Source organism: Mycobacterium neumannii (assembly GCF_002245615.1).
GTDB lineage: Bacteria > Actinomycetota > Actinomycetes > Mycobacteriales > Mycobacteriaceae > Mycobacterium > Mycobacterium neumannii_A.
The window spans coordinates 113,360-171,030 of record NZ_NKCO01000003.1; the positions used below are offsets into that span (position 1 = coordinate 113,360).

47 protein-coding genes (1 of these 47 cut by a window edge) are annotated in these 57,671 nt (G+C 64.7%); 31 read left to right on the forward strand and 16 right to left on the reverse strand.

Annotation, left to right across the window (positions count from 1 at the left end; genetic code table 11):
• Window positions 1-42: 42 nt before the first annotated feature.
• Window positions 43-1,107: a spirocyclase AveC family protein gene (locus tag CEX88_RS05185; protein ID WP_238381954.1), complete on the reverse strand. Its 1,065-nt coding sequence runs from the start codon at window positions 1,105-1,107 to the stop codon at window positions 43-45.
• Between the two features lies 1 nt (window position 1,108).
• Entirely contained in the window at window positions 1,109-2,305 is a 1,197-nt protein-coding gene (locus tag CEX88_RS05190; protein WP_094292653.1) for a cytochrome P450, read from the reverse strand.
• Window positions 2,306-2,492: 187 nt separating this feature from the next.
• On the opposite strand from CEX88_RS05190, the gene CEX88_RS05195 reads away from it, so the two are divergent.
• The 4 genes from CEX88_RS05195 to CEX88_RS05210 all read left to right on the forward strand — a co-directional run bounded on the left by CEX88_RS05195 (window position 2,493) and on the right by CEX88_RS05210 (window position 4,899).
• A complete protein-coding gene (locus CEX88_RS05195) occupies window positions 2,493-3,038 on the forward strand; it encodes a hypothetical protein (protein ID WP_094292654.1) in 546 nt (181 codons plus the stop codon).
• A gap of 94 nt (window positions 3,039-3,132) precedes the next feature.
• The gene (locus CEX88_RS05200; RefSeq protein WP_094292655.1) at window positions 3,133-3,327 is read left to right on the forward strand and encodes a (2Fe-2S)-binding protein; all 195 of its coding nucleotides are present in this window, start codon (window positions 3,133-3,135) and stop codon (window positions 3,325-3,327) included.
• On the forward strand, window positions 3,324-4,082 hold the full coding sequence (locus CEX88_RS05205; protein ID WP_094292656.1) for an SDR family oxidoreductase: 759 nt from the start codon (window positions 3,324-3,326) through the stop codon (window positions 4,080-4,082). The genes CEX88_RS05200 and CEX88_RS05205 overlap by 4 nt, the downstream gene beginning before the upstream one ends.
• A gap of 13 nt (window positions 4,083-4,095) precedes the next feature.
• Window positions 4,096-4,899 (forward strand): SDR family NAD(P)-dependent oxidoreductase, encoded by an 804-nt coding sequence (locus CEX88_RS05210; protein ID WP_094292657.1) that lies wholly within the window; start codon window positions 4,096-4,098, stop codon window positions 4,897-4,899.
• Window positions 4,900-4,907: 8 nt separating this feature from the next.
• Here CEX88_RS05210 and CEX88_RS05215 read toward each other — a convergent pair whose 3' ends face one another.
• Window positions 4,908-5,690, reverse strand: coding sequence for an SDR family oxidoreductase (locus CEX88_RS05215; RefSeq protein WP_238381955.1), 783 nt, complete (start codon window positions 5,688-5,690; stop codon window positions 4,908-4,910).
• A 220-nt stretch (window positions 5,691-5,910) separates the two neighbouring features.
• Here CEX88_RS05215 and CEX88_RS05220 point away from each other — a divergent pair, with 220 nt between their 5' ends.
• Window positions 5,911-6,933 (forward strand): NAD(P)H-dependent amine dehydrogenase family protein, encoded by a 1,023-nt coding sequence (locus tag CEX88_RS05220; RefSeq protein ID WP_202931387.1) that lies wholly within the window; start codon window positions 5,911-5,913, stop codon window positions 6,931-6,933.
• 14 nt (window positions 6,934-6,947) lie between these two features.
• Here CEX88_RS05220 and CEX88_RS05225 read toward each other — a convergent pair whose 3' ends face one another.
• A complete protein-coding gene (locus CEX88_RS05225) occupies window positions 6,948-8,000 on the reverse strand; it encodes an NAD(P)H-dependent amine dehydrogenase family protein (protein WP_202931378.1) in 1,053 nt (350 codons plus the stop codon).
• A 12-nt stretch (window positions 8,001-8,012) separates the two neighbouring features.
• Window positions 8,013-9,251, reverse strand: coding sequence for a cytochrome P450 (locus CEX88_RS05230; RefSeq protein WP_094292660.1), 1,239 nt, complete (start codon window positions 9,249-9,251; stop codon window positions 8,013-8,015).
• Window positions 9,252-9,376: 125 nt separating this feature from the next.
• On the opposite strand from CEX88_RS05230, the gene CEX88_RS05235 reads away from it, so the two are divergent.
• Window positions 9,377-10,465: an NAD(P)H-dependent amine dehydrogenase family protein gene (locus tag CEX88_RS05235; RefSeq protein WP_094292661.1), complete on the forward strand. Its 1,089-nt coding sequence runs from the start codon at window positions 9,377-9,379 to the stop codon at window positions 10,463-10,465.
• A gap of 39 nt (window positions 10,466-10,504) precedes the next feature.
• On the opposite strand, the gene CEX88_RS05240 is transcribed toward CEX88_RS05235, so the two are convergent.
• Window positions 10,505-11,656, reverse strand: a complete 1,152-nt coding sequence (locus CEX88_RS05240; protein WP_094292662.1) for an ABC transporter substrate-binding protein — start codon at window positions 11,654-11,656, stop codon at window positions 10,505-10,507.
• A 39-nt stretch (window positions 11,657-11,695) separates the two neighbouring features.
• Here CEX88_RS05240 and CEX88_RS05245 point away from each other — a divergent pair, with 39 nt between their 5' ends.
• From CEX88_RS05245 to CEX88_RS05330, 17 genes are all read left to right on the forward strand, one after another.
• Window positions 11,696-12,328 carry a TetR/AcrR family transcriptional regulator gene (locus tag CEX88_RS05245; protein ID WP_094292663.1) on the forward strand — a complete coding sequence of 211 codons (633 nt, stop codon included), beginning with the start codon at window positions 11,696-11,698 and terminating at the stop codon, window positions 12,326-12,328.
• 121 nt (window positions 12,329-12,449) lie between these two features.
• Window positions 12,450-13,238: an SDR family oxidoreductase gene (locus tag CEX88_RS05250; RefSeq protein WP_094292827.1), complete on the forward strand. Its 789-nt coding sequence runs from the start codon at window positions 12,450-12,452 to the stop codon at window positions 13,236-13,238.
• A gap of 28 nt (window positions 13,239-13,266) precedes the next feature.
• Window positions 13,267-14,721 carry an aldehyde dehydrogenase family protein gene (locus CEX88_RS05255; protein ID WP_094292828.1) on the forward strand — a complete coding sequence of 485 codons (1,455 nt, stop codon included), beginning with the start codon at window positions 13,267-13,269 and terminating at the stop codon, window positions 14,719-14,721.
• Complete coding sequence (locus CEX88_RS05260; protein ID WP_094292664.1) at window positions 14,722-15,882, forward strand: NDMA-dependent alcohol dehydrogenase; 1,161 nt, start codon at window positions 14,722-14,724, stop codon at window positions 15,880-15,882. It begins immediately after the preceding gene.
• A gap of 170 nt (window positions 15,883-16,052) precedes the next feature.
• A complete protein-coding gene (locus CEX88_RS05265) occupies window positions 16,053-17,711 on the forward strand; it encodes a PP2C family protein-serine/threonine phosphatase (RefSeq protein WP_094292665.1) in 1,659 nt (552 codons plus the stop codon).
• Window positions 17,708-18,793 (forward strand): cobalamin B12-binding domain-containing protein, encoded by a 1,086-nt coding sequence (locus tag CEX88_RS05270; RefSeq protein WP_238381956.1) that lies wholly within the window; start codon window positions 17,708-17,710, stop codon window positions 18,791-18,793. Before CEX88_RS05265 ends, CEX88_RS05270 begins: the two co-directional genes overlap by 4 nt.
• Entirely contained in the window at window positions 18,790-19,146 is a 357-nt protein-coding gene (locus CEX88_RS05275; protein ID WP_066847985.1) for an STAS domain-containing protein, read from the forward strand. The genes CEX88_RS05270 and CEX88_RS05275 overlap by 4 nt, the downstream gene beginning before the upstream one ends.
• Before the next feature lie 5 nt (window positions 19,147-19,151).
• The gene (locus CEX88_RS05280) at window positions 19,152-19,958 is read left to right on the forward strand and encodes an MOSC domain-containing protein (RefSeq protein WP_094292666.1); all 807 of its coding nucleotides are present in this window, start codon (window positions 19,152-19,154) and stop codon (window positions 19,956-19,958) included.
• A gap of 78 nt (window positions 19,959-20,036) precedes the next feature.
• Window positions 20,037-20,846 (forward strand): SDR family oxidoreductase, encoded by an 810-nt coding sequence (locus CEX88_RS05285; protein WP_094292830.1) that lies wholly within the window; start codon window positions 20,037-20,039, stop codon window positions 20,844-20,846.
• Window positions 20,847-21,014: 168 nt separating this feature from the next.
• Window positions 21,015-22,127, forward strand: a complete 1,113-nt coding sequence (locus CEX88_RS05295) for a YeiH family protein (protein ID WP_094292668.1) — start codon at window positions 21,015-21,017, stop codon at window positions 22,125-22,127.
• A 13-nt stretch (window positions 22,128-22,140) separates the two neighbouring features.
• Complete coding sequence (locus CEX88_RS05300; RefSeq protein WP_094292669.1) at window positions 22,141-23,058, forward strand: ABC transporter substrate-binding protein; 918 nt, start codon at window positions 22,141-22,143, stop codon at window positions 23,056-23,058.
• Between the two features lie 12 nt (window positions 23,059-23,070).
• The gene (locus CEX88_RS05305; protein ID WP_066847998.1) at window positions 23,071-23,754 is read left to right on the forward strand and encodes a queuosine precursor transporter; all 684 of its coding nucleotides are present in this window, start codon (window positions 23,071-23,073) and stop codon (window positions 23,752-23,754) included.
• Between the two features lie 75 nt (window positions 23,755-23,829).
• Window positions 23,830-24,510 carry a 5-oxoprolinase subunit B family protein gene (locus tag CEX88_RS05310; protein ID WP_094292670.1) on the forward strand — a complete coding sequence of 227 codons (681 nt, stop codon included), beginning with the start codon at window positions 23,830-23,832 and terminating at the stop codon, window positions 24,508-24,510.
• Complete coding sequence (locus tag CEX88_RS05315; protein WP_094292671.1) at window positions 24,507-25,394, forward strand: 5-oxoprolinase/urea amidolyase family protein; 888 nt, start codon at window positions 24,507-24,509, stop codon at window positions 25,392-25,394. The genes CEX88_RS05310 and CEX88_RS05315 overlap by 4 nt, the downstream gene beginning before the upstream one ends.
• Window positions 25,395-25,420: 26 nt before the next feature.
• Complete coding sequence (locus tag CEX88_RS05320) at window positions 25,421-25,990, forward strand: GNAT family N-acetyltransferase (RefSeq protein WP_066848005.1); 570 nt, start codon at window positions 25,421-25,423, stop codon at window positions 25,988-25,990.
• Between the two features lie 186 nt (window positions 25,991-26,176).
• Window positions 26,177-27,325, forward strand: a complete 1,149-nt coding sequence (locus tag CEX88_RS05325; protein ID WP_066848007.1) for a uroporphyrinogen-III synthase — start codon at window positions 26,177-26,179, stop codon at window positions 27,323-27,325.
• Window positions 27,322-28,002, forward strand: coding sequence for a sirohydrochlorin chelatase (locus CEX88_RS05330; protein ID WP_094292672.1), 681 nt, complete (start codon window positions 27,322-27,324; stop codon window positions 28,000-28,002). The genes CEX88_RS05325 and CEX88_RS05330 overlap by 4 nt, the downstream gene beginning before the upstream one ends.
• Before the next feature lie 84 nt (window positions 28,003-28,086).
• On the opposite strand, the gene nirD is transcribed toward CEX88_RS05330, so the two are convergent.
• Window positions 28,087-28,434 (reverse strand): nitrite reductase small subunit NirD, encoded by a 348-nt coding sequence (nirD, locus tag CEX88_RS05335; RefSeq protein ID WP_094292673.1) that lies wholly within the window; start codon window positions 28,432-28,434, stop codon window positions 28,087-28,089.
• The gene (gene nirB, locus CEX88_RS05340; RefSeq protein WP_094292674.1) at window positions 28,431-30,986 is read right to left on the reverse strand and encodes a nitrite reductase large subunit NirB; all 2,556 of its coding nucleotides are present in this window, start codon (window positions 30,984-30,986) and stop codon (window positions 28,431-28,433) included. Before nirB ends, nirD begins: the two co-directional genes overlap by 4 nt.
• Window positions 30,987-31,196: 210 nt before the next feature.
• Here nirB and CEX88_RS05345 point away from each other — a divergent pair, with 210 nt between their 5' ends.
• Complete coding sequence (locus CEX88_RS05345; RefSeq protein WP_066848014.1) at window positions 31,197-31,631, forward strand: Hsp20/alpha crystallin family protein; 435 nt, start codon at window positions 31,197-31,199, stop codon at window positions 31,629-31,631.
• Between the two features lie 51 nt (window positions 31,632-31,682).
• Here CEX88_RS05345 and CEX88_RS05350 read toward each other — a convergent pair whose 3' ends face one another.
• Entirely contained in the window at window positions 31,683-31,976 is a 294-nt protein-coding gene (locus CEX88_RS05350) for a hypothetical protein (protein WP_066848017.1), read from the reverse strand.
• Between the two features lie 10 nt (window positions 31,977-31,986).
• Window positions 31,987-32,745: an isocitrate lyase/PEP mutase family protein gene (locus CEX88_RS05355; protein WP_094292675.1), complete on the reverse strand. Its 759-nt coding sequence runs from the start codon at window positions 32,743-32,745 to the stop codon at window positions 31,987-31,989.
• Between the two features lie 112 nt (window positions 32,746-32,857).
• Between CEX88_RS05355 and CEX88_RS05360 the strand changes: the two genes are divergently transcribed.
• From CEX88_RS05360 to CEX88_RS26010, 5 genes are all read left to right on the forward strand, one after another.
• Window positions 32,858-33,151 carry a hypothetical protein gene (locus tag CEX88_RS05360; protein WP_066848023.1) on the forward strand — a complete coding sequence of 98 codons (294 nt, stop codon included), beginning with the start codon at window positions 32,858-32,860 and terminating at the stop codon, window positions 33,149-33,151.
• 45 nt (window positions 33,152-33,196) lie between these two features.
• Window positions 33,197-34,036: a hypothetical protein gene (locus CEX88_RS05365; protein ID WP_064399957.1), complete on the forward strand. Its 840-nt coding sequence runs from the start codon at window positions 33,197-33,199 to the stop codon at window positions 34,034-34,036.
• 33 nt (window positions 34,037-34,069) lie between these two features.
• The gene (locus CEX88_RS05370; protein WP_066848025.1) at window positions 34,070-35,986 is read left to right on the forward strand and encodes a fumarate reductase/succinate dehydrogenase flavoprotein subunit; all 1,917 of its coding nucleotides are present in this window, start codon (window positions 34,070-34,072) and stop codon (window positions 35,984-35,986) included.
• Window positions 35,983-36,735, forward strand: coding sequence for a succinate dehydrogenase/fumarate reductase iron-sulfur subunit (locus CEX88_RS05375; protein WP_066848028.1), 753 nt, complete (start codon window positions 35,983-35,985; stop codon window positions 36,733-36,735). Before CEX88_RS05370 ends, CEX88_RS05375 begins: the two co-directional genes overlap by 4 nt.
• Before the next feature lie 195 nt (window positions 36,736-36,930).
• Window positions 36,931-37,092 carry a hypothetical protein gene (locus CEX88_RS26010; RefSeq protein ID WP_094292676.1) on the forward strand — a complete coding sequence of 54 codons (162 nt, stop codon included), beginning with the start codon at window positions 36,931-36,933 and terminating at the stop codon, window positions 37,090-37,092.
• Between the two features lie 53 nt (window positions 37,093-37,145).
• Here the strand turns inward: CEX88_RS26010 and CEX88_RS05385 are convergent, their stop codons facing one another.
• Entirely contained in the window at window positions 37,146-37,634 is a 489-nt protein-coding gene (locus CEX88_RS05385; protein ID WP_094292677.1) for a flavin reductase family protein, read from the reverse strand.
• Window positions 37,635-37,816: 182 nt separating this feature from the next.
• Here CEX88_RS05385 and CEX88_RS05390 point away from each other — a divergent pair, with 182 nt between their 5' ends.
• Window positions 37,817-38,491, forward strand: a complete 675-nt coding sequence (locus CEX88_RS05390) for a GAP family protein (RefSeq protein ID WP_066848032.1) — start codon at window positions 37,817-37,819, stop codon at window positions 38,489-38,491.
• 12 nt (window positions 38,492-38,503) lie between these two features.
• Here the strand turns inward: CEX88_RS05390 and pe are convergent, their stop codons facing one another.
• From pe to CEX88_RS05410, 4 genes are all read right to left on the reverse strand, one after another.
• Window positions 38,504-39,640: an acyltransferase PE gene (gene pe / locus CEX88_RS05395; RefSeq protein ID WP_066848033.1), complete on the reverse strand. Its 1,137-nt coding sequence runs from the start codon at window positions 39,638-39,640 to the stop codon at window positions 38,504-38,506.
• 68 nt (window positions 39,641-39,708) lie between these two features.
• Window positions 39,709-41,448: an AMP-binding protein gene (locus CEX88_RS05400; RefSeq protein ID WP_094292678.1), complete on the reverse strand. Its 1,740-nt coding sequence runs from the start codon at window positions 41,446-41,448 to the stop codon at window positions 39,709-39,711.
• Window positions 41,449-41,508: 60 nt separating this feature from the next.
• Window positions 41,509-44,517 carry an MMPL/RND family transporter gene (locus CEX88_RS05405; RefSeq protein ID WP_094292679.1) on the reverse strand — a complete coding sequence of 1,003 codons (3,009 nt, stop codon included), beginning with the start codon at window positions 44,515-44,517 and terminating at the stop codon, window positions 41,509-41,511.
• A 27-nt stretch (window positions 44,518-44,544) separates the two neighbouring features.
• Window positions 44,545-45,966 (reverse strand): condensation domain-containing protein, encoded by a 1,422-nt coding sequence (locus CEX88_RS05410; protein WP_094292831.1) that lies wholly within the window; start codon window positions 45,964-45,966, stop codon window positions 44,545-44,547.
• 217 nt (window positions 45,967-46,183) lie between these two features.
• Here CEX88_RS05410 and CEX88_RS05415 point away from each other — a divergent pair, with 217 nt between their 5' ends.
• Window positions 46,184-57,295 carry a type I polyketide synthase gene (locus CEX88_RS05415; protein WP_094292680.1) on the forward strand — a complete coding sequence of 3,704 codons (11,112 nt, stop codon included), beginning with the start codon at window positions 46,184-46,186 and terminating at the stop codon, window positions 57,293-57,295.
• Window positions 57,296-57,368: 73 nt separating this feature from the next.
• On the opposite strand, the gene CEX88_RS05420 is transcribed toward CEX88_RS05415, so the two are convergent.
• Window positions 57,369-57,671: the end of an NAD(P)H-dependent amine dehydrogenase family protein gene (locus CEX88_RS05420; RefSeq protein ID WP_066848039.1), read on the reverse strand. 777 nt of this gene lie beyond the right edge of the window; only the last 303 of its 1,080 coding nucleotides appear in the window; its start codon lies off the right edge, out of view — the gene reads right to left on this strand; it ends in the stop codon at window positions 57,369-57,371.

A 57,671-nucleotide genomic window follows, 5' to 3' on the forward strand; every position in this document is an offset into this window, starting at 1 on the left:
AACAGTTCTCGTTATCGTGGGACTGACCTGGGATGGACCATGTCAGCGGTAGAACGGTCCCGGCTTGCCGGCTTCCTCGAGATGACCGTATGGGTCGTACAGGTTCACATCCGGATACGGGTTCTGATCGAAGGAGGGTCGCGACAGACCTGCCTCCCTCAGCCCGGACAACACGGCCAGCGGCACAGCGAACGACACCAGGCCCACAGTCACAGATATCAACAACTGCCGAGTCAGCGTCACCTTTGGGCGTCCCCGCCTCGCGGGCAACCAGCGCGCGAGTCGATTGATCAACACCAGTTCGCCACTCTCGTCCCGCACGCACATCACGGCGACCATGGCGAAGATCGGGGCGTCGTACACCGCCATGATCACGGGAAAGTGGATATGTCCGATGTGCAGCACCGGCCCGACGGCCTCTGTGTAGTAGAAGATTCCGGCTCTCATCCAGGTGAACTGGATGAGCCCATTGATCGGGACGGCGATGATCGTCGCACCGATGAACACCCGAAGCAGCCTGCGGGGCGCCAACCAGCCGGCGCGACGCATCAGCGAATCCAAGAGGCTGTCGTGCAGCTTCAAGAAGCCCAAACCGTTCAGCAGGTAGTAAGCGGCGTAGCCCCCCAGGAACGCCAGCGCCGGTTCAAGGTTCGGTGAGATGTTCACGTACGGCCAGGACAGCGGGAAGTGCAACATGCGCGGATCGAATATCGCGAACGTCGCCCAGTTCGCCAATGGATCCAACGCCCCGGTGATCAGGCCGGCGAACGCAATGATCACCGCCCAGTGCACCTTCCGTTGCCGCCACGACAACCACGTCAGGACGGCGATCAGGCCGATCGCCAACGGGATCGAGCTGATGGATACGGCCAGCGGCCAGTTGTCGAAGCCGAGAAACGGCGGATACGGATCGGGGCCGGGATTCGGCTTCGCTCTCTTCGGGTCCCCCTGCAGACCTGTCTGAATGTTCGCGACCGTCACGATGGCGAAGGTGAGGTAGGCGATGAAGAACAGCGACCACCCGATCCTGGCAGGCCACGGCGAGATATGGGCCTCGGCCGGTTCTCCGTGAGCGGAGTCCGGCGTGCGGTCAACGGTATTGGTCACCTCAGACCACCACCGGAAGCGTGGCCCACCCTCTGACGCTGGTGGTGTGAGCGCGTTTGGCCGCCGCGTAGTCGACTTCCCAGTCCGGCCATCGGTTCAGAACCTCCTCGAGCGCGACGCGCGCTTGCATCCGCGCGAGCGCGGCGCCAAGGCAGAAGTGGATTCCGCGGCCGAATGACAAATGAGTGGCCCGCCGGTGGATGTCGAAACCGTCTGCGTCCGGGTACTGCCGCTCGTCCCGATTCGCCGATCCGTTGATCAGCAGCATCACCGAGCCCTCGGCGACCGTCTGGCCATAGAATTCAACATCATGAGCTACGTGTCGCGCCTGTACAGGCGACGGTGCCTCGTAGCGCAGCACCTCCTCGATCGCCGCGGGGATGAGACTGAAATCCGCCGCCAGTTCGCGGCGTTGGTCCGGATGATCCGAGAGCAGTTGTCCGGCAAAGCCGATCAGCCGCGTTGTCGTTTCGTTTCCCGCGCCGACGAGGGTGCCGGTATAGGTCAACACCTCTCCGCGGGTCAATCGCCTGCGGCTACCGTCGCGTTCCTCGATCTCGGCGTTGACCAGTTCGGTCATCAGATCATCTGATGGGTGGTCGTAACGCCAATCGATGAACTCCTCGAGCATCGAACCTTGTCGCGTCAGCATGTCGTCGGCCACATCGACCAGTTCGCCGTCTTTGAGTTCGAGAAGCCGGTCGGTGTTCTGGCGGATGGCGATCTGCCTGTCCTCCGGTATGCCCAACAGGTATCCGATGGTTCGCATCGGCATCCATGCTCCGAGGTCGGCGATGAAGTCGAAGGTCTCGGCGTTCTCCAGTGGGTCCAATGCGTGCCGGCAGAACTCTCGCGCCAGCGGTTCGATGGCAGCCATGCGCCGTGGCGTGAACACACCCGACAACAGACGACGGTGGAAGTCGTGGATCGGGGGGTCCTCGAACAGAATGATGCCCGGCGGTACCTCGACGCCGTTGAGAATGACGTCGATGGTGGTGCCCTTACCCGAGCGGTAAACCTCCCAGTTGGCCAGCTCGCGGGCGACGTCGGTGTGCCTGCTCAGCGCGTAGAAACCGTACTTGTCGTTGCGGTAGAGCGGCGCTTCGTTGCGCAGCCTCTTCCACACGGGGTAAGGATCGTCGTCGATGTCGAAGTCGAACGGGTCGTAGTACGGCTCAACCTTCACCCTGTAGGTCACACCGCGAGAATAGGCGTTATCGAAGGCCGCCACGGCGGATTTCTCACCGGCCGCCCTCCAGATACGTGCCCAGGTTCACCAGTGTCACCGCCGTCTACCGCGACCAACTCACGTATGAGAATATGAATTCTCGCATCGCAGAAAGGTCGGGTGCACCTAGGTAGAATCGGAATCGAAGGAGGCGGGAATGGCTCCAGCCGCCGTTCGCAGCTTCATCTTCGCCGTCGAGTTCCGCATCGCCGAATCCGAGCGCGTGGGACCGGTACTCGCGCAGCACGAGGAAAGTCTTCGCGATCTCGGTGCCCGATATGCGTTCGTGTACGAGTCGGTGGTCGATCCTGGGAAGGTCCTGGTCGTCATCGGCATCCGAACCGAACGGCCGCTGCTCGACCTCCTCCGTTCGCCGTATTTCTTTGACTGGTTCGACGCGGTCGGCATCGAAGATCTTCCCGCCGTCTTCGCAGGCGAAGTCGTCGAGCGCTTCGACCTCGGCGAACCACCCGCGCCGGGTACCGAGGTGGTGGTCGCCGCCGTCACCCGGATCCAGAACGTCGAGGTCTTCATGGCTCGTGTGCGCGAATCACTCGCCGACTTCGCCCGCTCAGGAATTCGCCGGACACTCGTGTACCGCGCCTTCGACACCCCTCGCGAAGTGCTCTTTCTCCATCAGCTTGCGACGGCTCGTACCGCGCTGCAGTGGGTCGCGAATTCCGACATCGCCTCGGAGTGCTGACATCCGCCGGCGTCGGCGCGTATCCGCCCGTCTTCGTCGGGCGGTTCGTCCACGCGATGCGACTGGCCGAGACGGCCGGGACGGATCTGCACTGATGTACGTCTGCCTGTGTCTCGGCATAACGATCGAGGCGGTCTCAGATGCCGTCGCCTCAGGCGCCAAGACGTCGCGGCAGGTGTCCGACGCGTGCGGCGCCGGATCGGATTGTGGTCGGTGCCGACGAACGATCCGCTCGATCATCAAATCCGCGGAAGCGGGCACGGAATCAGGTAGGAGAAGCACGGCATGAGCGATCGACACTCCAATATCGAGGGCGCGCGGATGCTCGTAATCGGCGCATCGTCGGGTATCGGCCACGCACTCGCGCGCGCGGCTCACACCAGGGGCGCCCGAGTCGCGCTCGCGGCCAGACGGGTCGAGCTCCTGTCCGGACTCGCGGAGCAACTCGACGGTTCCGCACACGAGCTCGACGTCTCCGATCCACGCGCCATCGAGCGGGTCGTCGACGAGGTCGCCATGATGTTCGGCCAGCTCGATGCGCTGGTATTCACCAGCGCTGTAGTGCCATTCGCGTTAATCGAGGAGACCGACGTCACGACGTGGTTACACGCCTACGCCGTCAACGCGGTAGGCGCATCGCATGCGCTGCGAGCGGCCCTCCCCCACCTCGCCGACGACGCGGTTGCGCTCGTCGCGTCGAGCCATGATGTCGGTAGGCCACGCGCGGGCGTCGCGGCCTACCACGCGAGCAAGGCCGCTCTGGACGAAATCCTGCGATCATGGCGGGCCGAGCATCCGGAACTGGCCGTCATCCGTGTCAGCGTCGGCCCGACGGAGGGCACTGAGATCCTCCGCGGGGCGGACCGCGACTTACTGGCCGATCTGTACCGGGCCTGGGCACAGGAGGGTCAGATTCCGGCGAAAATGTCCGCCGTCAACGACGTGGCCAACGCCATGCTGTCGCTGATCGCCATGTCTCGCGCCAACCCCACGGTCGTGAGCGACATCGTGCATCTGGCCCCCCGCCTGAGCACAGGCCGATAGAAGGGATCCGACAATGGATTTGGGCTTCGAAGGGGCGACCGCAGTGGTCACCGGCGGCAGTAAGGGGATGGGACTGGCGATCGCCGAAACGCTGGGTGCCGAAGGAGCGTCGGTGGCGATCATGGCGCGCGGACGACGGGGCCTCGACGCGGCGACCGAGCGGATCCGCAACGCCGGGGCGCCTGAGGTGCTCGCACTGAGCGTCGACATGGCCGACCCCGAGTCAATCGCGGCCGGGTACGCCGCAGTCAGCGAAGCCTGGGGCCGCCTCAATGCGTTGGTTCACACGGTCGGGCCGGGTGCCGGCACCTTCGACGAACTCGATGACGACGACTGGTATGCCGCCTTCGGCCTGGGCACCATGGCGGCAGTCCGGTCGGTACGCGTGGCACTGCCACTGCTGCGCGCCGCCGAGTGGGCACGCATCGTCACCTTGTCCGCACACTCGATCCAGCGTCAGAGCCCGCGGCTCGTCGCCTATACCGCGACGAAGGCGGCACTGTCGAGCTTCACCAAGAATTTATCGAAAAGCCTTGGGCCCGAAGGCATCCTCGTCAACTGCGTATGCCCGGGCACCATCGTGACCGCGAGCTTCACCGAGATCCTCAAGGACGTGCTGGCCGCCGAAGGACTGGACTCCGCGGACCCGCATGATGTGATGACATGGGTGGAGCGGACCTACGGGCACCCGTGTGACATCGGCCGGGCCGGGCTTCCCGAGGAGATCGCCTCAGCCATTGCGTATCTTGCATCACGACGGAACGGCTACGTCACGGGAGCCACGCTGAACGTCGACGGCGGCTCGGACTTCGTCTGACGGACCGATCAGCTGTTCTTCGACATCTCTGCGGCGGCCGTGTCGGCCCACTGCGCCTGGTGCCGGCCCATCGTCATGGCGCCATTCCAACCGCCGTCGGTCCACAGCACCTCACCGCCGACATAACTGAACCGCGGGCTGCCGAGACAGACCAGCGGCCAGGCTTGTTCCTCGGCAGTCGAATACCGTCCGATCGGCCCGATGGCCTGATCGACGGTGTCCTTGCCCATCAAGTCCTGGAAGGCCGGCATCATCGCCGTTTCGGTCGGGCCTGGGTTGATGCAGTTGATCCGGATACCGCGGCGACCGAGCTCGGGATACCACCAGCCCACCCAGGCGTCGATGATGTACTTCGAGTAGGCGTAACCGCTCCAGGACCACTTCTTCTCGTTCGCCCTCAGCCAATCGACGGCACCATCGAACCCTTTGGTCTCGAGCAGCCCGGTGATGACCTTGATGTGGTCCTGCCAGCCGATCGCGGCCGACGACGAAATGACGCTGATGGCCGACCCTTTGGACATCTTCGGAACGAGCTGCTCGGCCAAGTGACGCGCCCCGACGAAGTTGACCAGAATCGTGTCCCATTCGCTGAACGGGGGGCCGGGCAGCCCCGCACAGCTGAAGAGCCCGTCGACGGGACCATCGATGGACGCCGCGACCTCTTCGATGCTCTTCGGGTCGCGCAGATCGATCTGTAGCGCGCGGGCGACGGGAACGGTGGTCGGCTTGATGTCCAGGGCGGTGACCGTCGCACCGAGATCGACGAGGATTTGCGCGGTCGCCTGGCCCATGCCCGACGCCGCACCCGTTACGACCACCGACTTGCCCTGGTACCTCAGCACATCGTCCACGGCACGCTCCTGTCGAGAATTTCATTTACCGATTGTGAGAACCTACGTTATCACCGGTGTAATGTCGCACCGTGACGGTTTCGAACGGGGCCGCCCAATGACCGCCGGTGCTCGCCCATTGCGCATCATTCAGTGGGCGACCGGCTCCGACGGCTCCGAGATGATCACCACCATCCTCGATCACCGCCCCGACCTCGAGTTGGTCGGAGCCCGCGTGTATTCCGACACCAAGAACGGGGTCGACATCGGGACGCTCGTCAACAGCGCTCCCATCGGCGTCACCGCCACCACCGATGTCGCCGCCATCCTCGCGCTGGACGCCGACCTCGTGTTGTACGCGCCGTCTTTCACCGATCTCGACGATGTCTGTGCGCTGCTCGAGAGCGGCAAGAATGTGGCAACGCCGTCATTTCTGTTCCATCCTCGGCGCATTCCCGAGGCCGACAGGGACAAGCTTCTGGCGGCGTGCGAGAAGGGCAACAGCACCATCCACGGCAGTGGCCTCAACCCGGGCAATCTGTCGGGTGTGCTGCCGCTGGCGCTGTCGGGCATGAGCCGCACAATCGAGCGCCTGACCCTGCAGGAGAGAGCTGATTGGACGCTGTGGGAGAGCACCGAAATCACTTTCGATGGAATGTGGTTCGGCCGACCGGTTGATGAGGTGACCCCCACCGCCAACAGTTACCTGAGTTTTCTGACGAAGCTGTTCGTCGAGCAGACCTGGTTCATCTCCGACAGCTTGAATGCCGACATCGACGGCGTCTCGGTGTCCCTGGAAACGGTGCAGGCGACCAAGGACCTCCAGGTCTTCGATCACGTGGTGCGGCAGGGCAGCACGGCCGGACAGCGCTGGAATTTCATCGGCCATCGCCGCGGTGAGCCGCTGATCGAATTCGAAACGCTCTGGACCGTCGGCGGTGAATATCCCGACCACTGGCCGCAACCGCTCGATGGCTGGACACTGACCATCGAGGGTGACCCGTCCATGCGTACGCACTTCTTTCCGCTGGCCAGCTTCTCGCGCGAGGCATCGATCTCCGAGCACGTCCGCGCCGGTCTCATAACGGTGGCGATGCAGGTCGTCAACGCCATCCCGGCGGTCTGCGCGGCCCCCGCAGGATTCGCGACGATGGCGGACCTGCCCCTCATCCGTAGCTACACAGGATTCGGAAACAAGCCCTGACGTCGCTGGCCCAGCTAGCCCCTGCGGTTCGTCCAATGCGCGACGAACGGCGCGATGTCCGACAGGTCATAAAGCCCCGGCTCAGCCGCGACGACCGTGGGTATGGCGTTGATCGCATGCATCGCGGTGGCCAAGCACCCCTGTTCGGCGTGGTCTTCACCGGGAGAACCGATTTCGAGGTGTATTCGCATGTTCGGCTCGCCTTCGAACGCGAGATCGTATCCGGTCTCGTTCGGCCAGTGCGGGGCCAGATCATCAGCCATGCGGGTGAGATGCTCGACCGATAGGGTGGTCTCGCCGCAGTCGACGACCACGCCGAACCGCATCGCACCGACGGTGCCCGAGGGGATCTCGCCCGCGGCGACGGTCAACGCGCGCGGCGTCGTCACGACCTCACGGAAGCCATCGACCGCGCGGATTCGCAGTCCGAGCGCCTGAGCAAGAACCGTCGCACTACCGATCCAAGCGCTCGCCGCATACTCGGTGTTGGCGAGCAGTGGGGTGGTGTCGTCGGGTGCGTGCCCGAAACCCATGGCATTGAAGATCAAGTCGTGACTGGCGTAGGTGGAGTAATTGAGCACCTCGCGGACGCTGATCCGGTTCGTCTGCTGTGTGAGCCGCGACAGTAGAGGCGCGATCGACTCGCCGAAGAAGCCCGGGTACAGGCCCACCCCGAGGAATGATGATCGGCCTGTTTCACAGGCATTTTCGATGTCGTCGGCCAGCGATTCGTGCAGTGACCGCGGATGGACGAACCTGCTACCCGTGGCGACAACATTCTTACCCGAAGCGAGCAGGTCACCGACATCGGCGAAGCAGCCCGGGGTGTTGGTCTCGACCTTGCCCATGTAGAGCACGACGTCAGCATCGGTGGCGATGATGGCGTCGCGGTCGTCGCAAGTGACCACTCCGGCCTCACCGGCACCGCACAACGTGCCCGCGTCGACACCGGCTTTCGCCGGATCGTAGACCCGAACACCGACGACAGAGAGATCCGGCCGGCCGAGGATGTGGCGAAGCGCCATCATTCCGGTGACGCCGGTCGCCCACTGAATCACTCGCGTCATACGGGTGCTCCCTCAATTCCACACGGCGTCGAGGCGAGGGGGCGACCGGAACATCGTTCCGGTGATGTAGGGCGCCGGCGCGTCGGGATCGAGCCGGAGTCCGGGCAATTCGTCGAACAAGGCGTTGAAGATCTTCGTGGTCTCGAGCCGAGCCAGATGCATGCCCAGACAGACATGGGCCCCGTGCGCGAACCCGATGTGCGGCTTGCGTTCCCGGAAAATGTCGAACTTCTCCGGTTCATTCCACCGCGTTTCGTCGTGGTTCGCGCTGCCGAGACTGAGCATCATCGTCGCACCCTCGGGTACGTGAACCCCGCCGATCTCGGTGTCGCGGGTGACCTCGCGCATGAAATTGAGCAGCGGGGTTTCCCAGCGAATGCCTTCCTCGATCGCCTGCGGCAGCAGGCTGCGGTCGGCACGCACCGCGTCGAGCTGATCAGGATGGGTGAGCAATGCGTAGGCCAGGCTGGCAGTCGAGCGGGACGTGGTCTCGGCGCCCGCAGGCAGTAGGTTGCGCATGAAACCGTAGATCTGTTCGTCGGACATCTTGACGCCGTTGATCTCCGCACCCGCAAGGATCGACACCATGTCATCCCTGGGCGCTTTCCGCTTCTCGGCCAGAATCCCGACGAAGTACTCCTTCATCGTCGCCGACGCCCGCATCGCGCGGTCCATGTCGGCGCGGAAGCCCAGCAGGTCGATCGCGAGTCGGTGGAAATGCAGCACATCGGAATCGGGCAAACCCAACAGGGCAGCGATCACACGTACCGGAATCGGCATGAACACCGCGTCGACCAGGTCGGCCCGCTTGGCGGCCTTGATCTTCGCGATGGTCTGGTCCACGAGCGGACCGACCAGTTCGGTGTCCCACCGCTTCATCGACGAGCGAGCGAACGCGAACTCGTGCAACTTGCGATAGACCGCGTGTTCTGGCTCCTGCATCTCAAGGATGGTGGGACCCTGCAGTGGCCGCACGACGTCTTCGTAGCAGCGCGTGCTGAAGGTGATGTTGTCGGTGAAGATCGCCTTGACGGTGTCGAACGTGTACGCCGTGAAGGTCGGCGGGCCGTCTCCCGAATTGCCGATCATGCCCATCTCGGGCCACCCCGCATGCACCGGCGCCTGTGCCCGCAGCTCCCTGAGGAGGGGGTACGGGGTGGCGTCACCGTCCGCGCCCATCCCGGCATTGAATTTGTCCTGAGCGTCTCGAATGCTCTGCTCGAGATCCTCGACGCTCGCCGGCTCGAACATGCGACGACTCCTCACTGCGGATCGGCCGCTCTCAACATACACCCTGGTGGTTGCCGACCTCCATCATGTACGTTTGGCCGAAGTCAAGCCATAGCCTCAGCGAAAAGCACACCGGGAGCGATCGATTGGTAACTCGAGTCGTCCAATGGGCCACGGGCGCCGTCGGTCGCGCTGCACTGGCCGAACTGATCGAGAACCCTGATTTTCAGTTGGTCGGCGTCCTGGTGTACGACCCGGCCAAGGAGGGGTTGGATGTCGGCGCACTGTGCGGCCTCCCGCCGACCACGGGCGTGCTCGCCACCACCGACAAGGACGAGATCTTCGGACTCGGTGCTGACGTCGTCATCCACACCGCCAGCAAGGCCCATGCCGTCGACACCAACGCCGACGACATCTGCCGACTGCTCGCGGCGGGCACCGACGTCATCACGACGACGTCCTACAACCACCTGCCCACCTACGGCGCCGAGACCGAGGAGGCATTCGTCAAAGCATGTCGCGCTGGACAGTCCCGCTTCCACGCCGCGGGAGAGAATCCGGGGTTCATGTTCGAACGCCTGGTGGCGACCGTGACGGGACTGAGCAAGTCGATCGATCGAATCGACCTTTACGAAGCGACCGACGTCTCGGCGGTCGACAGCCGACCGATGCTCGTCGATCTCATGGGTATGGGTAGACCGCCCGAAGACGTCAGCGTCGACTCGCCGATCATCCAGAAGCTCGACATGGCCTACCGTCAGGCGCTCAACGCCACCGCCGACGTTCTCGGCGTCACACTGTCGCACGTCGAGGTTTCCGTCGATGCCACGACGCTTCCGCACGACCTGGAGGTGCCGGCAGGCACTATCGAGGCGGGAACGGTTGTCGGTCAACGGTTCTCATGGGTCGGGCACTGGGCAGGCCGCCCGCTGTTGGCGATCCACGAGGAATGGGTGCTCACCCGTGATCTGCCGCAGTGGGGACTCGAACCGCTCGCGCCAGGCGAGAAGGCGCCGCTGATCCGCGCGGTCATCAAGGGTGAACCGAGTTTCGAGCTCGCGCTCGACGTCGGCTGGGACGGCCGGGAGCCCAGCGGGCAGCACGCGCAACCGGGGCATCTGATGATCGCGATGGGCGCCGTCCGGGCGATCCCCTACGTGAGATCCCAGCCACCAGGGATCGTCACGGCGCCGGTGTTCGGCGCGATCCAGCTGGGGAGCGGGCGCCGAAACTGAAGAAATACACGAAGTTCCGCTCGATTTTGCTACAAAAGCTCAGTTTCGGCGGGTGTCCGAACCGACCGCACGTGAGATGTTGTCGCTCGGCGCCGCGTGGAACACGTGTCGGCTTCCATCCGGTAGCACTCGCCGCGCGATCAGGTAGTCGGAGCCCAGCCAACCCTGCCTGATGTAACGGCCGAACCGGAGGAACGTCCCTGGGGCTCCACTCGCCGACGGCACGAGCTTCACCTGCTCGATTCCGTGTTTGACCCCTTCACCGGTCAGCGGCCTCGCCGCCGCCAGACCCCGGGCGATCACGGTCGCGACGTCGTGGCACAGTCCCGGCATCGAGTGTGCCGGTCGGCGGCCGTAGCGTGCCTCGAACCGGTCCAGGAACGCCTGACCGACACGGTTGCGCTCGTCGTAGCTATCGAGACCGATCCAGCCGCGCAGGTGATGCATCCACTCGGCGTTGATGTGCGCCATCTCGAACGCCGTCGTGGTGTAGCGCGGCGGATCCCAGCCGGCACTCTCCAGGGCGTCCGAGAAGCCCCACAACCCGTGGCCGAATCCGACGTGAACAAGCGCATCGGGACGGGTGGCTCGGAGTTCGGCGACCACCGCCGTCTTGTCCGCTTCGACCTGAGGGATGGCCACCGTGGCGACAACCTTCAATCCCGTTGCGGAATACGCCTTCCCGGCGAACGCCAGATACTCCTTGCCGATTAGAGAGGCCTCATACGCGATGGCGATACGCGACCTTCCATCGCCGAGCATCACCGCGGCGAGCATGACCGGCTCCTCGGGCATCGATCCGTTGTTGAGCGCGAACGTCCACTCCCCCAGCGCCTCCTCCGATCCCGACAGGATGAGATTCGGAACCTTGGCAACGCGGGCGGCGTGCGCGGACAGCGGCACCGCGTTATCGGAGACGTACGGACCGAAGATCACCAGGCAGCCTTCGGCGACCAGCTCGTCGTAACCGCGTTCGACGGCGTGGTATGTGCCATTGGGCAGGCCGATGACGTCGCGCCGCACCACCTCGATCGGCCGGTCGACAAGCCCGGCGGAGCCCGCTTCCTCGAACACCAGCCGCAACGTGTCCAGCGTGTCGTCCTCGGTGCTGGACCTGGTCGGATAGTCGTTGAGCAGGCCGACTTTCAGCGGGGCCACCGAACCGTATGCGCGGGCCCGTTCCTCTGCCATCCCCGCAACATACACAATGAATGTCGCTAGGATGCCCCTATGGCCAAGCGTGGTGGCACGGAATCCGAACGACGCGCTCGCGGAGATCAAACCCGCCGCCACCTCGTCGACGCCGGTCGCGTCCTGTTCGTGGAGAAGGGCTACTTCAACACCAGCATCGGCGACTTGGTCACGACTTCTGGCGTCGGCACCCGCGGCGCTTTCTATCACCACTTCAAGGACAAGGCCGAACTGTTCCGCGCGGTGTTCGAGGAGGTCGAGCGAGACCTCACATTGCGTTCGCTGTCCTCCCCGCCGCGCGGCGCGGACTCGTGGGAGCGACTCTGCGCAGGCCTTCACGGCTTTCTCGAGTCGGCACTCGAACCCGAAGTGCAGCGCATCATGTTGGTCGACGGGCCTGTCGTCTTGGGCTGGCGGACACTTCGCGCGATCCAGGAGGACAACAGCATCGCGTTGATCAACGAGATGGTGCGCAACGCCATCGCCGAAGGCAGCATCGACGATCTGCCCGTCGCCGAGCTCACGCACATGCTCGTCGCATCGCTCGAGGAGGGCGCGCTTCTGGTGGCGCACGCCAAGAGCCCCGGCCGAGCACGCAGTCGTGCGGCACGGATTCTCGACCGGCTTCTGCTCAGCTTCGCTACGGAGCCGCGCAAAGTGGTCAGGCGGTAGTAGTGGTTGATTTGCGACTCAGGATGATGGCCTACCGTATGGAAATGAGCGTTTCCATTTTTGATTATTGTTCTTCTACCTAACTGATAATGTTGCTTCGCCCATGTCTGAAGGAGACTTGATGCCAGACGCGCCACCACTGCGAGTCGCCGTAGTCGGAGCATCTGCGGGTCTCGGCCGCTGCATCGGTGTCGGGCTCGCGAAGCAGGGTGCCCGGGTCGCGTTCCTCGCGCGGCGTCGTGACCGCCTCGAGAACGCCGCCAAGGAGGCGGGCAGCGGTGCGGTGGCCGTCGCGTGTGACGTCACGGACGCGAATGCCTGTCAACGCGCCATGACAGCCGTCGTCGAAGAATTCGGCGGTCTCGACGCGCTGGTCTACACGACCGGCGTCGGTATTCTCGCCCCGCTGACCGACGTGACAGCCGAGCAATGGGCGAATCTCTTCGCCACCAACGTCACCGGTGCATCGCTCATCACCGCGGCGGCTGCACCTCATCTCGCCGCCGACGCGGGTTCGGCGGTCTACCTCTCGTCGCTCAGCGCTTCTTACTCCGCCCCGTGGCCCCTGCTGGGTGCCTACGCGGTATCGAAGGCAGCGTTGGACAAATTGGTCGAGGCCTGGCGGATCGAACACCCCAACATCGGCTTCACCCGCCTGGCCGTCGGCGACTGCTTCGGCGGCGAAGGCGACTCGCAGACCGAGTTCAACAAGACCTGGGATCCCGAAGCAATGGAAAAGGCGATCCGGTTGTGGATGGATCGCGGCGAGATGCAGGGCGGTCTGGTGGAGGCCGATCACCTCGTTGACGTCGTGCACAACGTACTTCGTTGCGGAAACAGCAGTTTCATCCCCTACCTGACACTGGCTCCCAGACCGTCGGGCGCGGTGGCCGAACTTCGACAGTGGTGAAGGACACTCGGTGACACACGAATCGCGCATGCTCATCGACGGCAAGCTCGTCGAATCAGAAACAGGCCGGCAGTTCGACAACGTCAACCCCGCGACCGAGGAGGTCCTCGGCGGCACCGCCGACGGCACCCGCGCCGACATGGAACGGGCGGTGGCGGCCGCCCGCCACGCGTTCGACCACACCGACTGGTCGCGAGACGGACAGGCCCGTGCTGCCGGACTGCGTCAACTGCAGACGGCGCTCGAGGCCGAACGCGAGGAGATCCGCAGCGAGCTCATCGCGGAGGCCGGCTGCCCGCTGCTGAGCACGTTCGGACCACAGCTCGACGTGCCGCTCAAGGAAGCCCTGGGTTGGCCGGCCGATATGATCAGCCAGTTCCCCTGGAGGCGAACACTTCCCGACAAGGATGCGTTCGGCATGGGCACCCTCGCTGCCCGTGAAGTGTGGAAGGAACCTGTCGGAGTCGTCGGCGTCGTCACGCCGTGGAACTTTCCGTTCGAGATCATCCTCAACAAGATCGGGCCGATTCTCGCGATGGGTAACACGATGGTGCTCAAGCCCGCACCCGACACCCCGTGGAACGCCACCCGCATCGGCCGGATCATCGGCGAGCAGACCGACATCCCGCCCGGGGTGATCAACATCGTCACCTCGTCGGATCATCTGGTCGGCGAGGTGCTCTCGACCTCTCCCCTCGTCGACATGGTGGCCTTCACCGGGTCGACGGCGACCGGCCGGCGCATCATGAAGGCCGCCGCCGACACCGTCAAACCGACATTCCTCGAACTCGGCGGCAAGTCGGTGTATCTGGTGCTCGACGACGATGGCGACATCAGTGCATCGGTGGGCGGCAGCGCGTTCATATCTATGCATGCCGGGCAAGGCTGCGCCATGCCGACCCGGTTGCTGGTGCCCCACAGTCGCTACGCCGAGGCGGTCGAGATCGTCAAGGTCGCCATGGAGAAGAACAAGTACGGTGACCCCACCGACCCCTCCGTGCTGCAAGGCCCTCAGGTTTCGAAGCGCCAGCAGGACCGGGTGATGGGTTATATCGCCAAGGGTAAGCAGGAAGGGGCACGGGTCGTCACCGGCGGCAACGTTCCTTCGCACCTCGAGAAGGGTTTCTTCGTCGAGCCAACGGTTTTCGCCGATGTCGACAACCGGATGACGATCGCCCAGGAGGAGATCTTCGGCCCGGTGCTGTCGGTCATCGGATTCGACGACGACGACGATGCGGTGCGAATCGCCAACGACTCCATCTACGGCTTGTCGGGCGTGGTATTCGCCAACGACCTGGACCGGGCCAAGTCGGTCGCGAGCCGGATCCGCACAGGAACCCTCGGAATCAACGGCGGTCTCTGGTATGGCGCAGACGCCCCCTTCGGCGGCTACAAGCAATCCGGCATCGGACGGCAGTGCGGCATCGAAGGCCTCGAAATCTTCACCGAAACCAAGACTGTCGGCTGGCCGAAGGAGGCGTAGATGAAATCACGTGCGGCCGTGTTGCGCGGTGTGGGCATCGACTGGGAAGTCACCGACATCGAACTCGACCCGCCCCGCGCCGGTGAGGTTCTGGTCAAGATGGCCTACGCCGGGATCTGCCATTCCGACGAACACTTCTACACCGGCGACAGCGTGCCCAGTCCAGAGATGGAAGAGCTGATGCGAGCCTCCGGCGTGACGGTGCCGGAGTGGTTCCCGATGCTCGGCGGACACGAGGGCGCCGGCATCGTCGAAGAAGTCGGCCCCGAGGTGAGGGCGCTCAAACCCGGTGACCACGTAGCGGTTTCGTTCTTTCCCGCCTGTGGAACCTGCCGCTGGTGCGTGACCGGACACACCTATCTGTGCGACGTCGGCGCCGACATCTACAGCAAGGCCATGACCACCGACGGCACGTGCAGGCGCCACGTCGGCGACGAAGACCTGATGGCGATGATGCAGGTCGGCACGTTCTCCGAATTCGTGGTCGCGTCCGAGCGCTCACTGGTCAAGATCAACGACTGGGTGCCGTTGGAAGCGGCCTCCCTCGTATCCTGCGGTGTCACAACAGGTTTCGGTTCCGGCTCGGTGGCGGCAGGAACTGAACCCGGCGACACCGTCGTGGTGGTGGGTGTGGGCGGCATCGGCATGAACGCCGTGCAGGGTGCCAAGGTCGCCGGCGCCAAGCACATCGTCGCCGTCGACCCGAACGAGTTCAAACGCGAGATCGCTCCCACCTTTGGCGCCACGCACACCGCCGTCGACGCCCACGCCGCCCTGGAACTGGTCAAGGAGATCACCTGGGGCGTCATGGCCGACCGCGTCGTACTGACGCCGGGAGTTGTGCCGGCCGACCTCGTGATGGTGGCGCTGATGCTGCTGCGCAAGGGCGGCACCTGCGTCCTCACCGGCATGGCTAAGGTCAGCGACTTGATGGTCCCGCTGAGCCTGCCCGACATGGTGAGTTCTTGTAAGACCCTCAAGGGGGTGCTCTACGGCGAGATGAACCCGCGCGAAGCCATGCCGAGGCTGCTGTCGATGTACGAGGCGGGCACTCTCAAGCTCGACGAACTGATCACTCAGAAGTACAAGCTGGACGACATCAACGAGGCGATGAAGGATCTGAGATCCGGGAGCAACATCCGTGGGGTCATCGCTTTTTAGTAAGTAGCGCCTTTTAGATACGCAGCCGCGACGATGTTTCGGAACGACTCGCAGCGGTGCAGGGTAGAGTCGGTTTCAATTCAGGGGCTGAGCCCACGCCTCGCAGTAAGTTCGCCTGTCTGCAGGGGTGTGATGCTTTCCAGTTCCGACGTGGATTTCCACGGTGACCGATGACCAGCGACAGAAGCGTGGGAACCGAGGCGCCGGGTGAAGCTGCCGGCTGGCAGGCCGTTCCTCACCCCGTGGTCATGGTCGACCGCTCAGGTGTCATTCGCGGGCTGAGCGACTCCGCGCGGTCCCTCTTGCCGGACGCCGAGGTCGGGGCCAGGTTCGCCGACACTGCGCCGCCGTGGTTGACGTACGCGCATGTCCGATTTCTGCGAGACCAGTCCGCCGACGCCGCGCAGGCGTCGACCATGGGGGAGCTCACAGGACGCAATTTCGAGGCACGCCCCTCGGCGCTGCCCGGCGGTGAGGTCGCGTGGTGGCTGGTCGAAGACACCCACCGGACGCTGCGGGATGCGCACGAGGAACTGGCAAGGGAACGCGAGCGCGCTGCGCTTCTCGACGATGTCTCGGCGGTGCTGATGGCCTCGCTGAACTTCGAGCGCTGCATGGAGACGACGGCGCAGATGGCGGAGCGTCACCTGGCGGACGCCGCGGTGGTCGTCGCACCCGTCAGAGGTGAGCGGATGCCGATCGTCTGCAGCGGAGCCGACGGCGCCGCAGAACACCGCAGCGTGGAAGCCGACCCCGCCGAGGTTTCGGGCCTCAGCGAGGCGCTTCGCGGGTTCCCGCCGGTCCCGTCGCGCTGGATCGACCCCGCGTCGGTGCCCGACTGGTTGATTCCCTCGCACTTCGTCGGGCAGGTCGGATCGGTCCTGATCACACCGCTGCCCGGCCACGGCGTTCCGGCAGGCGCACTCGTGTTGTTGCGCCGCGACTCGCACACGGCATTCAGCGAGAACGAGGAACGGTTCGCGCGGCTGTTCGCGTCACGCGCGGGCGCGGCGCTCTCCGCGGCGCGGTTGTATGCCGAACAGTCGGCGATCACCCGCACCCTGATGCGCGAACTGCTGCCCCCTGCGTTGACGCCGAATGGGGATTTCGAGCTCGCAGGCGGCTACCGCGCGTCGGCAGACCACGAGCTGGTCGGTGGCGACTTCTACGACGTCCATCCCGCCGTGGACGCCGACGGCGAAACCCTTGTCGTCCTCGGTGACGTCTGCGGCAAGGGCCTGGAGGCCGCGGTACTCAGCGGCAAAATCCGCAACACGCTGCAGGCGCTCGCGCCACTGGCCGATCAGCACGAGGCGGTGCTCAAGCTGCTCAACAGCGCGCTGTTGACCCCCGACAACAGCCGTTTCGCCACCGTGGTGCTCGCCTCCGTCGCGCACCGCGACGGTCAGTTGAAGTTGCGGCTGACCTGCGCCGGGCACCCACCCCCGCTGATCGTGCGAAACGACGGAACGGTGGAGCAGACGGACACCCGTGGAATGTTGGTCGGTGCGCTGCCCCAGTTCAAAGCGCGCTCGACGGAGGTCTCGCTCGCCCCCGGCGAGACATGCCTGCTCTACACCGACGGCCTGTCCGAAGCCCGCGGCGGCCCACTCGGCCAGGAGGCCTTCGGCGAAGAACGCCTGATCGGTGCGTTGGCGCAATGCGCGGCGCTGCCCGCCGAAGCGGTTGTCGAGCGGATGATGATGCTTGCCTCGCAGTGGGTAACCGATCGGGAACACGACGACATGGCCGTCGTGGCCATCACGGCGCCGCGCCGGACACATCTCAGTGCGGTCGACGGCCACACTGCAGGCAGGTATATAGCGTGAGCAGACCGGACATCGGCGCGGGAACAGCCGCGACCGATCCCGCAGCGGTGCGCGAGCGACTGTGGAAAGCGGCGCTCGACGGTGACGAACAGGCCGCGGTTGCAGTCCTCTTCGCGGCGGTGGACGCAGGACTGACGCCCGAGGATGCGCTACTCGAGGTGATCGCGCCCGTCCAACGCAGGGTCGGCGCGGAATGGGCGGCCAACCGGATCACCGTCGCCCAGGAGCACGCGGCCACCGCGATCAACGACCGCGTCATCGCGGCTCTGTCGCAGCACCGCTCCGGCGAATCCACCGACGAGGCCGGGCGGGTCACCGTGGCCTGCGTGGACGGGGAATGGCACGCGCTTCCCGCCCGGCTGCTCGCGGAAGTTCTGCGCCTGCGCGGCTGGCGGGTGGACTTTCTCGGCGCCCAGGTGCCGACTCCGCACCTGATCGCGCATCTGCATCAGCACGCACCCGACGCGGTCGCGCTGTCGTGCTCGATCCCCACTCGCCTGCCCACCGCGCACGCCGCGATCACGGCGTGCCAGGCCGCGGGCGTCTCGGTGCTCGTCGGCGGCGCCGCGTTCGGCCCCGACGGCCGCTACGCACGGCTTCTCGGTGCCGACGCGTGGGCACCGGATGCCCGGGCCGCCGCGCAGTGCCTGCGCGCCGACATCGGTCGACTACGCCTCACCCCGAACCGGCAGGCGGCGGACCAGCTACCGCACCTGGCCGACCAGGAGTACTCGATGATCAGCACCGCCAAACCGCAACTGGTCAAGTCCACCGTCGCCGAGTTGGAGAACCGCTTCCCCGCGATGCGGGACTACAGCGAGGCGCAACGCGAACACACCACCGAGGACATCGCGCACATCGTCGACTTCCTCGCGACCGCGCTCTATATCGACGACCACGAGTTGTTCACCGGGTTCATCGTGTGGACGGCCGAGGTGCTCAGTTCCCGTGACGTACCGGCGGCCTCGCTGATCCCCGCACTGGAGCTGCTGTCCGCTCAGCTGCAAGACTTTCCCCGAGCTCAGCGCCACCTGGCCGCTGCGCGCACCACCCTGGCCTCCGACACCACATCGATCGCATGAAGCTCACCTTGAAGTCTGACGTCACGATTCCCTCGGCACGCATCCACGTCGCGGGCGACCTCGACTACGGACACACCGCGTCCCTGGTGGATGCCGTCTCCGAAATGCTCGCCACCAATACCGGCGTGAAAGACCTGCACCTCGACTTCACCGAGCTGGCGTTCCTCGATTCCACCGGGCTGTCGGCGCTGCTGGTGATCCACCGGGAGGTGACACGCTCCGGTGTCGTGCTGCACCTCGACAATCGGCCACGACAGCTCGACCGCGTCCTCGAGATCACCGGCCTGCTCGAACATCTGACCTCTGGTGAGGCCACCGCTTCCCCACGTCCCGACGAAATCGAGATCGGTTGAGCGACATGGCCGGACGGGTGTCCGCACTGCAGCGCTACCCCGTGAAATCGATGCTCGGAGAAGTACGCGACCGGGTCCGGATCGGGCCGCTGGGCATCGACGGCGACCGCCGGTACGCCCTCATCGACGAGGAGACCGGACGAGTCGCCACCGCCAAGCACCCGCGGCGATGGAGCACCCTGTTGCAGTGCGCGTCGACGACCGGCGAGGACGGAAGCGTCACGGTTACCCTGCCCGACGGGCGAAGTATGCCGGTCACCGAGGCGGCCGAGCCGCTGTCCGAACTGCTCGGGCGCACAGTGCATGTCGCCGACGAGCGGGCTGCCGGCGTGGTTCTCGAGCGCTCCGATCCGATGGAGGTGCTCGCACACGGCATCGACGCCGAGTTCGAACCGGTGCTGCTCGAACTCGGGCAGGGTGCACCCGGCGGCGCGTTCGTCGACCACTCGCCGGTGCATCTGATCACCACTGCCACGCTCGACGCGATCGGCGTGGGCGCGGCTGAGGGGCTGCGGTACCGACCCAACGTTGTCATCGACGTCGGGTCCGAGCCCTTCGTCGAGAACGAATGGGTGGGAGCCCAAATCCAGCTCGGTGAGGCCACGCTACGCGTCACCCTGCCCACCCCACGCTGCGCCGTCCCGACACTGCGACATGGTGCGACCGAACGACTTCCGGATGCCGTGCGGTACCTGCTGGACCACAATCGCGTCGAGGTGCCGGGCTTCGGTAAGGCGCCGTGTGCGGGGGTCTACGCCGAGGTGGTCGCCGTCGGCGCCGTCAGTATCGGCGACAAGGTGCGAGTCGGATAGCCCATGCGGCGAGCGCTCACCTTGGCTTTGTCACCACCGTCCTGATGTCAGGGTCGCGGAAGCGGGTATGAAGAGGTGATGACGAAACCCTCCCCCTCAGGTAAGACCGTTTTCATCACCGGGGCCGCCGCCGGTATCGGGCGAGCCACGGCGCTGACGTTCGCCCGCAACGGATTCGTCGTCGGCGGCTACGACATCGACGAAGTCGGGCTCAAGTCGCTGGCCGACGACATCGAGCAGCTGGGCGGTGTCGTGCACACCGGCCACCTCGACGTCACCGACCCCGACGAGATGGCCGCGAGGGTGCGGGACTTCGCCGAGGCCGCCGGTGACCGGCTCGACGTGATGATCAACAACGCGGGGATCCTGCGCGCCGGTCGCTTCGAGGAAATGGACATCGCCGGCCACCACAAGGAGATCGACATCAACGCCAAGGGTGTGGTCAACGGTCTATATGCGGCGTACCCCTACCTGCGTAAGACCCCGAACTCGGTCGTGGTGAACCTGTCCTCCGCGTCGGCGATCTACGGTCAGGCCGAGCTGGCCAACTACAGCGCCACGAAGTTCTTCGTCCGCGGGATCACCGAGGCGCTCGACATCGAGTGGAACCGCTACGGCATCCGGGTCATCGCGATGTGGCCCCTATATGTGCAGACGGCGATGACCCAGGACGTCAAGACCGGAACGACGGACTCGCTCGGCATCCGGCTGACCGCACAGGACATCGCCGACGCGATCCTCGAGGCCATCGAACCGTCGCGGCTGCGGCGCGCCATCCACCAGGTGCACTTCCCCGTCGGGAAGCAGACCAAGGTGATGACCATCGCCTCCCGGTTCTCGCCGGGTTGGCTGACCCGTTACGCGAACAAGAAGCTGTCACGATCCTGACGCCCACCGGCATCTGTTGAGGTTCAAATCGGGCTGATCACAACGGATGTCCCCTACGCGGCGGCCGACGTACGGTCCGCGCATGAACGAGGACTGGCTCGCCGCCATTGTCGGCCTTTCGCTGCTCGCGCTCGTCCTGGTGGGCGCGATTCCGGGAAGCGTGATCCCGTGACCGAACAGACGACCACGACGAAGCCGCAGACCTCACCCTCGGGGGTCGGCTACGTCGTCGCCGGGGTACTCGTGGTGCTCGCGCTGGGGGCCGTCACGCGCTACCTGGAAGCGCACGTGCCGCAGTGGGCCGACGGCACCGCGTTCGAGCGCGTCGCGAAATCGATCGAATTCCCGGTCTACGCCATCGCTTTGGGCCTACTGGGCAACGTCGTGCTGTCACGCCTGGCCCTACGCGACGCACTGTCGCGCGGTTTCCGCACCGAGTTCTTCATCAAGACCGGTCTGGTGCTGCTCGGCGCATCGATCAACCTCAAGGTGCTCGTCACCGCGGCGGGCCCGGCCATCGTCCAGGCGCTGCTGTTGATCTCGATCGTCTTCGGCTTCACCTGGTGGCTGGGCGGAGTGCTGCGACTCGAGGACAAACTGCGCGCGCTGCTCGCGTCGGCGGTGTCGATCTGCGGGGTGAGCGCGGCCATCGCAGCGGCAGGTGCCGTGCAGGCCAAACGCGAGCAACTCGCCTACGCGGCATCTCTGGTCATCGCGTTCGCGCTGCCGTCGATCTTCCTGTTGCCTTGGCTGGCAGACGTTTTCAACCTCTCCGACGCGGTGGCCGGCGCCTGGATCGGCGGAAACATCGACACCACCGCCGCCGTCGCGGCATCCGGCGCCATCGCCGGTGAGGACGCGCTGCAGATCGCGACGATCGTCAAGACGACCCAGAACGCGCTGATCGGGGTCGTCGCAATCGCGCTGACCGCCTACTTCGCGCTGAAGGTGGAGCGCAAATCGGGCGCCGAGGCGCGGCCGTCGATCGGGCAGTTCTGGGAGCGCTTCCCCAAATTCGTGCTCGGCTTCGTCGCCGCGTCGATCGTGGGCACGCTGTATCTGGCGTGGGGCGGGGACAAGTCGGCGATCAGCACGGTCAACGACCTGCGGACGTGGTTCCTGATCTTCGCGTTCGTCGCGATCGGTCTCGAGTTCTCGCTGAGGGGACTCAGGGAAGCCGGTTGGCGACCGGTGGCGTTGTTCGCCTCGGCGACCGTGGTGAACATCGTCGTGGCACTGGGTCTGGCCGTCGTGTTGTTCGGGAACTTCCAGGTCGGTTAGCTACGCTCGCCGGGTGGCCACGGGGCTGAATCGACGAGGCTTCCTGACGATGACCGCCGGCGCGGCGCTCGTCACGGCGGGATTCACGGCCGGCTGCGGTTCGGACAAACCCGGCGCCGTGGCCAAGGACGGCTCGGTCACCGTCAAGCACGCCTTCGGCGAGACCAAAATCCCCGCGCCGCCCAAGCGGGTGGTCAGCGCCGGATTGACCGAGCAGGACGACCTGCTCGCGCTCGGCGTCGTACCGGTCGCGGTGACCGACTGGTTCGGAGGCGAACCGTTCGCGGTATGGCCCTGGGCGCGAGCCAAACTCGGCTCTGCACAACCCGCCGTGCTCAGCCTCGCCGAGGGCATTCAGGTCGACCAGATCGCAGGGCTGAACCCCGACCTCATCGTCGCCACCAACGCCGGACTCGATTCGGACACCTACTCGAGGCTGTCGGAGATCGCGCCGACCGTCGCGCAGGCCGGTGCCGAGGCGTTCTTCGAGCCGTGGAAACAACAGGCCACCACCATCGGGCAGGCGGTGTTCAAACACGACGAGATGCAGGCGCTGCTCGTCGCCGTCGGCGACAAGTTCATCGCGGTCGCCGAAAGCAATCCCGGTTTCGCGGGCAAGTCGGCGGCGCTGTTGCACGGCCAACTGGACAACGGAGAACCGCAAGCCCTGACGCCCGCATGGCGCACCGAGTTCCTCACCGCCATGGGCCTGAGCGTCACCGACGGACTCGGCGCCGACGTGCTGATCTGGGCCACCGAGTCCGACGAGGAACAGTCTGCGCTGCTGGCCGAGCCGAGGGTCGCCGAGCGCGGCACGGCGAACGTCTTCACGGGCAAGGAACTCGCGGGCGCGATCGCCTTCGCCTCACCGCTGTCCTATCCCCTGGTGGCCGACCAACTGCCGGCGCGCATCGCCCAAGCCCTCGCCTGAGAAGATTGCGCGGTGACCGCCGACATTGAGGCCGAACACCGCGGGTTCGCGACCACGGGATCGGCCTACTACCCGACGCTGGTCGCGGTCTTCACCGGCCTGGTGCTGATCTCCAATATCGCCGCCACTAAAGGCGTCGCGTTCGGCCCGCTGCTCACCGACGGTGGATTCCTCGTCTTCCCGCTCACCTACGTCATCGGTGATGTGTTGAGCGAGGTATACGGGTTCAAAGCCGCCCGGCGCGCCGTGATCATCGGCTTTTGCATGCAGGCGTTGGCGGTACTCGTGTTGTGGGCGACCGTGCACCTCCCTGCTGCGCCCGACTACACCAACCAGGAGGCGCTTGCCAGCACCGTCGCGTCCATCACTGGGTTGGCGGCCGCCGGGCTGGCCGGCTTCCTGGTGGGACAGTTGGTCAACGCCTGGGTGGTGGTGCGTATCAAGGCACGCACCAAAGAGAAGCACCTGTGGGCCAGATTGCTTGGCTCGACAGTCGTCGGCCAGTTCGCGGACACGTTGGTGTTCTGTGCCATCGCCGCACCGATCATCGGATTCGGCGACATGCGCTCGTTCGTGGTGTACGCCGCGTTGGGATGGGTCTACAAGACCGCGGTGGAAGTGGTCGTGCTGCCCGTGACGTACCGGGTGATCGCCTTCATCAAGCGCCGCGAGCCGACGTATCGGCCCGCCGCTTGAGGCATCGCTAAAACTCCTCTGGCAAGGCTCATAGAGCAGGCGTATTGCAAGCTACTCGCGGGTAATTTCGCAGGTATGACCGTGACAGCCGAGATGGAACGTGACGTGCCGGGCGCCGGCGCGATGCCGATCCGCGACTACGGGGATCGGGCGCTGTTGCTCGAGTTCGGCACCACCGCCGAGGTGCTGGCGTGGAACGAGGCGATCCGACGGGCCGACCTGCCCGGCGTCCTCGACATCGTGCCCGCCGCGCGAACCGTGTTGGTCAAGCTCGCCGAGCCCAGATATCAGGCGCCGACGCGACAGCGTCTCGGCGGGTTGCGCATCGACGCCGATCCGGAGGCCGAGCTGACACCGCCCGCCGGCGGCCGCGCCGACCTCACCATCGACGTCGTCTACGACGGTCCCGATCTCGACGAGGTGGCCCGACTGACGGGGCTGACCCGTGACGACGTCGTCGCCGCACACACCGGCAGCCTGTGGCGGGTCGCGTTCGGCGGGTTCGCACCGGGCTTCGCCTATCTCGTCGGCGGTGACCGCAGGCTCGAGGTGCCGCGGCGATCCGAGCCGAGGACCAAGGTGCCTGCCGGCGCCGTGGGTCTGGCGGGTGAGTTCAGCGGTGTCTATCCGCGCGAGTCGCCCGGCGGCTGGCAGCTGATCGGCCGGACCTCCGCGGTGCTGTGGGACATCAACCGAGACAGCCCGGCGCTGCTGACATCGGGCATGTGGGTCCAGTTCCGGGCGGTCGAGTCATGACGACGACGCTGGAGATCCTGCGCTCGGGCCCGTTGGCTCTGGTCGAGGACCTGGGCCGGCCCGGGTTGGCGCATATGGGCGTAGGCCGCTCCGGTGCCGCCGACCGCAGCTCGCACACACTGGCCAACCGGCTGGTGGCCAACCCCGGCGATCGGGCCACCATCGAGGTGACGTTCGGCGGGCTGGCGGCGCGGGTGCACGGTGACGATATCGCGATCGCGGTCACCGGCGCCGACACCGATCCCTCCGTCGACGGAGTGTTGTTCGGCACCAACAGCATTCACTACGCCCGCGACGGTGAGGTGATCTCGCTCGGCGCGCCGCGCGCCGGCCTTCGGACATATCTGGCGGTGCGCGGCGGCATCGACGTCGAACCGGTACTGGGCTCGCGGTCGTATGACGTGATGTCGGCGATCGGTCCGCAGCCGCTGCGGGCGGGCGATGTGCTGCCCGTCGGCGAGCACACCGACGACTTCCCCGAGCTCGACCAGGCTCCCGTCGCGGCCATCGAGGACGACGTGCTCGAGTTGACGGTGGTGCCCGGCCCGCGCGACGACTGGTTCGTCGATCCGGATGTATTGATTCGCACGAACTGGCAGGCGACCAACAAGAGCGACCGCGTGGGCATGCGGTTGGTCGGCGGGCCACTCGAGTACCGCTGGCCGGACCGGCAACTGTCGAGCGAGGGTGCCACGAGGGGCGCAATTCAGGTGCCGCCGAACGGTTTTCCCGTCATTCTCGGGCCGGATCACCCGGTCACGGGCGGGTACCCGGTGATCGGTGTGGTCGCCGACGAGGACATCGACAAGGTTGCTCAGGTGCGACCCGGGCAAACGGTGCGGATGCATTGGTCGCGGCCGCGCCGACCGTTCGGGGACCGTTAGTCTCACCGCGCTGGTAGAAAAGCAGTGTGCATGTTCAGGATCCGTACGCTCCCGTCGTGCGCATCCACAGCGCACGGCTGATCCATACCTCCGACCTCGACCCGGAGACGCGCTCGGACGCCAAGCGCATGGTGATCGACGCCTTCGAAGGCTCGTTCACCGACGTCGACTGGGAGCACTCGCTCGGCGGCATGCACGCGATGATCTTCGACCACGGTGCGCTGATCGCGCATGCGGCAGTGGTGCAGCGGCGGCTGCTGTACCGCAATACCGCGCTGCGGTGCGGTTACGTCGAAGCGGTCGCGGTCCGTGAGGACTGGCGTGGGCAGGGCCTGGCTCGCGCGGTGATGGACGCCGCAGAGCAGGTGATCCGCGGGGCGTATCAGCTCGGGGCCCTCAGCGCGACGGAAGCCGGCAGGCCGATTTACACCGCCCGCGGTTGGCTGCCGTGGCAGGGACCGACGTCGGTGTTGGCACCGGCCGGGTTGACTCGCACTCCCGACGACGACAACGCACTGTTCGTGCTGCCGGTCAGTGTGGAACTCGACACCAGCGCCGAGATCACCTGCGACTGGCGCGACGGCGACGTCTGGTGAGACTCACACCCGCACCGGGTGTGGGGTGAGGGGAATTTCACGGCGGGGTCACCGCGCGGCACGTTGAGGCAATAACGCCTCGTTAACGTCGGGTTTCATGACGTTCTGCAGGCTGCGGGCGGTGTCGACACGCCTCGGAAATGGCCAAGTAATCACTTGGAAACATGCGCTGCTTACACAGGTTCCATGACTGAGCCGGACTGGGCGCCGCTGACCGGATTCCGGGTGGCCGTCACTTCCGCTCGGCGCGCCGACGAGCTGAGTGCACTGCTGCGCCGCCGCGGTGCGACGGTGACGAGCGCGGCGGCGATCCAGATGGTGCCGTTGCCCGACGACGACGAACTGCGTGCCCACACCGAGGGCCTGATCGACGTCCCGCCCGACATCGTGATCGCCACCACCGGCATCGGGTTCCGCGGCTGGGTCGCCGCGGCCGACGGCTGGGGGCTGGCCAACGATCTGACCGCCGCGCTCGCGAAGGCGCGCGTCGTGTCGCGCGGCCCCAAGGCGACCGGTGCGCTGCGCGCCGCCGGGCTGCCCGAGGAGTGGTCCCCCGACTCGGAGTCGTCACGCGAATTGCTGCACTACCTCGTCGAGGGCGGTATCGCCGGGCAGCGGATCGCGGTGCAGTTGCACGGAGCCACCGATGACTGGGACCCGTTTCCCGAGTTCCTCGACGAGTTGCGCGCCGCGGGTGCCGAGGTCGTGCCGATCCGGGTGTACCGGTGGCATCCGGCGCCACACAACGGTGACTTCGACCAACTGGTGGCCGGCATCGCCGACGAGAAGTTCGATGCGGTCAGCTTCACGTCGGCGCCCGCTGTCGCGTCGGTGTTGCTGCGGGCCAAGGAGATGGGCCTGGAGAACCAGGTGATCGCCGCCTTCCGCCGGGACGTGCACGCCATGTGCGTCGGCCCCGTGACCGCCCGCCCGCTGGTTCGGTTGGGTGTACCGACGTCGGCTCCGGAGCGAATGCGATTGGGGGCGTTGGCCCGTCACATCACCGATGAACTGCCGCTGTTGTGCACGCGCACCATTCGGGTGGCCGGGCACCTGCTCGAGATCCGCGGCACGTGCGTCCTGGTCGACGGTGTCGTCAAGCCGGTGTCGCCGGCGGGCATGGCGACGATCCGCGCGCTCGCCCACCGGCCGGGAGCGGTGGTGTCGCGCGCGGACCTGCTGCGGGCTCTGCCCGGCACCGGCACCGACACCCACGCCGTCGAAACCGCCGTCTTGCGGCTGCGAACGGCGTTGGGCGACAAGAACATCGTGTCGACCGTCGTCAAGCGCGGCTACCGCCTGGCCGTCGAGGACAACCTGGTGAGTGCGCCGTGAGCTATCTGCTGGTAGCGCACGGCACGCGTAAACAGAGCGGTGTCGCGCTGATCGGAAACCTCGCCGACCGGGTGTCGACGGTGCTCGGCACCCCGATCCACGTCGCGTTCGTCGACGTTCTCGGCCCGACACCGAGCGAAGTGCTGCAGACGTTGTCCGATCGGACGATCCTCGTGCCGGCATTCCTGGCGCGCGGATATCACGTCAACGTCGACATCCCCGCACACGTCGCGGCCAGTGGGCATCCCGACGTGACCGTGTCCGAGGCGCTCGGACCCAGCCCAGCGTTGACGCGGGTACTCATGGATCGCTTGATCGAGTGCGGCTGGCGGCCGGGCGATTCGGTGGTGCTGGCGGCGGCGGGCACGTCCGATCCCGGTGCATTATCTGATTTGCGCCAGACGTCGGCGTTGTTGTCGGCGGTGATCGGCGAGCGGGTCGAACTGGCGTACGCCGCGACCGGTGAGCCGCGCGTCGCCGACGCGGTGGCAGGGCTGCGTCGCGCTGGTGCGCGGCGGGCGGTCGTGGCCTCTTACCTGTTGGCCGAGGGCCTGTTTCAGGACCGGCTGCGGGCCAGCGGTGCCGACGCGGTCGCCGACCCCTTGGGCACCCATCCCGCGATGGTGCGGCTGATCGCCAACCGGTTCCGCCGCGCCCGCGTTCCGCTGGCAGCCTGACTCACCGCCGCGAAATGGCATTCCAGCAGGCGTTCACTCGAACTTTCGCTGCTGGAATGCAATTTCGCGCAAGACGAGTAAGGGTCAGCCGCGGACCTCGACGTGGCCGTCGGCGGTGAGGCGCGTCGGGTAGACCGGCAGCGAGAACTCGGGATCGTCGAGGCACACGCCGTCATCGATCGCGAAGGCCTGCTTCTTGATCGGTGACTGCACGGTCGGTCGGCCGCCGCGATCGCCGACGAGGCCGCGCGACATCACCGCCGCGCCCGAGAACGGATCAATGTTGCCGACCGCATGCAGCGACCCGTCGTCCAGCCGGAACAGCGCCGCCTGGCTGCCGTCGGCGAGTAACACGCCGACCCCGCGGTTCGGGATCAGGAAGTCGTAGCGGCAGGCTGTCGTCCAGACCTGGATATCGTTGAGAGTTGTCATCTTTGGGGCACCTTCGGCATTCCGATGGGGACGGGCACCTTGCGGCCGGACCGCTCGGTGAACTCGACTGTGGGGTCAGCGACGTCCGGGGCGTTGACGAACGACACGAAGCGCGACAGCTTGTTCGGGTCGTCGAGTACGCCCTTCCATTCGCATGCGTAGCCCTCGACGTGGCGGGCCATCGCGGCCTCGAATTCGGCTGCCAAGCCCAGGGAGTCGTTGCAGACGACATCGCGGAGATGGTCCAGTCCCCCGTCCATCGCCTCCAGCCACGGCGCAGTGCGCTGCAACCGGTCGGCGGTGCGGATGTAGAACATCAGGAACCTGTCGATGTACCGGATCAACGTCTCGTCGTCGAGGTCGCCGGCCAGCAGCTGCGCGTGTCGGGGCGACATGCCGCCGTTGCCGCAGACGTAAAGATTCCAACCTTGTTCGGTGGCGATGACGCCGACGTCTTTGCTCTGCGCCTCCGCGCATTCGCGCGCGCATCCCGACACCGCCATCTTGATCTTGTGTGGTGCGCGAAGCCCGCGGTAGCGCTTCTCGATTTCGACGGCCATGTCGACGGAATCCTGCTGGCCGTAGCGACACCATGTGGAGCCGACACAGCTCTTGACGGTGCGCAACGACTTACCGTAGGCGTGCCCGGACTCCATGCCGCCGTCGACGAGGCGGCGCCAGATCTCGGGAAGCTGGTCGACGCGGGCGCCGAACATGTCGATGCGCTGTCCGCCGGTGATCTTGGTGTACAGGCCGAAGTCCCTGGCGATCTCGCCGATCAGGATCAGCTGCTCCGGTGTGATCTCACCGCCCGGTGACCGTGGCACCACCGAGTAGCTGCCGTTGCGCTGGATGTTGGCCAGGAAGTGGTCGTTGGAGTCCTGCAGCGAGGCCTGCTCCCCGTCGAGGATGTGCTCGCTGCTCGTCGAGGCCAGGATCGACGCAACCACCGGTTTGCAGATGTCGCAACCCTTTCCGGTGCCGAACCTCTCGATCAACCCGGAGAACGTGCGGATCTCGGTGGCGCTGATGATCTCGAACAACTCGGCGCGCGACTGCGAGAAGTGTTCGCACAGCGCCTTGGACTGTTCGACGCCCTCGGCTTCCAGCAGCTGCTTGAGCAGCGGCACGCACGAACCGCAGGAGGTGCCCGCGAGCGTGCACTTCTTCAGGCCGGGCACGTCGGCGCATCCGCCGCTGATGGCCTCCTTCAGGTCACCCTTGGTGACGTTGTTGCAGGAGCAGATCTGCGCGATGTCGGGCAGCGCGCCGACGCCCAAAGCCGGTGCGTCGCCGTCGGAGGCGGGTGCGATCAGCGACAGCGGGTCACCGGGCAGCTCGCTGGCGACCATCGGACGCAGCACACCGTAGGCCGACGCGTCACCGACGAGGATCCCGCCCAACAGGGTCTTGGCGTCATCGGAGAGCACCAGCTTCGCGTAGGTCTGCTTGACCGGGTCGTTGACCACGACGTTCAAGCAGTTGGGCGTATGGCCCTGGGCATCGCCGAAGCTGGCCACGTCGACGCCGAGCAGTTTGAGCTTGGTCGACATGTCGGCTTCCGGGAACTCGGCGGCGCCACCGAGCAGGCGATCGGCCACCACCTCCGCGCTCGTGTAGCCGGGGCCGACGAGCCCGTAGCAGCGGCCCTCGATCGCGGCCACCTCGCCGATGGCGTAGATGTCGGGATCGCTTGTGGCGCAGGATAGGTCGGTCAGCACACCACCGCGCTGGGCGATGTCCAGGCCCGCTTCGCGAGCGAGTTCGTCGCGCGGGCGCACGCCGGCGGCGAACACGATCAGACCGGTGTCGATATGGCTTCCGTCGTTGAGGGACAACCGCACTGAGTCGTCCTGGTCGGATTTGCGCAGCGGCCGGTTGCGCTGTGCCGGCGCGATGGTTTCGGTGCCCACACCGGTGTGCACCTCGATGCCCAGGCTCTTGACCATCCTGCTCAGCAGCGCGCCGCCTGCCTCGTCGAGCTGTGCGGCCATCAGATGGGGCGCCATCTCGACGACGTGGGTCTTCAACCCGAACGCGCGCAGCGCATTCGCCGCTTCCAGGCCGAGCAGGCCACCGCCGATCACCACACCGACGGGCGCCTTCGACGCGAGTGCCGTTTCGGCGCCTGCCCGGATCGCGTCGAGGTCGTCGAGGGTCCGATAGACGTGGCAGGCCGGCAGGTCGCGGCCCGGCACCGGCGGCACGAACGCATACGAGCCGGTCGCCAACACCAAGGCGTCGTACGGAATGCGGAAACCCTCGGCGGTCAGCACCGCCTTGTCCGTCCGGTCGATCCCGGTGACCCGCGTGCCCAGCCGCAGCTCGACCAGCTCGTCATCCGGGTAGTCGTTGCCCGCGAGCGCCAACCGGCTGCGGTCCCAGTGTTCGGTGTACCCGGTGAGCCCGACCCGGTCGTAGGCGGCGTCGGCCTCCTCGGCGAGGATCGTCACCCGCCACTGGCCGTCGGCGTCACGGGACCGCAGCGCCTCGACGAATCGGTGACCGACCATGCCGTGGCCGACCACGACCACCTTTCTTGTTGACCGCATGCCGCCGACGCTAAGCAGCCGATATTGCCGCAATGTCGCCTCGTGTGAAGCAGCGATCACGGTGTGCTCACATCAACCCGCGGCCGCTGTGAGCCCGATGCTGCGGCTTCGCTCGCGGCGAACGACCTAGCGGAATATGAGTGTGGGTGACTCAAGTTTTACTGATTGAGAAACCGGCACAGTGCCGGTTCGACAGCGAGGAGGGCAGACATGAGCACTTTGGCATTACGCACTCGTCCCACGTGGGATCTGGACCGTTGGGTACGCGACTTCTTCGGTCCCGCGACCGCTGAAAGCTGGGCCGCGGGGGCGTTCACCCCCGCCGCGGAAATCGTCAGGGAGGGCGACGACGCGCTCGTCCGCGTCGAGCTTCCGGGCCTCGACGTCGAGAAGGATGTGAACGTCGAGGTCGACCGGGGCTACCTCGTGATCCACGGCGAACGTCGCGACGAGCGGTCCGAAGAGACTGATGGCCGCACGCTTCGCGAGGTGCGGTACGGGTCGTTCCGTCGATCGTTCAAGCTCCCCGAGCACGTCACCGGCCAGGACATCAAGGCCGAGTACGACACCGGTGTGCTGACGGTGCGGATCCCCGACGCCCACAAGGGCCGCCAGACGCAGCGCATCGCGATCGAAAACAAGTAAGCACCTCGATACGGCAGCCGGTGGAACTTCGGTTCCACCGGCTTCGTCGTCTCAACGCTCGGTCGTCGTGGGGGCCGCGGCGGTGGTGGTCGGCGGTGGCTCCGGTGCCCTGATCTCGGTCGTCTCCACGCTCGGCATCGTGTAGCTGGGGGTGGTTGTCGTCGTGGTGGTGTACGACAGCGGAATCGACGTCGCCGCCGGCGGCGGCACCGAAGCGGGCACCCTGGCCGCGTCCGAGGTGCGGACCACCGCGTAGATCAGGATCGCCACCAGGACCGCCGCGACCACGCCCGCAGCCATCACCAGCGACTGGTCGTCCTGCCAGTTCAAATCGTCGTCGGGCACGTCTTTCGTCCTAGACCCAGCGCTGCAACAGTTCCTTGGCCTGTGCCGACAGCGCGCGCTGCAGGAACGGTCCGAAGCTGACTCGCGCCACACCGAGCGGCCCGATCGACGCGGGGTCGTCCTGGTCGGGCAGCCCGATCGCGTTCACCGGCAGAGGTAACTCGGATGTCAAGCGCCGCAACGTGTCCGGATCATGCCGGCCGACGGGGTAGAGCACGTCGGCTCCTGCGGCGGCGGCTTCGGTCAACCGCGCGATCGCGCGATCGACCCGGTCGGACTCGTCGCCGTCCTGGCGCAGGAACAAGTCCGTGCGCGCGTTGATCACCACGTGCACGCCGGTCGCGTCCGCCGCCTCACGCAGCGCGCCGACGAGTTCCGCGTGCTCGGTCGCCGAGCGCAACCGGCCATCCTCGCTGTGCACGGTGTCTTCGATGTTGAACCCGACCCCGCCCGCCTCCAGCAGGCCGTCGATGAGCCGCGCGGGCGGCTGGGCATAGCCGGACTCGAGGTCGACCGAGACCGGCACGTCGACGGCAGCGGTGATCTGCTTGACGCGGGCGATCACGTCGTCGAACGACATGCCCTCCTGGTCCGGTTTACCGACGGAATCGGCCAGCGGATGGCTTCCGACGGTGAGCGCAGCAAATCCTTCGTCGACCGCCAGCCGGGCCGACCAGGCGTCCCAGACGGTTGGCAGGATCACCGGGTTCCCCGGTACGTGTAAGGCCAGCAGGGCCACGGCCCGCTCTTTGAGGACTTGGTCGGGCATCGGGCCGTCTCCTTTTAGTTTGACGTGATCTGTCTCACGGTGCACTGCATGATGGAGCTAGCATCGGGTGTCGTACTGTGATGCCTGACACCCTTCAGCCCAAGGAGGTCAATTGTCCAGCACTACCGAACTTGCCGAGCTGCACGAGCTAATCGGAAGCCTGCGGCGGTGCGTGACATCGTTGGCGTCGAGGTACGGGGACACCCCCGCGACGCGTCGGATCGTCAACGACGCCGAACGCATCCTCAACGACATCGACCGTCTCGACATTGACGCCGAAGAGCTGGAGCTGACCCGAGGCGTGGTGCACCACCACGCCGGAGACCGCATCCCGATCCCGGACACCCAGTACGACACCGATTTCTGGCGCGGCGTCGATGACGAAGGGCTCGGCGGCGTCCGCTGACGCGGACCCCCGGGCACCGGGACAACTCAACACCGAAAGGCAACAGTGAGCGCACCCACCGCCGACCGCAAGGCGACCGGCGTCTTTTCGCCGAGCCGTGCCGAGATTCCGCAACGCACGCTGCGCACCGACCGGTGGTGGCAGTCACCGCTGATCGTGAACCTGGGCTTCGCGGCCTTCCTGATCTACGCCACGGTGCGGGCGTTCATGCAGAAGTGGTACTACGTAGCCGACTACCACTACTTGACGCCGTTCTACTCGCCGTGTCTGGCGAAGTGGAACGCCGCCGAGCAGTCCGGGTGTATCCCGGAGTCCAGCCACTTCGGCCAGTTCCTGCCCGATGTGTGGTGGCTGCCTTACGCGGCGGTGTCGCTGCCGTTCCTGCTGCTGTTCCGCTTGACCTGCTACTACTACCGCGGCGCCTACTACCGGTCGGTGTGGCAGTCGCCGACGGCTTGTGCGGTGCCGGAACCTCGGGCGCACTACACGGGCGAGACGCGGCTGCCGCTGATCATCCAGAACACCCACCGCTACTTCTTCTACATCGCCGTGCTCATCTCGCTGATCAACACCTACGACGCGATCGCGGCGTTCCACTCGCCCTCGGGTTTCGGATTCGGCTTGGGCAACGTGATTCTCGTCGGCAACGTGATCCTGCTGTGGACGTACACGGTGTCGTGCCACTCCTGCCGTCACGTCGCCGGCGGCCGCCTCAAGCACTTCTCCAAACATCCTGTGCGGTACTGGATGTGGACCCAGATCAGCAGGCTCAACGTGCGCCACAAGCAGTATGCGTGGATCACCCTCGGCACGCTGATGCTGACCGACTTCTACATCATGTTGGTGGCCAGCGGTGCCATCTCCGACCTGAGATTCATTGGCTGAGCGCCTAATTCAATCGGTAGTGAGGTTTTCTTAATGGCGGAACTGGAACGGCACTCCTACGACGTCGTCGTGATCGGCGCCGGCGGTGCGGGTTTACGCGCGGTCATCGAGGCGCGCGAACGCGGCCTGAAGGTCGCGGTGATCACGAAGTCGTTGTTCGGCAAGGCCCATACGGTGATGGCCGAGGGCGGCTGCGCCGCGGCGATGGGCAACGCGAACCCGAAGGACAACTGGCAGGTCCACTTCAAGGACACCATGCGCGGCGGGAAGTTCCTCAACAACTGGCGCATGGCCGAGTTGCACGCCAAGGAAGCCCCGGATCGGGTGTGGGAGCTGGAGACCTACGGCGCGCTCTTCGACCGCACCAAGGACGGAAAGATCAGCCAGCGCAACTTCGGTGGGCACACCTATCCGCGGCTGGCGCACGTCGGTGACCGCACCGGCCTGGAGATCATCCGCACCCTGCAGCAGAAGATCGTTTCCTTGCAGCAGGAAGACAAAGAGGAGTTCGGCGACTACGAGGCGCGCATTCGGGTCTTCCACGAGTGCACGGTCACCGACCTCATCAAGGACGGCGATCGGATCGCGGGCGCGTTCGGCTACTACCGCGAAGGCGGCAACTTCGTCCTGTTCGAGACGCCGGCCGTGGTGTTGGCGACCGGTGGAATCGGCAAGTCCTACAAGGTGACGTCGAACTCATGGGAGTACACCGGCGACGGCCACGCGCTGGCACTGCGGGCGGGCGCGACTCTGATCAACATGGAGTTCGTCCAGTTCCACCCCACCGGCATGGTCTGGCCGCCCAGCGTCAAGGGCATCCTCGTCACCGAGGGTGTGCGCGGCGACGGCGGAGTGCTGAAGAACTCCGATGGCAAGCGCTTCATGTTCGACTACATCCCGGCGGTGTTCAAAGGCCAGTACGCCGAGAGCATGGAGGAAGCCGACCAGTGGCTCAAGGACAACGACTCCGCGCGGCGCACCCCTGACCTGCTGCCCCGCGACGAGGTGGCCCGTGCGATCAACTCCGAGGTGAAGGCCGAGCGCGGCACCCCGCACGGCGGCGTCTACCTCGACATCGCGTCGCGGCTGCCGGCCGAGGAGATCAAGCGGCGGCTGCCGTCGATGTACCACCAGTTCATGGAGCTGGCCGAGGTCGACATCACCAAAGAGCCCATGGAAGTCGGGCCGACGTGCCACTACGTCATGGGCGGCATCGAGGTCGACCCGGACACGGGTGCGGCCAAGACGCCGGGACTGTTCGCCGCGGGTGAGTGTTCGGGCGGCATGCACGGCTCGAACCGGCTGGGTGGCAACTCGCTGTCGGACCTGTTGGTGTTCGGCAGGCGCGCCGGCATGGGCGCGGCCGACTACGTGCGCGCGCTCGGTGAGCGCCCGACGGTATCCGACGCGGCGGTCGAGGAATCGACCAAGTTGGCGCTGCATCCGTTCGAGGGCCCGTCCAACGGCGACAACGCCGAGAACCCGTACACCCTGCAGCTGGACCTGCAGGACACGATGAACAGCCTGGTCGGCATCATCCGTAAATCCGACGAGATCACCGAGGCCATCGACAAGCTCAAGGAGCTGCGCGAGCGGTACAAGCGGGTTCGGGTCGAGGGTGGCCGACATTTCAACCCGGGTTGGCACCTGGCCATCGACCTGCGCAACATGATCCTGGTCAGCGAGTGCATCGCCAAGGCCGCGCTGGAGCGCACCGAAAGCCGCGGCGGGCACACCCGCGACGACTATCCGTCGATGGAATCCGAGTGGCGCAAGACGCTGCTGGTGTGCCGCGCCGAAGGTGAGACCGTGGTTCCCGACATCGACATCACCAGGCAGGACCAGGTGCCGATGCGCGACGACCTGCTGGAGCTGATCGACATCGAAGAGTTGGAGAAGTACTTCACCCCCGAAGAACTCGCCAACCACTCGTCTAGGAGAGACGCATGAGCTACCAGGCAAAGATGCGAGTGTGGCGTGGCGACGACAACGCCGGCGCGCTGCAGGACTACTCGGTTGAGGTCAACGAGGGTGAGGTGGTGCTCGACATCATCCACCGGCTGCAGCAGACCCAGACCGGCGACCTGGCCGTGCGCTGGAACTGCAAGGCAGGCAAGTGCGGATCCTGCTCGGCGGAGATCAACGGCAGGCCCCGTCTGCTGTGTATGACGCGGATGTCGACCTTCGCCGAAAACGAGGTCATCACCGTGACTCCCCTGCGCACCTTTCCGGTGATCCGCGATCTGGTGACCGACGTGTCGTTCAACTATCAGAAGGCCAGGGAGATCCCGGCGTTCACGCCGCCGAAGGACCTGCAGCCCGGCGAATACCGAATGGCGCAGGAGGACGTCAACCGGTCACAGGAGTTCCGCAAGTGCATCGAGTGCTTCCTGTGCCAGAACGTCTGCCACGTGATCCGCGATCATGAGGAGAACAAAGAGGCGTTCGCCGGCCCGCGGTACCTGATGCGTCAGGCCGAACTCGACATGCATCCGCTCGACGTGCACGAGCGGCGCGCCGAGGATGCGCAGGAAGTGCACGGTCTGGGCTATTGCAACATCACCAAGTGCTGCACCGAGGTCTGCCCCGAACACATCAAGATCACCGACAATGCGCTGATCCCGATGAAGGAGCGGGCCGCCGACCGCAAGTACGACCCGGTGGTGTGGCTCGGCGACAAGCTTTTCCGGCGACGGTAGGAGCCGGAACAAACAGCTTGAGCCGGCGACGGTAGAGCCGGGAACTTCACTGACGGGTTGATCGCATGCACGAGGTACTTGCGATCAACCCGTTAAGGCTCTCCGCCGTGCAGCGGGGCGACGGCAGGCCGTTGACGGGCACGATTCCGCAGGTACCCTGCGGGTAGCGGCCAATCAACGACGAAAGGTTGCATCGTGGCACTTCGACACCCGCATAGCATCAACGACATTCGCACCGCGATCCGCGAGCTCAGCACCCGCGCGGTCCTCGCCCGCAAGGAAGGCCGAGCCGCCGACGCGGACGAGCTGGAGCGACGGGTGGCCGGGTATCGCGAGGAGCTCAGCGCGCGGCCCTGATCCGACGGCTTTGGTGCATCACCGATCGCTGAGCGACCGGTAGCGCACCCAGATCAGCCGTTGCCGAGGCGGCGGAACGTACTGCGGTGGAACACGATCGGCGCGACGTCGGCATGCACGGTGATGTCGCAGACCCGAAGGATCACGATCGTGTGATCGCCGGCGGGGACGAGTTGCTCGATCACGCTTTCCAGCCATACCGCGGTGCCGTCGATGAAGACCGCGCCGGATTCTCGCGACACGGTGTGCAGGCCGGCGAAACGATCACCGGTCTTGGCGGCCAGCGTCCGCGCGGCTTCGTCGTGTGCTTCGCCGAGCACACTGATCCCCAGTGACGGGACTTCCTTGAGCCTGGGCCACGTCTCGGAGGTGTTCTGGACGCAGAACGACACCAGCGGCGGGTCGAGCGAGACCGGAACGAAGGTGCTCGCGGCCAGTCCGATACGGGTGCCTTCCATCTCCGCGGCGATCGCGATGACACCGGACGGGAAGTGCCCGAACGCTTCGCGAAGTGTCGCCGGGCTCAGATCAGTTGCGCTCATATCCCGTCCATCTTCACACGCGACCGCACGCGGCGGCCACGTCCGGCCCGCTGACCGGACCGCGATACGTCGTGGACGCGGCACCTGGTGACGGTCGGAATCGGCGTGACGGCAACCGGTAACGTGACGCCCATGCTCGAGCCGCCAGCGGATGACCGGTAGGTCGGGGAATCGACGAACATATGTGGATACCGCTCCTCTTGATGGCACTTGCGGTCAGTCTGGAGCCGTTCCGCGTCGGCATGACGGTCGTGATGCTCAATCGCCCACGGCCTGCACTCCACTTACTCGCGTTTATCATCGGCGGTTTCGTCATGGGCATCTCAGTCGGCGCCATCGTGCTGTTCGTGCTGCGCCCACCGCTTGCCTCCGGAAATTCGACGCTTCCATGGGTGCAGATCGTTGTGGGCGCGGTCGTTCTGATCAACGCTGCGTTGGTGTACACGGGGATCGTTGGACGTTCCGGTGGCATCGCGTCCCCCGGCCCCCTGACTCGGATGTCGGCGCACCTTGCGGCACGGGCTCGACGACTGCTGGACAGCCGGTCGCTGTGGACAGCGGGCGTCGCGGGCCTCGGCATCGCCCTGCCGTCGGTCGATTACCTGGCAGCGCTGGCACTTATCGTCGCCTCCGGAACTGCGGCGACAATCCAGTTCGGTGCACTAATCCTGTTCAACGTGGTGGCATTCGCGCTCGTAGAGATTCCGCTGCTGTGCTACCTGGTGGCCCCGGACCGCACGCGCGCGACACTGTCCGCGCTCTACGACTGGGTGCGGGAGCAAGGCCGACGCGGAGTCTCTCTGCTGTTGGTGGCCGTGGGAGGCGTGCTGCTTGCTGTAGGCTTCGCCGGCCTGTAACGGGGGCAGCGGCTAAGGGGCGTTCTTCAAGACGTATTGCATCCCGGCCAGCATCTGCGAGAGCGGATCAGCGGCGCCGCCAAAGGCGGCCTGGGTCGCAGGCGCCGTGACGGCCGCAGGGTCGTAACCGTTACCCGGAGCCACGGTGATGGGCGCGGTCAGCGGATTGTCGGCTCGCGAGTATCCCGCATCCACGTAAGGCTGCAGCACCGCATCGAGCTTGAGCAGCGTCTCTTCGGGGACCCCGACGTATTTGAACGGCAGAACCAACGGAAGGTGCTCCTCGGGGATGAAGTAGGTGGTTGTCTTCGCGCCCCGTGAGTTGACAGTCGTTCGGATGTTCTGCGGCGGCACCATGCTCGGTTTGGTGAACGCCACCGAGGTGTGACCGGACGCGAGGCCAGCAAGCGCATTGATGATTGACATCCAGTTGTCCGGCCGGTCCGGCCAGTCGGCGATGCTGTCATACGCGGTGACGAACTGATAGGTGTCGTACTGGCTCTCCACGGGCGGCGGGACCCGATAGTCGAGGAACGGCGTCAGGGTCCCCACCGGGAACGAACGCGTCAGAAAGCTCTCACCGAACGCGTGCCGCGCCACCGGGTCGCCGTACATCGCGAAGCTCAACTGATCCGGGGGCGGGGCGGCAGGGTCGTACGCGAGTCGCGCCTGGACCTCATTGAGCACCATTGCGCCCTCGGATAACCCAAGGACTGTGCCGGGCCCGCCCTCCCGGATCGCATTGATGACGTTCGGCGCTCCTACGTCGACCGATTCCGCGACGCTGGGGCCGTCAAGACCCGCTCCGGGCATGATTTCGTCGTCAAGTCGACCGATGCCCGGGAACAGTCGTTCCAGGGTGTGACCCTGCACCTGTCCGGAGGGATAGTCGACGATCTGACGGTCCAGTCCCGGAAACCAGTCCGCGCCGGTACGCATGATGTATTCGTCATAGGGGATGCCCAGTACGCGGGCGCCGCCAAGGGCGTAACCCTTCCCTGGGGTTCCCTTAGGCAGGGGAACGTTCGCCGGGTTGTCAGGTGTAGGCGGTACGAACGGCGGTTCGTCGGCTATAGCGATGCCGATTCCGAAACAACCTGTCGTGCCGATCGTGGCGAGCGTGACGCCGAGTGCGAGAAGTCGTTTCATGGCTTTCTGATACGCCTCCGCCCTATTCGGCTTCAGTGCGATGCACCTTACTCCAGTCATCGGCTTCCTCAGGCGTCCAATCGATGGAATTCATTGCGTCGATACTGCTCGGCGCACGCAGAGCGACGGATCTTGCCGCTCGTCGTCGTAGGAATGTCCCCGGGAGCCACCAAGACGAGGTCTGCCACGCTGAGACCGTGCGTATTCGATATTGCGGCAGTGACATCGCTCTTGACGGCGTTCAGCGAGCGCTTCGCCGTATCGTCGAGCTCACCCGGGGTCTTGACCTCGACGACGGTGACGAGTTTTTCGGTACTGCCCAAGGGAACCGATATCGCCGCGGCGCGACCGCGAGTGATCTCTTGAATTGTCGCTTCAATATCCTCGGGGTAATAGTTGCGACCACGGATGATTAGCAGATCCTTGATGCGGCCGACGATGAACAACTCGCCCTCGTAGGCGAAGCCGAGGTCTCCAGTGCGCAGCCATGGTCCGTCCGGCGTGCCAGGTGATGGGTCGACAAGGGTTGCGCCGAAGCAGCTCTGCTCCCCAACCGATTTGCGCCAGTAGCCCTCGGCGACGTTTTCTCCGTGAACCCAGATCTCCCCGACCACGTCCGCCGCACACTCCTGGTGCGTCTGGACGTCGACGATCCGTATCGACGGGGATTGGGGCATCCGATACTTCACCAGCCCCGTCCCTTCCCCGGATCCGCAGGGTTGAACGCGGCCAACACCCAGCGCCTCCGCGTCGAAGTGAGCCGCGGGCGACGATTCACTCCACGTGCCCGTCGCGACGAAGACCGTCGCCTCGGCCAACCCGTACGCAGGGCGCATCATGTGGTCGCGGAAATTGAAATGCGCGAATCGATCGACGAAGCGATGCAAGGTCGCCGGTTCCACCCGTTCCGCGCCGCTGATGATGCCCACCACCCCGCCAAGGTCGAGTCCATTCAAATCTTCGTCAGACGTCTTGCGCGCGGCTAGGTCGAAGGCGAAGTTGGGTGCCGATGACCACGCGTGCGGGTTTTCGGCCAGCGCACGCATCCATCGGGCCGGTCTTTCCAGGAACGCAACGGGGCTCATCAGCGCAGCGCGACGACCGCACAAAATCGGGGCACAGACTCCCAACACCAGACCCATGTCGTGGTAGAACGGCAGCCACGACACGAGCGTGGCGTCCTGTGGGAGTGGAGAGTCCGCAAAAAAGCTCTTCATCAGCTGCTCGAAATTCACGGTGAGATTGCGATGCGAAACCATGACTCCCGTCGGTAGCCGGGTCGAGCCCGAGCTGTACTGCAAATACGCAACGGAGGGCCACTCGTCCGGCGCAACACTTACGTCGTTCTCGGCTTCGATGTTCAGTGCATCGATCTCGATGATCTGCGGTGCGGCCTTCTCGCGAGCCGCATTCACGAAATCGCGGACGTGGTCTCCAGACGCTGAAGTCGTGAGGACGACCGACGGCTCAGTGTCGGCAAGTACCGCTCTAACTCTCTCGTGACCGGAACCGGGGTGCGGCAAGGGGAGCGGCACCGCCATCAGTCCAGCCTGCATGGACCCCAGGAATGCCAGGATGTACTCGAGACTCTGCGGGGCCAGGATCACGGCCCTGTCGCCGGGCGAGCCATGGCGCCGAATTTCGTGTGCCACGTTCGTTGTTCGTCGTGCCAGTTGCGACCAAGTGACACTCTGGGCAACCGCCGAGGCGTCGATGTAATCAGTGAACGTGAATGCGATTTCATCGGGTCGCAGGCTGGCTCGTCCGTGCAGCATCGACAGAATCGATGACTGGGTCGTGGTAGTCACAATCCTGGCTGCTCCGTTTGTTGTTTCAATATCTGACCTGTGGCGCTGGGCCAGCGTCTGCTAGGTGACCTCGGCCGGCATCCGCGTGTTCGACGATGACGGCCGAATCCGTGAGGGCCACCAGTTCGCCTTCCCAATCAGCGCGGCGACGGCAGGAACCGTGATAGTGCGAACCACGAAGGTGTCTAGCAAGATCCCCACGCCGATCACGAAACCACCCTGGACCACGGTGCCGATACTGGAAAACAGAAGCCCGGCCATTGAGGCGGCGAAAATCAGGCCCGCCGCGGTGATTACACCACCAGTCGAGCTCAAGGTGCGAATGACGCCAAAACGCACGCTGTGGGGCGATTCGTCCCGCAGACGCGACACGAAGAGCATGTTGTAATCGGCGCCCACTGCGACCAGCACCACGAACGCCAGCGGAGGCACGCTCCAATGCAACTCCTCGTCGAGAATCACTTGGAACGTCAAGACGCCGAGACCGATCGCTGCGAAGTAGGAGACCACGACCGAAGCGACGAGATAAAGCGGAGCGACGATCGAACGCAAGAGCACGATTAACGTCAGCATGACGACGATGAGTGCCATGACGATGATGAATCGGATGTCGTTCTGGTAGTAGTCGCGCGTGTCCCGCAGAGCGGTGGGAAATCCGCCCATCGATATCGACGCGTCTGCGAGGGCAGTGTTGGGCTGAGCCCCGCGGGCGATGTCATTGATCGTCTTGACCTGATCCATCGCCTCAGAACTGAACGGGTTGAGTTTGGTCTGCACCAAATACCTCACCGAGCGGCCGTCTGGCGAGACGAAAGCCTCGGCGGCTTTCCTGAACTCCACTGAGTCCAGCACCTGGGGCGGGATATTGAACCCTGCCATCGACGAGTCTGCCGCGTCGTGCCGCATCGTCATCAAGAAAGCCGATGCCTGGTCGAGGCCTGTAGCCACCAGCTTGACCTGCTTGACAAGTTCGTCGACTCCGTCGGCCACTTGCTGGCTTCCCCCGGCCAGGCGGGCGGCACCCTTCTGCAGATCGGACAGACCTTCTTCAATACCACCCGGTTTGTCCAGCCCCATTTCACTGACCGCCTCGCCGACGGCGGTGAGCGCGCCGTTGAGCTTGTTCATCGTGGCCTTGAAGGCCTGCTCGTTCTCGACGCTCTGCAATTCGCCCGCGAGCTGATTGATCTCATTCCGGCTTCCGTCGTTATTTTCATCTACCACGCGCTGGAACTGGGCACGGGTGGCTCTGCAAGACGGATCGGCATCGCAGACCGCGTTGCCATCGAGCGCAAACAGGACGGGACCCATCCAGGCGAACATGTCCTCGACGGCGGCGAATCTCATGCCCGAGGCGGTTCCGAGCTTGTTGAGGCTGTCGATGAGCTGCGCTGCGATTTCGACGTACCGCACTAAGGTGTCGCCGCTGTACTGAGTTTTCACCGACGAGACCGTTTCCAGCAGACTCTTGATACTCGGCGCGATTGAATCGATCTGTGCACGAACGTCGACCAGGGAGTCGGCCAGCGTGTTGGCGCCGGTTGCCAGTTCGTCCAAGTCGTCTGTGCGCTGCCCGATCTGGGCGGAGCCCGCGGACAACCGGTCACCGACGAGTCCCGCCTGGAATGTCGCCCGGAACTCCCTGGGTACCTCTCCCAGCGGTCGTGTGACACCGCTGACCACAGAGACATCGGGCAGTTGCGCGATGCGCGACGCCATTTGCTCCAAGTCCGCGAGGGCACGTGGTGTGCGTAGATCGTGCGGGGACTGAATGAGTATGTATTGCGGGATTGATTGGCTGATCGGGAAATGACGTTCCAGTGCCGCGTATCCGACCGAGCTCGCCGCTGACGCCGCCACGGCTTCGCGATCGTCATAGTTGAACCGCGCGGACATTGCGAAGCTGGCCAGAAGAATCAAGACGAGCAGACTCACAACAAGGTGCGGCACGGGTCGGCGCACTATCCGTATACCCGAGCGTCGCCAGAACTGCGCCGTCAGTTCGCGCCTCGGTCTAACCCACCCACGCGGTCCGGCGATCATCAAGATTGCCGGCAGCAGGGTTATTGCGGCTAGGAAAGCGATGCCGATCCCTATCGCCGACGAGACCCCTATCGTCTTGAACACGCCCATTTGAGTGAAGCTCATCAGCAGAAAGGTGATGCCTACAGTGGCGGCAGATGCGGTGATCACCTTGCCGATCGAGACCAGCGCGGCTGTGACCGCTCGCTCGATATCGACACCTGTCCGGAGATAGTCGTGGAAGCGGCTGATGAGGAATACTGCGTAATCGGTTCCGGCACCCGCCATGATCGCGCTGAGGAAGACGATGGACTGGTTCGAGACACCCGAACCTGTCAGCTCGGAAAAACCGGCTACGACGGCCTGCGCGATAAGTATCGACGAGCCAATGGTGACCAATGGCAGCAACATGGTGACCAAGCTGCGGTACACCAACAACAACACGGTAAGGACCAGGACAGCGATCGCGATCTCGATCGGCAGGCGATCGTGCTGGCCGGCGACGGTGAGGTCGGCGACTGTAGCTGCGGGACCGGTGACGTAGACGGTGAGGGCTCCGGTCACGTCCTTTCCGCCGACGTTATGCCTGATGACGTCGGACACCCGATTGAATGACTCGAAGCCCCGCGGTGTCCCCAGCTCGCCCTCCAGGCTGACTGGCAGTACCCAGGTCGTCTTGTCTTCGCTCGTCAGAAAAGGGCGCAGCTGTGGCGTGCTCAGGAAATCCTGCACCGATACGACGTCGGTGACGTCGTCGCGCAGCGCATCCACCACCTTGCGGTAGGTGGTTTCGTTGGCAGGCACCAGCCCGGCTTCGTTGATGAATGCGATCACTAAGAGGTTGTCCGAGCCCGACTCGTCGAAAGCCTCTGCCATCCTTTTGGCGGTGACGCTCGACGGTGCATCGTCGGGCAAGATGACGAGCGGGTGTTTCTCGGCCATCTCATCGAGGGATGGGAGTGCCAGCGGCAGCGCCAACGCCATCGCGAGCCAGACCCCGATCACCACCCAGGGCCACCGCACGACGAGATGGGCTAACCGCCGCATATCTCTCTCACCCCCCGCCGCTCCACGCTATGCGACACCCCCCCAATTCCCGCTGTCAGCGACCATTTCCGACACCGTCTTCATCTTGTTCATATAGCGGGCGACCGATTTCCTTGCGACCAAATTATCGGGGTGCAGGACCGCCATCGCCGTGCCCTCGCCGTAGCGGAAGATGTAGATAGTGAGTTGATACGAGAAACGACCATCCGGATATATTCCGATATTGTTGGCGAGACCCATGTCGGCGGCTGCCAGAACAGCGTTGAGCGGAGCGGCGCCACCATGAAAGAAATTCGAGACCGGAAAATTCGGCTGGGGCCAATTCAGCCCCGGTGCCAATTCCAGAACGCGGTAATAGGGTACCTTCGCCATATTCAGGCTCGAGTCGAAAGCCGCCTGCGCTGACCAAGCGGCGTCAGCGAAGGACGCAGCGCCAATCGGCACGGTGATCGGAATCAGGCCGGTGAACCATCCTTGCGTCATGAAATTGTCCGTCGCGCTTCGCGAATCCCGAGGAGTGAGCCCGTAATAGGTGAGGGCACCGGTCAGCTCGTGTTCGACCTGGGCAAGGCAGGCGAACAAGCCGCCGATGAAGCGCGCGCCGGCGGTTGTGCAAGCTGATTCAAAGCGCTCCGTCTGAGCTGGGTCCATGAGGACTTCCGACATCATGTCACTGCTGCTCGACTTGAGCGGATCACCTAGCGGGAGCGGAAATTCTGGGAAGCCGCCGTTGTTGGCTTCGGCGAAATCGATCCAAGCCCGAACCTCAGGCGAATCCACGGTCAAAGCTGACGTGCGCTCACGCTCGCGGACACAGAAATCGTCGAAACTACCGGCATCCGGAAGTGTGAGCGCAGTTCCACGCTCGTTGAACGACGAATACATGCCATTTGCTTCCAACATGGTCGTGCCGATCAATGTCGCGTCTCCATGGACGTGATCCGCGGCAGCGAAGAAAGTGAAGTAGTCCTCGTTCTGGATGATCCCGAAAGTGAAGCATGCCCATTCCAGTGGGCTCGGTATGCCCACCACATGGGCGTGTATCTCATCAACAGTCAGGAAGCCGTGATTGACGGGCATGAACTCGATGTCGGAAGGATCCGCGAGGGCATGCCGAATGAACTCCCCCTCGTCGGTGGTTGCAAACCAACTGCGGAAGGTGTCGTGTCGGCGCAGATAGGCGTTGACGGCGTGATCCATCGCCGTGATGTCGCACTCACCGACCACGTCGCAGCTCGCGATGATTTGTCGAGAGAAGTTCAGTCCCGCGGCTGTCCGTTCGCAGAAATTGCGGAGATGCTGGCGCTGCATGTAACTGATCGGCACCGCACTGACCGGCGCGTGCCGCGCCTTTTCCCGAGCGGCGTCTGTCGGATGCCATGACGTGACATTTCCCGGCTTCAGCGACCATTCGTCAAGTGCGCCAACCGTGATCTTGCCGATGCGCAAATCGCCGTCCTTCCGCTCGGCTGCGGACCCACGCCAGCCGTGCGGCTCAACATACCTCCGCATCGAACGCGGCCGCTCGACGTTTGTCGAACATCGGAAGACCAACACACCCATATGGCGCGCGGAGATGCCATAGTGTCCCCTGCGGACATGCATTTTTCGGCGTGAGAGATGCCTCAGCGGCCACCTTCTTCGCCGACGCAAGGGAGGACCACGCATGGCATCCGCATCCGCCGCACAGCCGACCGAGCCGGCTCCGCATCTTGCAGTCATCGGATACGCAGCGCGCTTCCCGGGCGCCAGAGACGTCGACGAGTTCTGGGAGGTGCTGCGCGACGGCCGCGACGCGGTGTCGGAGGTGCCGGCGGATCGTTGGGACGTCGATGAATTCTTCGACCAGGATCCGGACGCGCCCGGCAAGATCGTGACCCGTCGTGCCGGTTTTATTGACAATGCAACGGGTTTCGACGCACCGTTCTTCGCCGTCTCCCCACGCGAGGCCAGGTTGATGGACCCGCAACATAGGTTGTTGCTGGAGACGGCCTGGCACGCAGTGGAGCATTCGGGAACTGCGCCAACGGCTTTAGCCGGCACAACAACCGGGGTCTTCGTGGGCATGTCGACTCACGACTACCTCGGAATGGCGTCCGACGAGCTGACCTATCCGGAAATCGAGGCCTACATGGCCATCGGGACGTCGCACGCTGCGGCGGCGGGTCGGATCAGCTACAGGCTGGGAATACAGGGACCTGCGGTCGCGGTCGACACAGCGTGTAGTTCGTCGCTTGTTGCTATCCATCAGGCGTGCCAAGCGCTGCGTTTGGGCGAATGTGATCTCGCCCTTGCCGGCGGAGTGAACCTTCTGCTCACTCCCGCCACCATGATCACCTTCTCCAGCGCACACATGCTCGCGCCCGACGGTCGCTGCAAGACGTTCGACGCGGCCGCCGACGGCTATGTTCGGGGTGAGGGTTGCGGCGTCATCGTCATCAAGCGACTTGAGGACGCGGTTCGGGATGGTGACCGGATTCGAGCCGTGATCCGCGGCAGCGCAATCAACCAAGACGGTGCGTCGGGCGGATTGACCGTACCCAATGGCGTTGCCCAGCAACGCGTTATCACTGATGCGTTGAAGCAAGCTGGCGTCGAACCCGGTGCGGTCGGCTACCTGGAGGCGCACGGTACCGGGACTTCGCTGGGCGACCCGATCGAGACACAGGCGGCAGGTGCGGTGCTCGGCGAGGGACGCGACGTGAACCGCCCGCTGCTGCTTGGGTCGGTAAAGACGAACATCGGCCACTTGGAGGCAGCAGCAGGTATCGCGGGTGTCATCAAGGTCATCCTGGCGCTCGAGAACGAGTTACTGCCGCAGCACCTTCACTTCCAACATCCCTCACCCCACATTCCGTGGGACCGGCTCCCGGTCGAGGTAGTCAAGGACCCCACTGCGTGGAAACGCAACGGCGTGCCACGTATCGCCGGAGTCAGCTCATTCGGATTCGCAGGCACAAATGCTCACGTCATCGTCGAAGAAGCTCCGATGGAGACAACGCGGTCCGTCAAGGGTCCGGTCGTCCATGTAGCGGACCGGCAGTTCGATCTTCTCCCGCTCTCTGCGCGAACACCGTCCGCGTTGGCACAGGTCGCCGCGCGATACCGCGATTGGTTGAGCGCACACCCGGAGGCCGGCCTCGCGGACGTGTGTTACACCGCTGGGGCGGGTCGAGCGCCCCTGACACACCGGGCCGCAATCGTTGCCAACTCAAGAGAATCCGCCATTGAGCTGCTCGGTGCACTCGCAGAGTCCCGGCCAGCGCCAGGTCTGGTGCGCGGAGAATCCTCGGAGGCGCCGAAGACGGCGTGGCTGTTCACCGGCCAGGGCAGCCAATACCCCGGGATGGCGCGCGGGTTGTTCGATACCGAGCCGGTGTTCGCCGAAACGCTACAACGGTGTGCAGCTACTGCGGACCGTATCCTCGAAAAGCCCTTGCTCGAGGTCATTTTCGATCAGGACACTCCCGCCAGCGCAGACACGCTGAGGCAGACCTCCTATGCACAGCCTGCGATATTCGCGGTGGAGATGGGCTTGGCCGCTCTCTGGCAGTCCTGGGGGTTGGAACCAGACGTCGTCGTCGGTCACAGCGTCGGCCAATATGCGGCGGCTTGTTTCGCGGGTGTTTTCAGCCTCGACGACGGCGTCCTGTTGATGGCCGAGCGCGGACGCATATTCGCTAGCTTGCCCTCCGGCGGCCGAATGGCCGCAGTGTTCGCCGACGCCGATCTTGTCGAGACTCAGACCGATGAGTTCCCCAGCTTGTCGGTAGCCGCGTACAACGGCACGAACACCGTATTGTCTGGTCCCGCAGAGGATCTGCAGAAGGCAGTGGCTGGCCTAGTCGCTGACGGTGTCCGATGCGACTGGCTCGAAACCAGCCATGCGTTCCACTCGGCGCTGCTTGAGCCGATCCTGGATGACTTTGAGGCGACAGCGCAGCGGATCCAATTCAACTCACCCCAACGAATCCTCATCGACAACAGAACCGGTGCTGCGCTTGGCAGAAGCGTGAAACTCGATGGCACTTACTGGCGCCGTCACGCGCGTCAACCCGTGGAGTTCGCCAAGAGCGTCCGAACCCTTGCCGACCAGAACTGCAAGGTGCTGCTCGAAATCGGCCCCCGACCCGTACTCGCCGCCGCGGCCCTGGGGGCATGGCCGGATCCGTCCACCACGCCACGGGTGATCGCGTCCCTGCGAGAGAACACTCCCGACCAACGCCAGATCATTGAAGCGGTTGCCGAGGCTTATGTGTTGGGCCACCTGCCCAACTTCAGCGCAATGAGGCATGCCCGAGCACGGAAGGTCGACCTACCCCTCTATCCGTTCGAGCATCGCGAATATTGGTATCGAGACAACCGGGAGCGTCCTCACCAACAGCAGAACCTCGAAGGGCCCCGTACCGACACCGTCCGCCTTCTCGAGGACGGCCGGATCGAAGAACTTGCATCCTTACTCGACGGGCCGGATAACGACCACCGGACCATCGATGTGCTGACCAAGCTCGCGTCGCAGCACAACCGACAACGAGCGAGTCACTCCATCGCTGACGACCGCTACGAGGTGTGTTGGGAGAAAGCCGGTACTTCCACTTCCAGCGCTGCCGCTGCGACGGGCACCTGGATTCTGATCACCGAGACTGCCGATACGGTACGACCTCTGATTGAGGCCTTGACGACGAGCGGTCATCGGCACCGGATCGTCGGATTGCCCGTGTCCGACTCCGACGAGGAACATCTCGCCGACGAATTACGCGTTGCGGCCGCGGACGATTCGATGGTCCGGATCCTGCATGTTCCCACCGTCGGCTCCGAGACCACACCGTCGTTGCAGTCACTCCTGCAGATGCAACACCGATTCTTGAGCGCAACACGACGGCTCTTTCGCGCAGCGAGCGCGAGTGGTGTGCGCATCCCGATATGGATGGTGACCAAGGGTGCCCAGCGAGTCGTGGACGGGGATGTCGTAGCACCGGATCAAAGCTGTCTGTGGGGCTTCGGTCGCGCCGCGGCGCTGGAGCTACCACAGGTCTGGGGCGGTTTAGCAGACTTACCGCAAGGCAAGGAGATCCGAGCCGACGAGTGGTCTCGGTTGCTCCAACGGGTCGAGTCCTCAAGCGAGTCCGCTCTCAGAGATGACCAATTTGCCCTTCGCGACGACGAAGCTTACGTCCCGCGACTGGTACGGCGCGCCGGTCAGCCGAGCGGTACACCGCTGATACTCCGCGATGATGCGACCTACTTGGTGACTGGAGGACTCGGTGCGATAGGACTGGAGATCGCCGACTTCCTCGCGACACAGGGTGCCAGGCAGGTGGTGCTGACCAGTCGCCGCGCTCCCGCCGATTCTGTCCGACAACGCATCGAAGCATTGAGCGAACGCCATGGCTGCGAAATCCATGTCATGACCGCCGACGTCGCCGACGCGGACGCAATCGGGGACCTGTTGAGCACAATGCAAACCGAGTTGCCGCCGCTGGCCGGTATTGTCCACGCAGCGGGGGAGGTGGGAACCACTCCGCTCACCGGGGACTCCGAGTCACAGCAAGCCGAAATGGATCGGGTATTTGCGGGGAAGGCTCTGGGCGCCTGGCATTTAAGTGAAGCAGCTGCCACGCTCCACCTAGACTTCTTTATTAGCACCTCGTCGATCGCGTCGGTATGGGGCGGATACGGTCAAACGGCCTACGGCGCAGCGAACGCCTTTCTCGACGGGTTGGCCTGGCGTATGCGCGAGCGAGGTGTCCCTGGATTCAGCGTCAATTTCGGCCCTTGGGCATCCGGCATGGCGGACGCGGAGTCCCGCGCACGGTTGGATCAACGGGGTGTCAAGACGTTATCCCCTGCCGACGCACTTGCGGGGTTCGCTGATGTGATCACAGCGTCTTCCGTGCAAGCAGTGGTGGCCCGGATCGACTGGAATCGTTTCCTGCCGCTCTACGATCAATCAGGTAGGCGGGCATTTTTGCAGCAGCTGGCCGCAGAGGCGCCTACCGACCAGCCGGCAACGCCTGTGCTGCCATCGGGTAACACAGAGTTGGTCGAGCGGCTGGTCAAAGCCCCGGTGCAGCAACGCAAGAAGCTCTTGACCGATTACTTGCGCAACGCGGTAGCAGATGTGACGCGGGTAGAGACCGGCCAAGTCCGCGAAGACACAGGATTCTTCGACCTCGGCATGGATTCTCTGATGGCCGTCGAATTGCGGCGGCGCCTCGAACAGGGAGTGGGCCGTGAGATTCCTGTCACGCTGGTGATGGATCATCCCCGCCTGTCCGATGTAACCGAGTACCTGCTCGACGACGTACTGGGCCTCGGCGAGCAAGCTGCTCCCACCCCGCAGGCCTCGTCATTGGGGACGCGTACAGACGAGCCCATCGCGGTTATCGCGGTGTCGTGCCGCTTTCCCTGCGCGCCAGACCCAGAAGCTTTTTGGGACTTACTTTCTGACGGTGTCGACGCGATCCGCGAAGTCCCCGAGGATCGCTATGACATCGACGAGTTCTACGACCCCGATCCCGAGACACCGGGCAAGATCTACACGCGATGCGGCGGTTTCCTCGATGGCATCGACGGATTCGACCCCGAATTCTTCGGTATCTCTCCGCGCGAAGCCGTCTGGATCGAGCCACAGCAGCGGCTGACGCTCGAAACGGTTTGGGAGGGTCTCGAACGGGCTGGGTATGCGCCAGCGACATTGCGCGGCAGCCGAACCGGCATCTTCATGGGAGTTGCGGCCAACGAGTACGCACATCTGCTGTCCTCCGAGTCGGTCGACAAAATCGAGCCGTACTTCATCACCGGCAACGCGCTCAATGCGGTATCCGGCCGCGTTGCGTTCGCCCTTGGCCTGGAGGGGCCTGCGGTCGCGGTTGATACCGCATGTAGCTCGGCGTTGGTGGCGGTCCATCAAGCCTGCCAGGCATTGCACACCGGTGATTGCGATATGGCCCTGGCCGGTGGCGTGAACGTTCTGCTGAGCCCGGTGACGGTGATCGCCGCATCGCGCGCCAGGATGCTTTCTCCTGTGGGTCGCTGCAAGACTTTCGACGCATCAGCTGACGGTTATGTGCGCAGTGAAGGCTGCGGCGTTCTGGTGCTCAAGCGGTTGAGCGACGCGCTCCGCGACGGTGACCGTGTCCAGGCGGTGATCTCTGGCAGCGGAGTCAACCAGGATGGCGCTTCCAGTGGCTTGACAGTGCCCAATGGCGGCGCGCAGCAACGGCTTATCGCTTCTGTGCTAGCCCGCGCGGGTGTAACGGGCAACGATGTCGATTATCTCGAGGCGCACGGGACCGGCACGCCGTTGGGCGATCCGATCGAGGTGCAAGCGGCCGCAGCGGTCTACGGCGCCTCACGCGATCAGAACCGACCCTTGCTGATGGGATCGGTCAAAACCAACGTCGGTCACCTCGAATCCGCCTCCGGAGCAGCTGGCTTGATCAAAGTCGTATTGTCTTTGCAGAACGGATTGTTGCCACGGAGCCTGCATTTCGACAACCCCTCGCCGCATATCCCGTGGGATTCGCTGCCGGTGCGAGTCGTCGATGAGGCAATTCCGTGGCAGACCAACGGGAGGCCGCGCCGTGCCGGCGTGAGTTCTTTTGGTTTCACCGGCACCAATGCTCATGTGCTGATTGAGGAAGCACCGCCGCTTGAGGTCGCTGAAGGCGCAGCAGGAGCGCCGACCGAAACGTCCTCGGCGTCCTCAGAAAATGAGCAACCGGTCAACGTATTGCCGCTTTCCGCGCGGTCTCCCGAAGCTCTGATCGCCTTGGCCCGGCGGTACAGGGTCTGGTTCGATAAATATCCGAACGTCGACCTCACTGATGTGTGCCTTACCGCGGGGACGGGCCGTTCCCATTTCGAGCATCGGGCTGCGTTGGTCGTCGATTCGCTCCAGAGCGCCCGTGAGGGCGTGACCGAGTTGGCCGAGGACCGGCAACGCCCAGGTGTCCTGCGTGGCGAGTGCGCCGATCGACCGACGACCGCGTGGTTGTTCACGGGACAGGGAAGTCAGTATCCGGGCATGGCTCGCGAGTTGTACGGTGCCGAACCGGTTTTCGCTGAAACGGTACGACGTTGCGCGGACGCGGTTGACGGTATGCTTCCGCGCCCACTGCTCGATGTCCTCTTTTCTACAAACCGTGACGATGCAGAAGTGTTACAGCACACGTCATTTGCGCAACCTGCACTTTTTGCGGTCGAGATGGGCCTGGCTCGGCTGTGGCAGTCGTGGGGCGTTGAACCCGACGTCGTCCTCGGTCATAGCGTCGGACAGTACGCGGCGGCCTGTGTGGCCGAGGTATTGAGCCTAGAAGACGGGGCACGGCTGATGGCCGAGCGCGGCCGGTTGTTCGGTAGCCTGCCCGAAGGCGGTCGCATGGTAGCGATCTTCACCGACGCGAAGCATGTCGAGGATATCGCCGGTGAGTTCACACGAGTGTCGATCGGCGCTTACAACGGGCCGAACACAGTCCTCTCCGGTCCCGGCGAGGATCTGGAGCAGATAGTCGCGAAATTCAGTGATGAAGGCATCCGTTGCACCTGGCTGGATACCAGCCACGCCTTCCACTCTGAGCTGTTGGAACCGGTGCTCGACGAATTCGAGTCGTACGCAGAGCAATTGCAGTTCGCCGCACCGACGCTCCCCTTGGTATGTAATCGCACCGGTGCTGTGCTCGCCACCCAAACGCCGCTGAATGCACAATACTGGCGGCGACACTCCCGCCAGCCGGTGCAATTCGCCGAAAGTGTGCGCTCCGCAGCCGCGCTCGGATGTTCGGTGTTGATGGAGATCGGTCCGCAACCGGTGCTAACCGGCGCCGCGGTGCAGATCTGGCCGGAGCACATGCCTGCACCGCGGGCAGTGGTCTCACTGCGGAAAGGCGTTGATGACCGCCGTCAGATCGCGGAGGCGGTGGCCGCGGCGTACGTGGGCGGTCACCGCCTCGATTTCGCTGCGCTCAACCGCCAGCGCCGTCCCAAAGTCGAATTGCCAACATATCCGTTCCAACGCCGCCGCTTCTGGCCCAAGACGTCAGGCATCACGGTGGATGGACCCGCGACATCCGGATTACTCGGGAGCGCGAAGGATCTCGCCTCCGGCGACTCCGTTTACACCACAAGGCTGTCCGTCAAGACACAGCCTTGGCTGTCCGACCATGTCATCTACGGAACGGTCGTTGTTCCGGGTGCCACGTACGTGGCCATGGTCTTAGCCGCCGCCGGAGCGCCGGCCCGGGCCAGAGACATCTTCTTCTATGAACCGATTATCCTGCCTGAGAAGGCTTCTCGCGAAGTACAGCTGACGCTGCATCCGCTCGAGGACGGCGGAGATGTGAGCTTCAAACTGCATAGTCGACCGTACGGAGTTCGTGATGCCGAATGGTCGTTGAACGCCGACGGCACCGTCCTGAGCGCCGATTCCGCTGTGAGCGATGAACCGGTAGCGCAGAGCACTGAACCAATCAGTGAAGTGGTGGAGCGGCTGGGGCGCATGCGCACCCAAGAGTTGTTCGAAACCTTCGCTGACGCGGAATTGGTTTGGGGGCCGGTCTGGTCCAGTTCCCTGAAGTCACTGTGGGTCGGTGAGGGCGAGGCGATTGGCGACATTCTCGTCGGCGAAATGCTGGCCGAGCACCTCGGCACCGAGCCGATGCACCCGGTGCTGATGGATCTGTGCACCGGTGTCACCTTCCCGGCATTTCCGTCGCATCTCGCTCTCGAACGAGGCGTCAACGACATGTTCTTACCGTTGCGGTACGGACAAGTGTGGTTGCAGGAGAGGATTCCACGCAGGTTCTACTGCCGGGCGAAGTGGCACGCCAGCGGCGTCGACAATGAGACTCAAGTCTTCGATCTGGACTTCGTCGATCGAGACGGTCGGCTCCTCGGAGGAATTCGCGAGTTCACAGTCAAGCGGGCGCCACGTGAGGCGCTACTTCGGGGCCTAGGTGGGGACGCCACCCGGCTGCTCTATACCCTTGGCTGGCACGAGGTGCCGCTAGCGCCGCTCGATGATTCCGCCGTCCCGGCGAATGGGACGTGGCTGATCGCCGGATTCGATGAACTTGCCAGCACTGTCCCCGGCTGCACTTCATTCGACCGGACCACCGATTCGGCGACGTTGGGGACGTTGTTGGTAGACGCGTACGACCGCGGTGTCGGGTTCTCCGGTGTCGTTTGGCGCGCGTCCGTGCCTCAGACGGAGGAGACGAGCGCTGAAGCTGTCGCGCGGCTCGAAGCCGAGATCGTCAACCTCCTCAGCGCTGTGCACACCGTTCAAGCGAATTCGGGAAGCGGCGGTGTAAAGCTTCCCGGTGGTGTCTGGGTCGTCACCGAGCGGGCCGTGGCCACTGAGTCGGGCGAACCGGTTGATCCCTTACAGGCCGCTTTGTGGGGACTCGGGCGCACCACTATCAATGAGGAACCGGCTCTGCGCTGCAGATTGGTCGATAGCGACGGATCACCGGATGCGGTGCGCATACTCGCCAACCTGTTGACGGCGGCGATCGACGAACCCGAGCTGGCTATCCGGCAGGGAAAGCTTTTGGCCTCGAGATTATTGCCCTGGGCGCGCAGCGGCCATCTCACCGTTCCCCGCTCGGGGGACTACGTCCTCGCGCCGACCGAACGCGGCGCGATCGACAATCTGCGTCTGACTGAAACCGAGTTGTCACCACCGGGCGATGGTTACGTGCAGGTTCAGGTGGAGGCTGCGGGGCTTAATTTCCGAGATGTGCTCAACGTACTCGGCCTGTACCCGGGTGATCCTGGGCCTATCGGCGGGGATTTCGCCGGTATTGTCACGCAGCTGGGGAACGGCGTCACAGGCGTTGAAGTGGGCCAACGCGTCTACGGATTCATGCAGGGCGCATTCTGCAGCCGATTCAATGTCCCGCTCCAGCTGGTGGCGCCATTGCCGAAGGGACTAAGCGCGGTTGCGGCAGCGACCATCCCCGCTGCGGCGCTGACGGTACGGCTCGCGTTTGACTGGGCGCAGTTGAAAGCCGGTGACCGCGTGCTCATTCACGCCGCCAGCGGCGGTGTCGGCCTATACGCGGTTCAAATGGCGCAGCAACACGGAGCCATCGTCTTTGCGACCGCCAGTAAGTACAAGCGTGCGACGCTGCGCAAAATGGGCGTCAAGTTCGTCTACGACTCGCGCACTACGGATTTCGCGGACCAGATTTTGGCGGACACCGATGGTTCAGGCGTCGATGTCGTCCTCAATAGCCTGACCAACGAGGGATTCGTCGAAGCCACCGTGCGGGCCACCGCGCTCAACGGTCGCTTTGCCGAAATCGCCAAGCGCGACATTTGGACACCTGAGCAGATGGCGGCGGCCCGACCCGATATTGCTTACGAGATCGTCGCATTGGACCTCACCGCCTTGCAAAACCCTGACCACGTCAAGCGCTTGTTGACTGAGGTGTCGGATGGGATGGCAAGCCGCGAGTGGACGCCACTGCCCGCTGAGATCTATCCAATTACGGAGGCAAGGGCAGCGTTTCGCCGCATGCAGCAAGCCCGGCACATCGGGAAGATCGTTATGCAGATACCGAACCCGCTGCAGGCAAGGTCCGATAGAAGCTATCTGATCACCGGCGGGCTCGGGGCGATCGGTCTGCACACCACCGCCTATCTGGCGCAATTGGGCGCTGGTGACATCGTGCTGACCAGCCGCCGCGAGCCCGATGCGAACGCGCGGCGCACGGTGGACGAGATCACCGAGCGCTACAAGTGCCGTATCCACATCTTTGCGGCCGATGTCGGCGACGAGTCCGAGGTTGCTCAGCTCTTGCAACGGATCCGCGAGGACTTGCCCCCACTCGCCGGCGTGGTGCATCTTGCCGGCGTGCTCGACGACGCATTGCTTCCTCAACAGAGCCTCGACCGCTTCCGGACAACACTGCGGCCCAAAGCTTTTGGCGCATTACACTTGGACCGGTTCACGCGAGCTGATGATCTCGACTTCTTCATCGTCTCCTCGTCGGTTTCCAGCGTGTTTGGATCACCCGGACAGGCCAACTACGCGGCAGCCAATGCACTGCTCGACGGGCTGGTCGCGTGTCGTCGCGCACAGGGCTTACCCGCCACGTCGGTCAACTTCGGCCCGTGGGCCGAAGGTGGCATGGCATCGTCGGAAGCCGTGCGCAACAACCTCAACGCACAGGGCCTGGTACCGCTGGAACCGTCGGCGGCACTGAGCGCATTGGCCGAAGTTGTCACCAACGGCACCAGCCAGGCGACCGTCGTGAAGGCCAACTGGCAGCGGGCCGCAAAGATATTGGGGGCTGCCCGTCCACCGATCCTGGACCTCGTGCTGCCTCGCGCCGAAGGTGAAACGACCGGTGACAGTGAGTTGCTGCGCCAGTTGCAGGAGATCCCGGTACCTCAACGCGCCGCCTTCGTCACCGAGTTCTTGCAACGCGAGGTGCAGAACTTCCTGCGGTTGGCACAGCCACCCGCGGCGACCAGCCGCTTCCTGGATCTCGGGACGGACTCGCTGATGGCGATCGAACTGCGCAACCGGCTGCACAGCCAGTTCGGCGGCGCGTTCACGATCAATGCGACCGCGGTGTTCGACTATCCGACGATCGGCGGGTTAGCCGAGTACCTCGTTGGCCAACTGCCTGACGCCGAGCAAACGGAAACTTCGGAGACGGAAGCGATTTCGGAGACGGTAACTCTGCAAACCCAGATGATTTCGGAAACAGAAGCTCTGGAACCGCAGATGAATTCTGAGCCGCAAGCGATTCCGGACGCCACCTGATGCCGCCGAGCGCACAGTTGTGTTCGTCCTCTCATCAGAAGAGCGCTGGTCAAAGGAGAGGTACGCCAGAGTGCTATGCCCAGCGCTGCGCCTGCACCTCGGGAGGCAGCGTCGTCTGCAGCGGCGCGTCGAGCCCGTCGTAGATGCCCGGCTTCTGCTCGACGAGCCAGGCAAGCGCGCCGAGCAGCCGATTGGCGGCGGTGGTGTTGCCGCCGTCGGCGCGGGTCCCGCCGGGCACGTCGGCGCGCGTCGTGATGGTCAATCGCGGATCGCCGTCGATGATCACGCGGTGGTCGCCGACGCCCTCGTCGGGATACGGCCAGTCCGGCGCACACGATGAGTGGATGCGGGTGATGTGGTCGATGACGATTCGTTC

What these genes read in the sequence shown, in the direction of transcription:
- CEX88_RS05195 (WP_094292654.1), top strand. Translation starts at nt 2,493, where the DNA reads ATGGCTCCAGCCGCCGTTCGCAGCTTCATCTTCGCCGTCGAGTTCCGC.
- CEX88_RS05200 (WP_094292655.1), top strand. Translation starts at nt 3,133, where the DNA reads ATGTACGTCTGCCTGTGTCTCGGCATAACGATCGAGGCGGTCTCAGAT.
- CEX88_RS05205 (WP_094292656.1), top strand. Translation starts at nt 3,324, where the DNA reads ATGAGCGATCGACACTCCAATATCGAGGGCGCGCGGATGCTCGTAATC.
- CEX88_RS05210 (WP_094292657.1), top strand. Translation starts at nt 4,096, where the DNA reads ATGGATTTGGGCTTCGAAGGGGCGACCGCAGTGGTCACCGGCGGCAGT.
- CEX88_RS05215 (WP_238381955.1), bottom strand. Translation starts at nt 5,690, where the DNA reads ATGGGCCAGGCGACCGCGCAAATCCTCGTCGATCTCGGTGCGACGGTC.
- CEX88_RS05220 (WP_202931387.1), top strand. Translation starts at nt 5,911, where the DNA reads ATGATCACCACCATCCTCGATCACCGCCCCGACCTCGAGTTGGTCGGA.
- CEX88_RS05225 (WP_202931378.1), bottom strand. Translation starts at nt 8,000, where the DNA reads ATGACGCGAGTGATTCAGTGGGCGACCGGCGTCACCGGAATGATGGCG.
- CEX88_RS05230 (WP_094292660.1), bottom strand. Translation starts at nt 9,251, where the DNA reads ATGTTCGAGCCGGCGAGCGTCGAGGATCTCGAGCAGAGCATTCGAGAC.
- CEX88_RS05240 (WP_094292662.1), bottom strand. Translation starts at nt 11,656, where the DNA reads ATGGCAGAGGAACGGGCCCGCGCATACGGTTCGGTGGCCCCGCTGAAA.
- CEX88_RS05245 (WP_094292663.1), top strand. Translation starts at nt 11,696, where the DNA reads ATGGCCAAGCGTGGTGGCACGGAATCCGAACGACGCGCTCGCGGAGAT.
- CEX88_RS05250 (WP_094292827.1), top strand. Translation starts at nt 12,450, where the DNA reads ATGCCAGACGCGCCACCACTGCGAGTCGCCGTAGTCGGAGCATCTGCG.
- CEX88_RS05255 (WP_094292828.1), top strand. Translation starts at nt 13,267, where the DNA reads ATGCTCATCGACGGCAAGCTCGTCGAATCAGAAACAGGCCGGCAGTTC.
- CEX88_RS05260 (WP_094292664.1), top strand. Translation starts at nt 14,722, where the DNA reads ATGAAATCACGTGCGGCCGTGTTGCGCGGTGTGGGCATCGACTGGGAA.
- CEX88_RS05265 (WP_094292665.1), top strand. Translation starts at nt 16,053, where the DNA reads ATGACCAGCGACAGAAGCGTGGGAACCGAGGCGCCGGGTGAAGCTGCC.
- CEX88_RS05275 (WP_066847985.1), top strand. Translation starts at nt 18,790, where the DNA reads ATGAAGCTCACCTTGAAGTCTGACGTCACGATTCCCTCGGCACGCATC.
- CEX88_RS05280 (WP_094292666.1), top strand. Translation starts at nt 19,152, where the DNA reads ATGGCCGGACGGGTGTCCGCACTGCAGCGCTACCCCGTGAAATCGATG.
- CEX88_RS05285 (WP_094292830.1), top strand. Translation starts at nt 20,037, where the DNA reads ATGACGAAACCCTCCCCCTCAGGTAAGACCGTTTTCATCACCGGGGCC.
- CEX88_RS05310 (WP_094292670.1), top strand. Translation starts at nt 23,830, where the DNA reads ATGACCGTGACAGCCGAGATGGAACGTGACGTGCCGGGCGCCGGCGCG.
- CEX88_RS05315 (WP_094292671.1), top strand. Translation starts at nt 24,507, where the DNA reads ATGACGACGACGCTGGAGATCCTGCGCTCGGGCCCGTTGGCTCTGGTC.
- CEX88_RS05325 (WP_066848007.1), top strand. Translation starts at nt 26,177, where the DNA reads ATGACTGAGCCGGACTGGGCGCCGCTGACCGGATTCCGGGTGGCCGTC.
- nirD (WP_094292673.1), bottom strand. Translation starts at nt 28,434, where the DNA reads ATGACAACTCTCAACGATATCCAGGTCTGGACGACAGCCTGCCGCTAC.
- nirB (WP_094292674.1), bottom strand. Translation starts at nt 30,986, where the DNA reads ATGCGGTCAACAAGAAAGGTGGTCGTGGTCGGCCACGGCATGGTCGGT.
- CEX88_RS05345 (WP_066848014.1), top strand. Translation starts at nt 31,197, where the DNA reads ATGAGCACTTTGGCATTACGCACTCGTCCCACGTGGGATCTGGACCGT.
- CEX88_RS05355 (WP_094292675.1), bottom strand. Translation starts at nt 32,745, where the DNA reads ATGCCCGACCAAGTCCTCAAAGAGCGGGCCGTGGCCCTGCTGGCCTTA.
- CEX88_RS05370 (WP_066848025.1), top strand. Translation starts at nt 34,070, where the DNA reads ATGGCGGAACTGGAACGGCACTCCTACGACGTCGTCGTGATCGGCGCC.
- CEX88_RS05375 (WP_066848028.1), top strand. Translation starts at nt 35,983, where the DNA reads ATGAGCTACCAGGCAAAGATGCGAGTGTGGCGTGGCGACGACAACGCC.
- CEX88_RS05385 (WP_094292677.1), bottom strand. Translation starts at nt 37,634, where the DNA reads ATGAGCGCAACTGATCTGAGCCCGGCGACACTTCGCGAAGCGTTCGGG.
- CEX88_RS05390 (WP_066848032.1), top strand. Translation starts at nt 37,817, where the DNA reads ATGTGGATACCGCTCCTCTTGATGGCACTTGCGGTCAGTCTGGAGCCG.
- pe (WP_066848033.1), bottom strand. Translation starts at nt 39,640, where the DNA reads ATGAAACGACTTCTCGCACTCGGCGTCACGCTCGCCACGATCGGCACG.
- CEX88_RS05405 (WP_094292679.1), bottom strand. Translation starts at nt 44,517, where the DNA reads ATGCGGCGGTTAGCCCATCTCGTCGTGCGGTGGCCCTGGGTGGTGATC.
- CEX88_RS05415 (WP_094292680.1), top strand. Translation starts at nt 46,184, where the DNA reads ATGGCATCCGCATCCGCCGCACAGCCGACCGAGCCGGCTCCGCATCTT.